The organism is Chitinophaga sp. YR627 (assembly GCF_900114995.1).
In the GTDB taxonomy this organism is placed as follows: domain Bacteria; phylum Bacteroidota; class Bacteroidia; order Chitinophagales; family Chitinophagaceae; genus Chitinophaga.
This window is the reverse complement of sequence record NZ_FOUX01000005.1, coordinates 575,607-633,277: the sequence shown is the minus strand read 5'-3', so window position 1 is coordinate 633,277 and position 57,671 is coordinate 575,607. Positions and strand designations below refer to the sequence as shown.

Below are 57,671 nucleotides of genomic sequence, written 5' to 3'. Positions count from 1 at the left end.
GATCCCATTGCAGAAGGAGAAATGGTGCAACATTTCTCCGTGTATGATCAACTTAAGCTTTATTCACGTCCACATGTTCATGTAACAGCTTCCTGCGAAAAGCTGCAAGGCCCTCAGGACCACTTGCCCGCAAGTCCAGTGCTGTCTTATACCGTTCCCTGTCTACCGGCTCATATTTAGCGCTCCAGGCGATAATTTCCATTATTATAGGCAACAGATCGATGCTCTTTTCTGTAAGGCTATAAGTTACCTTTTGCTTATGCGTTTCTTCGGGTGCTTTTGCTTTGGTGACCATCCCTTCTTTCTCCAGCATGGCCAGCCTGTCCCTTAAAATGTTTGAGGCAATTTTCTCTTCTGACAAACGGAGTAATTCATTAAAGTGACGTCTATTGTAAAATATCATGTCTCTTAGGACTAATAAGCTCCACTTATCGCCTACAACCTCCACCATGAGGTTTACCGGACAAAATGATCTATGCGGTTCCATTTTTGCTATTCTTATTTTTCTTGGCTTATAAAGCCAAACCTCTTGATAATGTAGTTGCAATTTACAAGCAGTTGCAAATATACAAACATCTCCCGTTTCGCAATTTCTGCATCTTAACAACTATAGCTGTTCATTTTCAATGGCGTAAGATTTTTTTTGTTATTTGAAAGACTGATGTATATTTGCAAGCAGTTGCAATTTGCAATCGCTTTAAGGAAGTCTAACTTTTAAGAGAAACAAAAACAATTGATCACTACATAAGTAGGTGTCCGGCCCATGCTATGGGTTAATTTTTTGACTTAAAATATACCGATTGGTATAATGACAGGTCGTGTCGTATACTGACTTATTAAACAACATTCTTAATACATAAAAACAAAAACAATGAACACTACAGGTAAAACACTGCTGGTTACCGGCGGAGCATCAGGTATCGGATTTCAGATCGCAAAATTATTCAGCGAAAATGGTAACAAAGTGATCATCACAGGCAGGAATGAAGCGAAACTGAAAGAAGCTGCTGCCAGTTTGAAAAATACAGACTATTTCGCGGCAGATGTCGCTAATGAACAGGATCTGGACCGTCTGGTAACTTATATCAAATCAACTCACCCTGGTTTAGATATACTTGTAAACAACGCAGCCACTACCAATGTTTATCAGATGGGTGTGAACGCAGGTGCATATGAGAAAGCGAAAGACGAAGTAGCGACTAACTATCTGGCAGTTGTTCATCTTACAGAAAAGCTGCTGCCAGTGCTTGAAAAACAACAGGATGCTGCTATCGTTAATGTGAATGCCATCATCGGCTTAACCCCAAGCATTCATATGCCTACGCATTCGGCTAGTAAAGCAGCATTGCGTGCATATACACAGGCATTACGTTTCACATTTGAAACAAAAGGAACCGGCATTAAAGTGTTTGACCTGGTACCGCCATTAGTGAATACCGAGTTCTCAAGAGCGATTGGCAGCGCTACCAATGGTATCCCTGCAGAAGAAGTGGCAGAGGCATTATTACAAGGTCTTAAAAACGATACTTTCGAAATCCGCATAGGTAAAGCCGACCAGTTCTACCAGGCATTCTTTGCTGGTTCTGAAAATGCTGTATCCGCATTGAATCAACCCCAGGGGAAAGCATAACCTCCCTGTCTCCACACTTCCCGGGAGACTTTCCCGGGAGGTTTTATATCATTAAAAACCGAAGATATGAGTAAGCCAATTTCCTTTAACGGAAGTATTCCCAGGCACTATCAGGATATACTCACCCCACTGTTGTTTGATCACTTTTCAGTAGACCTGGCCCAGCGGATCAACTATAACAATGTGCAAAAGATATTAGAACTTGCCAGTGGCACGGGTAGCATGACACAACAAATTGTGCAGCACATGCCAACAGGGACGCAACTGACTGGTACGGATCTGCAGGAAGACATGTTAGCTATTGCAAAGGAAAGGGTCAACAGCACTGATGTTTCATGGGAAGAAGTTGATATGACAGCCATTCCTTATGCAGAAAATAGCTATGATCTGATCGTCTGTCAGTTCGGACTCATGCTGGTACCTGATAAACAAAAGGCATTAAGCGAGATCCATCGCGTGCTTAAAAAGGGTGGTCGTTTCGTGTTTACTGTATGGGCTGATATCAAAGATAATCCGGCGTGGGATATATGTGGTAGGATCATCGCTCATCACACTGGTCAGAATCCAATGCTCAGAGATCCCGGTCCATTCGCGTTGTCAGCAGAACATACAACCACAGCTTTGTTAAAACAGACAGGATTTTCAGTCGTTACAGCTACGCTGGTACAACAAACAGGAGTGCTGGAAAATGCAGCACTGGCTGCTAAAGGATTTATACAGGGACTTCCGGCACTATCCGCGATGAGTCAGACAGATCCTGCGCTGATAAGCCAGATAGAAGATGATGTTGCTGCTGAGTTTTCATGGACACTGGGAGACGCTCCGTTTAAAACAACCTCGCAGGCCTGGGTATTTGAAGTAGTAAAATAAAGATTGTATCCTGATATAATCGAAACGTCCTGATTATTGATCGATCTATCCTGAAAATATCTTTCCTCAATCGTCAACTTCGTCCTGTTAAAACAATATCAGGATGAACATCGTATCGATACTCACAACGGCTATCGGGCCAGTCAGCATTGCATTGCTCTGCATCAGCATTATGTCGCTGGTGAAAGAGCCCAACAGACAAATTATAAATGCGTTGGCTATTGCCGGCGCAGGCGCTGTATACTGGAGTGGGGGATTAGGATTTTATGAATTCCCGTTGGGGATTATCATGGGCTATCTCGCTTTTAAAGGACTCAAAAACTATAAGTTCCTGGCTGCCGGTTGGATAGTGCATACCATATATGACATTCTCCATCACCTGTATGGACAGCCGATTATTCCTATGGCGCCGACTTCTTCACTGGGTTGCGCTATCTGTGACCCTGTATTGGCTATCTGGTTGTATTTCGGAGCGCCGTCAATCTTCGAAGTACTAAAACGAAGGAGAGCCGTGTAGCTCTCCTTTTGTCATTATTTTCTTATCTGAAACGTCTTTCACAAATAGCCCGGATAATACCTCTTTCGTAGTCTGAATGCAACATTCACAAGTGCGATCAATGCGGGTACCTCTACCAGCGGACCGATTACACCGGCAAACGCCTGTCCTGAATGGATACCAAATACACCAATAGCAACCGCTATCGCTAACTCAAAGTTATTCCCTGTTGCTGTGAATGAGATGGCCGCATTTTCTGAATAATCAGCCCCCATGAATTTTCCGGCAAAAAAGCTGACCAGGAACATGATAGCAAAATAGATGGTCAGTGGGATTGCAATACGTACTACATCGCCAGGTATCTGTACAATCAGTGCGCCTTTAAGACTGAACATCACGATGATGGTAAAAAGTAAGGCAATCAGGGTAATGGGGGAGATCGCCGGTATAAATTGGTCTTGATACCACGCTTCTCCTTTTAACTGTAAAAGCAGGTATCTGCTGATAATACCAGCTGCAAAGGGAATACCCAGATAAATAGCTACACTCTCCGCTATCTGTCCGATAGTGATGTGGACCGCCAACCCCTGATATCCGAATAGGGGCGGTAATATAGTCAGAAATAAATAGGCATATACACTGTATAGTAATATTTGGAAAATACTGTTCAGGGCAACAAGCCCCGCGGCATATTCCCGGCTTCCATCCGCAAGCTCATTCCATACAATGACCATGGCAATACAACGCGCCAGCCCAATCAGGATGAGCCCCGTCATATACTCCGGATAATTATGCAGGAATAAGAGCGCCAGTGTAAACATTAATATCGGGCCTACCACCCAGTTGAGTAACAGCGAAACGCCCAGTATCCTGATATTCCCAAACACTTTTCCTATCTGCTCATATTTTACTTTGGCAAGCGGTGGATACATCATCAGGATAAGTCCTGCCGCCAAAGGAATATTGGTGGTCCCTGAAGAGAAAGAATGTATAAATGTGTCTGTTCCGGGAATAAAATAGCCTATACCTACACCTATGCCCATGGCCAGGAAGATCCATAAAGTAAGAAAGCGGTCCGTGAAACCAAGCCGCTTTCTCTCATACACAGGATAACAATTATTTGCAGACATGATCAGGAAATATGTTGCTGAATGAAATCACTGCAATATTGCTTTATTTGTTCGCGTACCTGTCTGAATTGCTCCATAATGGCTTCTTCGCTACCGGTAGCTTTTGCCGGGTCCGGGAAGTTATGATGAAGCCTGAGCGCTTTAGCCGGGAAATAAGGACACCGTTCCTTTGCATTATCACAGACGGTTATCACATAGTCAAAATCAATGTCCCTGTATTCGTCCATGTTATTCGAAGTATGCCCCGAAATATCTATCCCGTCTTCCTGCATCGTAGCGATAGCACGGGGATTGACGCCATGTGTTTCCACACCGGCACTATAGATTGCTGCTTTGTTTTTTGCAAAATGTCTCAGATAGCCTTCCGCTAACTGACTACGGCAGCTGTTGCCGGTACAGAGCACCAGAATTTTCTTCATATATGTTTAATTGCAGGTAAAATGATTAATCGCAACAACCAGGTGCGCAACAGGCTGCTGCTGGTTTCTCTGCGTATACTGTGATGCTGTAGATGCCTGTGTTACTTTTCCTGAACTGGTCTATTTCGCCGGAAGAGAGATAAGCAGATAGTATATCATCCGGTATGAAGATGGCCTTTTCTTTTTGTATCGTTATATTGGTGAACTGATTACTACTGATCAGTTGCAGATACGTTTCTTTTTGTATAGCGCCTGATACGCAGCCTGCATACATTTCGGCCGCTTGCTGAATACCGGTAGGCAAGGCGCCTTCCAGCACAATGTCAGAGATGCTGAAATGTCCTCCTGGTTTTAATACACGGAAGATCTCTTTGAATACATTCTCTTTATTGGGCACCAGGTTAAGTACACAATTGCTCACCACTACATCCGCGACATCTGCCGTTACCGGCATCTTTTCAATATCACCCTGTCTGAATTCAACGTTGTTGTAACCTGTTTTCTCTGCATTGATTCTGGCCAGCTCAATCATGGCAGGGGTGAAGTCAATACCGATCACCTTCCCGCTTTCTCCTGTTTCATGGCGTGCAATAAAACAGTCATTCCCGGCGCCACTCCCCAGATCAATGACCGTATCCCCGGTTTTTATCTGCGCGAACTGTGTAGGCAGGCCACAACCCAGGCCAAGGTCCGCATGGGCATTATAGCCCTCAAGAGCAGTGTAGTCATCGCTCATGATGTTGTAGACCTCAGTTGAACAAGCGCCGGCACCACAACAGGATGCCTGGTTGTCTGCTTTATCCTGTAAGGCAATCTCGCTATACTTCTGCCTTACCAGGTCCTTCTTTTCCTGTTCAGTAGACATAATAATTAAATGATTGTATTATTGCAATATTGCGATGAATTAAGGCAAAAAAAATCAACAGCATTTCCCGCCATCCAGTGTAACATCACCGAAGAAGCTATTAAACAGTGCTTTATACTCCTTCCATACCATCGGATTGATACAATAACAAACACTGGCACCCTCTATATTCCCCTGTATAATCCCTGCCAGCTTCAGTTCCTTTAAATGCTGGGAAGTCGTAGCCTGGGCTAATCCCAATTCCTCCACCAGATCTCCACAAACACAGGAGTTCTTCTTCACAAGATACTGTAATATGGCTATGCGGGCCGGATGTGCCAGCGCCTTTGCCATATTGGCGATTTCATTCTGCTCCTTCGTGAATAAAGTTGTCTTTGTTGCTCCCATATCGTTATCGCAATATTACGATGATTAATTAAAATGCCAAACCTTTCCTGAAAATATTTTTAAAATTTCAGACTCTCTGGACCATATACAAATCTCCAACCTGGATCAGCCGGCATTTTTCAACTCATCCTACTTTTGATCTTTGATTTAAAAGCAAGCCATGAAAGAAATCATCATTCATAACCTTCATACTGTTCACAAACGCATTGCATTGGCTTGTGAACAATCCGGGAGGAATTCCGCCGATATCCGACTCTTACTGGCTACTAAAACAGTCCCTGCTGCATATATCCGCATGGCGATCGAAGCAGGAGAAAACCTCATAGGAGAGAATAAAGTACAGGAGTTCCGGGATAAACACGACGCCCTTGCTGATCTTTCTGTTGAAAGACACTTTATCGGTCACCTGCAGCATAACAAGGTAAAAGATGTACTGAAATACGTTTCCTGTGTGCAATCCCTCGACAGACTTTCTATCGCCGGGGAACTGGATAGACGCTTGCAACAGGAGGGAAGGAGCCTTGATGTTTTTATCCAGGTAAACACCTCCTATGAGGATAGCAAATTCGGGCTTCAGCCTGCTGAAGTAGCCGGTTTTATCCGGCAACTCAAATCACTGGATACATTACAGATAAAAGGTCTGATGACCATAGGTCTCCTCGATGTTGATAAAGAAAAAATGCGCCCATCGCTGACACTCCTCCGTCAGACCAGAGAACAGCTTATCGCAACTGGTATTGAAAATAGTGATCAGTTCAAATTATCAATGGGTATGTCCCAGGACCTCGAAATGGCGATAGCGGAGGGCGCGGATATCATTCGCGTAGGTACGGCTGTCTTTGGGAATCGTGTGGTTGGAAAAGAGATCTGGAATGAAAGCGAAGCAGAAAAATAAACAGCCGGAACAAAGCCGGCTGTCGTGAGAAGAACTATTGTCGATTTCTATATACACTTGTTAAGACATCCAGGAAAGTGAATAGTTGTTTATTCATTGCTGTGAAATCGTAGGCCCGCAGCGTATCAGCATCCTGTACAAAAAGATGCCGTCCTTTATTCAATAACTCCTCTCCGGAATGTCTGATCAGTAATTCTACCAGCGCGGTATTAAATTCCATATGACATTGTAAGCCATATACAAGCTCCATATATTCTACTATCTGTCGCGGACAACCATCGCTATAGGCCAGTACTTTGCTGTCAGTCGTCAGTCCCGGCATATCATTGTGCCAGTGCCCGACTTCACAACCTGCTGGTATATGTGCAAACTTACTATTGTGTTTGCCAGCTGCTGTTAACTGAATAGGAAATACACCGATCTCTTTCTGCGGACTCTGCTCAACGCCCGCGCCCAATGCCTGTCCAATCAGCTGCGCACCCAGACAAACACCTACCACAGCTTTCCCGGCATGGATACAATCCCTGATCAATGTCATCTCTGCTTCCGCATCAAAATAAGGACATTCCAATGTTGTCGTATTAGGACGCTGTGGTCCGCCCATCACCACCAACAGATCGATCCTGTCTATATTATCAGGGAGGGCTTCTCCGGCATAAACACTGGAATAGCCGATCGAATGTCCCCTGTTCTTTGCCCAGTCGATAAAAGCCCCCGGCCCTTCAAATACTTCATGGATCACAAAGTGTATGTGCATGTTGTTGATATTTCAGATAAGTGATCCGTAAAACTAACACCCGGTTAATTGTCCACGCTGGTACAGATCGCATAAAAAGAACTGGTCCAGTGGGTTTATCCACACTTTGTTATCTCCCTAAAACTACCGAGATTGCCAGCACAATAGCACAGCATGAGCCGTCAAGTCAATACAGATATCGCCAGTTACCAGTTCAAGGAAGGATTGCCGGTGGAGTTTGAACTGATCTCCCTCGGAGATCTTTACCAGCAAAATAAAATAGTCCTGACTACACCACATCGTGCTTCCTTCTATCACATTCTCTGGTATAAGAAAGGCGGTTTCGATCATATGGTTGACTTTGAACCGGTACCTATAGAAGATAACATGCTGCTCTTCCTCAATAAAGACATTGTCCACTTCTACGATAATGCCGCCGATGTAAAAGGAAAAGGTATCCTCTTTACCGATGCATTCTTTGGTTCTACGGAAGGGGATGTTCGCCTCCTGAAAGAATCTATCCTTTTCAATGACCTCTTTGGTGTATCTGCCATCAGATTACCTGCCAGGGTTTCCGTTTTCAGTGCCATGTTTGAGCTGATGGAAACAGAGGTAAAGAAAGCAGCTGATCCCTACCAGGGAAAGATCCTCAAAAACCTCTTACATAACTTCCTTTTGCACGCAGAAAGGGAAAGGCGTACGCAGGACTTCAAAGAGATCAAAAAAGGACCTGATCTGGATTATATACTGCTATTCCGCGATCTGCTGGAAACACACTTCCGTGTACACAAACAGGTCAGTTTTTATGCCGGAGAACTAAGCGTGACCGAGAAACGCCTGAATCAGGCCACTTACCGGATATTGGGAAAAACATCCAAACAGATGATAGATGACCGCATCCTGCTGGAAGCAAAAAGACTGCTTGTACACTCTACTGATACGATCAAAGAGATCGCTTATCAGCTGGGCTTCCTGGAACCGACAAACTTCATCAAGTATTTCCGCAAACACAGTCAGCATACCCCTGTTGAGTTCAGAGAGAAACTGACGACAGTATAGGTAACCTGTCTCTGCTGTGCATGCCCCGTCGGAAAAGTATCATCGAAAGGCTTAAATTTACCTTTCCCCAATGCTGGAGTATCAGGATCTTTGTATCACAAAAACCTTAGAAATGGCAAATATCATATTAATCGGAGCCAGTGGATTTGTAGGCTCAGCTATATTGAACGAGGCCCTCTCAAGAGGCCATCAGGTGAAAGCAATTGTACGTCACCCTGAAAAAGTAACCGTGAAGAATGATCAACTGGAAGTCGTTGCCGCTGATGTACAGAACTCCGCCGCACTGACCGATATTATCAAAGGTGCAGATGCAGTGATCAGTTCCTATAACCCGGGATGGGCAAATCCTGATATTTACAACGACACTTTAAATGGCTACAAATCTATCATCGCAGCCGTAAAGAATGCCGGTGTACCGCGTTTGCTGGTAGTAGGTGGTGCTGGCTCACTTTTCGTGAAACCAGGTGTAACCGTTATTGATACAGGCGTATTGCCTGAAGCAATCATGCCAGGTGTAAAAGGCCTCGCTGAGGTATATCACAACCAGTTAAAAGCTGAAGCATCCCTGGACTGGGCATTCTTCTCTCCGGCCGGTAACATCGCTCCTGGTCAGCGTACGGCTAATTACAGATTAGGAAAAGATGATCTGATCGTAGATGCTAAAGGAGAAAGTAATATTTCTGTGGAGGATTATGCAGTGGCGATGATCAACGAACTGGAAACGCCTGCACATCACAGGACCCGTTTCACCATAGGATACTAGGCAATTCAATTAGGAATTAACAATTAAGAATTATATGAAAGAGCGTTTCAATAATGAAATGCTCTTTTTTTATTTAGATGAAAATAATTACTCCTAATTCCTAATTCTTTTTCCGTTTCATTCTCTATTTTTTCCACTTCATTCACTTCTCCTCTTACGGCTCCCCCCATCCCCCGACCTTCGCTCCGGCAACCTGAAAAAACCTGCCTTAATCAAGAACATGAGTAACAATAGAATGCCGGCACTACTGGCCTCTTTCATGACATGGATCGTCCTGAATGCCTGTCAGTCCGGTAAAGCAAATGAAGGCGCAGCTCAATCAATGCCCGTTCCCGAATTGCCGGTATTGACACTCGATACCACCACGGCGCTCACCTCCCGCGAATATGCCGCTAACCTGGAAGGAAGGGAAAACGTCGACGTACGCACACAGGTAGAGGGATATCTGGAAAAAGTATTCGTAGAAGAAGGCAGTTTCGTGACGGCAGGTCAGCCACTGTTTAAGATCAATGACAGGTCCTATCAGGCACAGCTGGAAAAAGATCAGGCTTCCCTGCGTGCGATGCAGTCCGCAGAAGCCAATGCGGCACTCGAGGTAGATAAAATGAAGCCACTGGCAGACAATAAAGTGGTGTCTGATATACAGCTGAAGACCGCTCAGACCAACCTGCAGACGGCCAGCGCCAATGTGGCACAAGCCAAAGCTGCCGTAGCTGCTGCACAGGTCAATATGGGTTTTACTCTCATTAAAGCGCCTGTAAGTGGTTATATAGGCAGAATCCCCAAAAGGGTAGGGAACCTGGTGAATAGCTCAGATGCGGCTCCACTGACCACCCTTTCTGATATCAGTAAGATCTATGCTTATTTCTCTATGAGTGAGAATGATTTCATCCGCTTTAGTAAAGGTGCTGCCGGTTCTACTTTGCAGCAACAGCTGCTGCGTATGCGTCCGGTGACGCTGGTATTGTCTAATGGGGATGATTTCTCAGAGAATGGCCGGATTGAAATGGTAGACGGACAGTTTAACAGAACGACCGCCGCTATCAGTCTCCGTGCCACTTTCCCTAATCCTGCCAGTGTACTGAGATCGGGTAATACCGGCAAGGTGCGCATCGAGCAACTCAATGCCGGTGTTGTACTGATACCACAATCCGCCACGATGGAGATGCAGGATAAACTGTTCGTATACCAGCTTACCGACAGCAATACGGTGAAAAGACAACCTATTGTTACCGCGGGTACCAGCAAGGACCAGTTCATCGTGGTAGACGGTGTGAAAACAGGAGACAGGATCGTAACTGCAGGCATGGAAACCATCACCGAAGGTGCTGTGATCAAACCTGCCGCAAAGAAATAACAAGTCATAAGCCTCATCATATATGCTTAATAAAATCATTCAGCGACCCGTACTGGCTACAGTATTGTCGGTCATCCTCGTAATATTAGGACTCGTGGGACTGAGCCGCCTGCCGGTAACACAGTTCCCCGATATCGCTCCACCCAGCGTAGTGGTCACTGCTACGTTCCCTGGCGGTAATGCCGCCACTGTATTACGTTCTGTGGTAACGCCCATCGAAGAAGCGGTGAATGGTGTGGAAAATATGACGTATATACAGTCCACCGCCAGTAATGACGGTACTGCTACGATCTCCGTATTCTTTAAACTGGGTACCGATCCGGATCAGGCGGCGGTAAACGTACAGAACCGTGTAGCGCAGGTTACCAGTCAGCTGCCGGCAGAAGTCGTACAGGCAGGTGTTGCTACGACGAAGCAACAGAACGGTATGATCATGGTACTCGATCTGTTTAGTGAAAACAAGGCGACTTATAACGAAACCTTCCTGCAGAACTATACAAAGATCAACGTAGTCCCGGAACTGAAACGTATTCCCGGTGTAGGGCAGGTGCAGATCTTCGGCGCCAAAGACTACTCCATGCGTATCTGGCTGGACCCTGCTCAGTTGTCCGCACATAACGTTACTTCCACCGAAGTGCTCAACGCTATACAGGATCAGAGTCTGGAAGCCGCGCCGGGTAAGTTCGGTGAAGGCAGTCATGAGCCTTTATCCTATGTGATCAACTATACGGGTAAGTTCAATAAACAGGAACAGTTTGAAAATATCGTGGTGCGTGCTGGAACAGACGGTTCAGTGCTTTATCTGAAAGACCTGGCACGTATCGAATTAGGTGCAGCTAACTATACAACCGATAATAAACTGAATGGAAAGGATGCTGTCACCATGGCGGTATTCCAGACTAACGGCTCCAACGCCAATGCGATCCAGCTGGCCGTGGAAGAGGTGATGAAAAAAGCTTCTGCCAGCTTCCCTAAAGGGATTAAGTACCATGTCACCATGAGTACCAAAGAACAGCTGGACGTCTCTATCGAACAGGTTAAACATACCCTCATAGAAGCGTTTATCCTGGTATTCGTGATTGTGTTCATATTCCTGCAGGACTTCCGCTCCACACTGATACCTGCCATCGCTGTACCGGTGTCGCTGGTGGGTACCTTTTTCTTTTTGCAGATGCTGGGTTTCTCCATCAATATGCTGACCCTCTTCGCACTCGTACTGGCCATCGGTATCGTGGTGGATGATGCGATCGTCGTCGTGGAAGCGGTGCATGGTAAAATGGAACGCTCACACCTGAGTGCCCGTGCGGCTACCGTTTCTGCCCTGAGTGAGATCTCTGGTGCGATCGTGTCTATTACGCTCGTGATGACAGCGGTATTCCTGCCCGTAGGTTTCATGGAAGGACCTACAGGAGTATTCTACCGGCAGTTTGCCTTTACACTGGCTATCGCCATCCTGATCTCTGCATTTAACGCATTGACCTTAAGTCCTGCACTGTGTGCATTGATCCTGAAGAATAACCATGCGAATGGCCACAATGAAAAGAAAGGTTTTGGTAAACGCTTCTTTGCAGCCTTCAATACCGGCTTTAATGCGGTAACCAATAAATATACCCGTGGCGTAAAATCACTGGTCCGCTTTAAATGGATCGGACTGACCGCGCTTGCTGTCATCACCGGTGTATCCGTATGGCTGATGAACACGACACCGAAAGGCTTTATTCCAAATGAGGATGCCAGCTTCGTGGCGTTGTCTCTTTCTTTACCGGCAGGTGCTGGTCTGGACCGTACGACCGATGTGCTCAAACGTGCAGATAGTCTTCTGCGTACGATTCCGGCGGTAGAATCGGCAACGACCATCTCGGGTTTTAACCTGTTGAGCAACAGTTCCAGCCCTGCTTATGCACTGGGCTTTATGAAACTGAAACCAATCCAGGAACGCGGAGAGATCCAGGATATCAATATGCTGGTAGGTGTCATTAATGAAAAACTGGCGAGTATCAAGGAAGGTACATTCAACATCTTCACTTTCCCGACCGTACCGGGCTTCGGTACCTTCAATGGTCTGGAATTGATGTTACAGGACCGTACCGGTGGATCGATCGATAAATTCAGTGAAACCGCCAATAAGTTCATCGGAGAGATGATGCAGCAACCGGAAATAGCGGTTGCATTTACCATGTTCCGCGCCGATTTCCCGCAATACCAGCTGGAAGTGGATGCCGTAAAGGCAAAACAGCTGGGTGTAAGTATCAGTGATCTGATGAGTAACCTGCAGACCAACTACGGTAGCCGTCAGGCGTCTGATTTCAATCTCTTCGGAAAATATTACCGTGTGATGGTACAGGCTAGTCCGGAAACCCGTGGCGCGCCTGAAAGCCTGGAAGGCATGTACGTAAAGAACGATCAGGGAGCAATGGTGCCGGTGAACAGTATCATCAAACTGAAAAGAGTATATGGTCCGGAAACCATGAACCGTTACAACCTGTATAATTCTATTGCTGTGAATGCGATCCCTAAACCGGGTTACAGTACCGGTGATGCGATCAATGCGGTAGAGAAACTGGCAGCAGGTAAACTGCCTGCCGGTTATAGCTTCGAATGGACAGGTCTGAGCCGGGAAGAGAAACAATCAGGCAACCAGATGGTGATCATCTTCGCACTGGCCCTCGTCTTCGTATACTTCCTGCTGGCAGCGCAGTATGAAAGTTATATCCTTCCGCTGGCGGTACTGTTGTCTATTCCGACAGGTATCCTTGGGGTATTCCTCGCAATCCGTGCAGTGGGTATTGACAACAATATCTACGTACAGGTGGGATTGGTCATGCTCATTGGTCTCCTGGCCAAGAATGCGATCCTGATCGTTGAATTTGCCGTACAACGCAGAAAGGCAGGTAAGACCCTGGTAGCTGCTGCTATAGAAGCCGCAAAACTGCGCTTAAGACCCATCATCATGACTTCCCTGGCATTCGTGGCAGGTCTGCTGCCGCTGATGACCGTAAAGGGACCTTCCGCAGAAGGTAACCACTCCATCAGTATCAGTACTGCAGGTGGTATGCTGACAGGTGTTATACTGGGTGTATTCATCATTCCGGTACTCTTCGTGGTATTCCAGTATTTACAGGAAAAGGTATCCCGTAAACCACCTGCAGATCAGTCAGCAGATCAGGTGAAGTTATTGCACCATACTCAAATGCAACACTAATCGTCAACAATGAACAAGTATTTATATATCATAGGTTTTGCGGGTATTGCTACTATAGCATCCTGTAAGGTAGGGAAGGAGTTCTCCAGACCATCGGTAGAGATGCCCGCTCAGTTTCGCGGACAGGCATCTGCTGATACCAACAGCATTGCCGCATTGCCGGTACAGTCTTTTATCAGAGACGCCGCCTTGCTGAGATTGATCGATAGCGCCGTGGCAAAGAATTTCGATGTACAGGTAGCCCTGAAGAATATCGAATCGGCTGGTGCTTCCCTTAAATCTGCCCGTTTAGGTAGATTACCGGACCTGAACCTGAGCGTTCAGGGAACGCGTAACTGGCCATCTAAAAATAGTCTGAATGGCTCCCTGTCAGAACAGTTCATCGGTACCCGTTATATGGATGACTACAACGCTGGTCTGAACCTGAGCTGGGAAGTAGTGGCCTGGGGAAAGATCAGTCGTTTGAAGGAAGCCGCACTGGCAACCTACCTGCAATCCACAGAAGCTTCCAAAGCGGTAAGAACAAAGGTGATCAGTGATGTGGCGCAGGCATACTATAACCTCCTGATGCTGGATACACAGAAGGAGGTTGCTTACAAAAACATGCAGTTGACGGACAGCACCCTACGTATGGTACGACTGCAATATAGTTCCGGGATGGTTACCAACCTGGCGGTTGAACAGATCGAAGCCCAGCTCCGTGTTGCCCTGGCGCTTATTCCGCAAATAGAACAACAGATCGCTATACAGGAGAATGCTCTGAAAACACTGACGGGCGAAATGCCCGGTGGTATTGTCAGGAACCGTCTGCAGGCCCTTACAGCAGATACAACCCTTTCGGCGGGTGTACCTGCCAGTCTGTTGTCCCGCAGACCAGATGTCCGTGCTGCTGAGATGGCGGTAAAAGTAGCCAACGCGCGTGCAGGCGTGGCAGAGGCAGCAATGTATCCTGCGCTTAATATTACTGCCGGCGTAGGGGTGAATTCATTTAAGATCGATAACTGGTTAAATATTCCGGGCAGCCTTTTTGAAACAGTAGGCGGCAGCATCACACAACCTGTATTCAGACGCAGGCAATTAAGAACAGAATGGGAAACAGCTAAAATCGAATGGGAAAAGAGCGCGATTGAGTTTAGGCGCTCTGTGACAACGGCTGTACAGGAAGTGAGTGATGCGCTGGCAAAAATGGACAAGCTGAAAGAGCAGTACACTTTTACACAGCAACGTGTCGATAGATTGGAAATTGCTACACACGACGCCAGCCTGCTGTTTCAAAACGGTATGGCCAATTATCTTGAAGTGATCACAGCACAAAGCAATGCCCTGCAAAGTGAACTGGACCTGGCAGCCGTAAAACGCGACCAGCTCAATGCCACGATCGACCTCTACCGCGCGCTTGGTGGTGGATGGAAATAAGCCGCTTGTGCCGAAAATGGCTACCTTCATTCAGAATTAAGAATTAAAAGTTAAGAATTAAGGCATTTGAAAAGGCAGCAACTCTTAATTTTTAATTCTTATTTCTTAATTCTACATAATGGCAGAAAAAGATAAATTCTTCGACAAATACTACCGGGCATTCGTAATCCCTCTGGGATTCCTGCTATATGTTTTCGTATCATACATCATCAACCCGTTCAGCAGATACTGGGAATATGTTTCACGTTTATCTGGCGGCAGACAACTGGTCGAATTCTTTATCGCACTCATTATCTCCTGGATGATCGCAGAGGTCAGCCTCGCTACTGCCCGATGGATGGATAGATGGATGCCATGGGAGCAACAACCGCTGAAACGTAGTATTATCCAGACCATCGTAGTGCTGCTGGCTGTATTTGTTGTGCTGAATGTATTCGACTATGTCGCCATGTTTTTCTTCCCGCCTCCACCTGAAGTGGAAGCGCTTTTCGGTAAGGTCGATACCTGGCAGTTTTTTGTTGTGTGTAGTCTTGTCTCCATCTTAATCAGTGCCGTGCATACAGGAAATTATCTTTTGAAACGCTGGAAAAACTCCATGCTTGAAGCCGCACAGTTACAACTGGATGCCGCTCAGCTAAAAGAAACTGCCATGCAGGCCCAGCTACAGTCCCTTAAACTACAACTGGATCCGCACTTTCTCTTCAACAATTTCAGTACACTTTCTGCATTGATAGAAGAAGATCCTGCATTGGCTACCTCCTTCCTGGAAAAGCTCTCCAGGGTCTATCGTTATATGATCGCCAACCTGAACAGCGACGTGATCAGCCTTAGCCAGGAACTGAATTTTATCGCCGCCTACATCTTCCTGATCGATATCCGGCATGGCAGTAATGTCAATATCAGTGTGAATGTCTCTGATGCAAATAAAGACAAGGGCATTCCACCTATCACCTTACAACTGTTGATCGAAAATGCGATCAAACACAATATCGCCTCCGCACAACAACCACTCTACATCACCATTTCAGATGAAGGAGATGATCTGATCGTTAAAAACAATATTCAACTGATCCAGCATACGCTGCCATCCACAGGACTCGGACTCGAAAACATCCGTAAGCGTTATGCACTGCTGTTTGAAAAGGAAGTAGAGATCGATGATACACAAGCTGCATTCCTGGTACGCCTGCCTTTGGTTGATTTCTAAAAAGCTTATTTATGAGGGTCGTCATTATAGAAGATGAAAAACCAAATATCACACGTCTGAAGAAAATGCTGATAGATATCGATCCTGATATCGACGTCATCGCTGTACTTGATACTATTACAGAAAGCGTGGCCTGGTTTCACGCGCATCCGCATCCGGATGTGGTACTGATGGATATCCGTATTTCCGATGGACTAAGCTTTGATATCTTCCCCAAAGTGAAATTTTCCTGCCCGGTGATCTTTGTTACCGCCTATGATGAATACGCTGTGCGTGCTTTTAAGGTCAATAGCCTTGATTACCTGCTCAAACCTGTAGAAAGAGATGACCTGCAGCAGGCACTCGATAAGGTCAAAGCAGTGAAGCAGCCACCTGATACAGAAGAACTGATGAAGCATCTCCTGGACCTGCTCAGCAAAAAGGAAGTGACTTACAGAACACGCTTCATGATCCCGTTCCGCGATGAATACAGGACGATTCCCGTTGCAGATATTGACTTTATTTATTACAGTCTCGCCGGTACCCATCTTGTCTTAAAAGACCGTACACAGCTACCCATCAGTCTCACGCTGGAAGAGCTGGAAGAGCAACTGGATCCGCAGGTATTCTTCCGCGTCAACCGGCAGCATATTATTCATGCGGATAGTATTGATAAGATACAGACCTATTCTACCAGTAAACTACGGGTGGTGTTGAAACGCGATCTGGATAGAGAGGTCCTGATAAGCAGGGAGAAGGTGCCGTTATTTAAGCAATGGCTGGACAGGTGATGAACTTTTAATTACCATATAGCCGTTCCCATTCCTCACGGGTATATATCAGCAGTTCTTTTTTCTCAAAGTCCCATACATTCACATAGCGTGCAGATATGACATAATGCTGTTTCCAGTAGGGATTAATACTGTACATCATTAATGTGCAGATATCCGTTGCTGTTATCAGCTGATCCGGTTCATCGATATGGGAGTGTGCGCCACCGGTAAAGCCGGTATCCAGCATATTTCCTTTAGTGAATTTTATAGTATTGATATGTTTATGTAACTGCTTCCAGTCGGTTAACTGATTCTTCGCGCTAAAAGTCAACAGGTAGTCGTTGCCCAGCATCATTGTACCACGGTCCAGTGGTTTGGTCAGCATATATACTTTTCTTTTTCCGCCGGCAATGACCGGTATCAGATGGTATTCGACATTTGAAAAATACCTGAACACGGTATCTGTCTGCATGGCATGCTCCGTCAGTTTGCGTAGCGTATACAGTTCTTTTTCTGCGGGAGACAGGTCTCTTTCTACCATGGAGCGAACAACCGTTTCCGGAGAAGACTGCTTATCAAGGATAAAAGTACCGATCACCCGGGGCTTATCTCCGGAAGAGTAGAAAACACAGCGTGTGGAGTCATTTTTAATATAGGTAATATATCCCCCTACGAATGACTGGTCTTTGTAGGTCGTTCCCCAGAAGATCTGTCCACCTATCAGGGCAGCCATTTCTCTCCGGTATAACAAGGTCCCTTCTGTTACTATCTCTTTTTTGACTATTTCAAGCCGTTGGCGTTCGGTCAGTGGTTTTCTGGTCTGTGCAACCGCACTAAAGCCGGATAGCAGGATAGCAAACAATATGCTTTTTTTTACCATGTACTGCAATTACTATTCAAATATCTCAAAAAAATCTGTGAGACCTACACAAATGACGCGAAACAATCCTACTTTCGGGTAACAATTCATAATCCGTACAACCATGGCAAATACTGAGCACCCCACCCTGGGCCACGGAAAGATCTGCTATATAGAGATGCCAGCTATTGATGTGAATGCTTCGGCTGAATTTTACAAAAATACATTCGGATGGACCATCAGGACCAGAGGTGATGGCGCTGTCGCTTTTGATGACGGTGTCATGGAAGTCAGCGGTACTTTCATTGAGGGGCTGCCACCGCATAACGGCGAAGGGCTGACTATCCATATCATGATTGACGATATGGACAGCATACTGGAAAAAATCACTGCCAATGGAGGCGTCATTACGGTTGGCGTCGGTGCACATCCGGGTGAACTCACGGCAAAGTTCCGAGACCCCGCGGGCAATATCATGAGTGTATACCAGCACAGGGGCTAAGCCTGCATTATACGTTTCTATCATTCTTCATTATGTACCAGTTATGGTGCATCCTTTCTCTGATCAGCTGTGTTTCTCTCCGGCTATTTATCCCGGCATGTTTTTAGTCCGCCGATATACGGCATGATATAGTATTGCACATGGCTTTACTACATCTGTCTGTATATTTCATCACCCTAAAAAGATATGTCATGAAAAGCTGTTCGCACAGGAAGCAGGAGTCAGCGTTCGCTGCGTTGGGTACTGCTATCGGAGTAGGGCTGCTGGCCGGACTGGCAGGAACTGCAGCTATTACGATCTCTCAGATGATAGAAATGAAAATAACCAAACGGCAACCCAGTAATACACCTGTGGAGGCCGCCTCCAAAGTATTGGATGTGGAAGCTGTTTCTGAGGAGAAAGAACAGAAGGTTTCTCAGGAGATACACTGGGCATATGGTACCACCTGGGGCGTCGCGAGAGGTTTACTGGGACTAACCGGACTGAAGGGATGGACTGCTACACTCGCACATTTTGCCAGTATATGGGGCGCTTCCCTGGTGATGCTGCCCGGACTGAAAGTTGCGCCGCCTGTTACTGAAGAAGACCCTAAAACGATTGGTATTGACGTATTGCATCACGCCGTCTATGCGATAGCCGCAGGACTGGTTTACGATGCGATTGAAAAACCCAGATAAAGTGTGAGGTTGTACCGGTCATCCCGGTACAACCTTTTTAGTTTCAGTATTTTTTCTGCTGACCTGGTGCATAAGGTTTGGCCGATTTTGAGCCCGTAATTTTCTTCGCCTGTCCTGGAGGCAATCCATGTGGATTACCCTGCGGAGCAGCCTTGTACGTACAGGAACTCATGGCTATCCCCATCCACAGACAACCTAACAGTGTGAACAATCCTGACAATCTTTTAATACGCATATAAGTGGTGTTTAAATACTTCCTTTGTTATTCATAGGCAAATATAGTACCAGTCGCTGATTTAGCTAAAAATCAGCCTGTTTCGTGCAACTATTCTCTTTTCTGATTGTCTTTCTGTTAGTAATTGTCCCTGATATGAAATCTGTCGCTAAACGCCATCTGTGGCATACATTCTTATTCACCCTTTTCGTTCTGTTGGGATTTATCGTTCCTTCCCATGCACAACAGATTACCACGCCTGAAGGTAAGGTCATTTCTTTCCGGGAGATGGACAGCTTTCTTGTCAGCGAGATGGATACGCTCGGGATGCCCGGACTTTCTATCGCCTTTATCAATGACGGTAAGGTCGTCTATCACAAAGCAATGGGTGTTACCAATACAGATACCCGTACCTCGGTTGATGATCAGTCTATCTTTGAAGCAGCTTCTCTCTCCAAACCGCTTTTTGCCTTCTTTGTGATGAAGACGGTAGAGGACGGGCTTCTGGATCTTGATAAACCCCTGTACAAGTACCTGCCATTCCCCGAACTGGAATACGACCGGCGCTATAAGTGGGTCACCGCCAGAATGGTACTGGACCATACGACCGGTTTTCCTAACTGGCGCTGGTTTGATCCCATCGATACGGCACTTCATCTGAAGATCAAAAGAGGGGATATGTACATCAAAAGCAATCCTGGTACTTTTGGTTATTCGGGAGAAGGGTATTATTATCTCTCAAAAGTAATGGCGCAGATACATCATCTCTCTCTAAAAAATCTGGATTCTCTCTTCCAGGTGCAGGTAGCAGTTCCGTTGGGCATGGAGCATGCCTGGTTTGCCTGGAATGATTTCCTGAAAACGCATAAAGTGGCCGGTCATAAGGGTGGAAAGGTATCTCTGAAGAAATGGCCGGTGTCTTTTCCGGATGAAGACTCTTCTACATTTGGCTCCGCCGGAAAGCTGCATACAGAGGCCCTTAGTTATGCCGCCTTTCTCACCGGTATGATGCAGCATAAGGTCCTGTCTGCTGCCAGTTATAATGAAATGCTGAAGAAGCAGGTCAGCGTGCCACGAAAACACGAGTTTAATGCCAATGAAGGGACCAGTGCCTGGGGATTGGGTATTGGTATCCAGAAGACGAAACTGGGCAACCGGTACGTGCATGGTGGTAATAACGGGGATTTCCAGTCGGGTTGTGTCTTTTATATGCAGCCGCAGTATGGATATGTGTATTTTACGAATTGTGATAAGGGGTACCAGTTTGGAAAACAGCTGAGCCGGTTTTTGCAGGAAGAAAAAGAGTAATCACAGCGGCGCTTTCCTGCGAAACATCGCCGGATAAACGCCATACATATTCTTAAACGTTCTCGAAAAGTTATAATCGTTACTATATCCCAGTTCTTCTGCAATATCTGCAACGGTCATATCCGTATTCTCCAGCAGATATTTCGCACGCTGCATCACCTGTTCCAGGATAAAGTCGCTGATCTTGATACCAAAGGTTTTTACAAAGGTCCTGCTTAATGATTTTTCGCTGATGAAATGTTTTTTGGCGAGTGAGCGCAGACTATGCACATGAATATTCGGATACAACATTACTTCATTCCTGATCAGCATCATCGTTGTGTCCAGTGCAGTTTCAGCACTTAGGGCAGATACCTGTTTTTCCTGATATTCCGTCAGCAGTTCGATGGCAACATGTTGTAAGGCATATCCGGGTAGTTGTCCGCCCTGTATGCGTTCCGTGACATGATCGAGGTAACGCATCATCGATGGACTGATGGTAACGGGTGGTGTTGTGCCATCCTTATTTTCATATGTGGATGCGGGCGCTACGGCTACCTGTTTTGTATGTATCAGTTGCATTAATAACTCTAAAGGGGCCGTGTTTTGGGGCTTGTCGTCCGCTGGACAAGCATCTAGCTCAAAGTGAAGAGCTGCGAATACTACCAGTTGCATACAGGTTAAATGATTAACAGTGATTAAGTTACGTTATTTAACTGCAACCGGGACGGATCGGGGCGGAAATTTTTTTATTATTATCAGATCGGATATTTATCTGATGGTGGCATGTAACATTGATTATACGTACTGTGTGTCTCTAAAGCGACATTAAAAAATAGGGTAGTCACGTTTTCCTGAATACTGTTCCAGAATAACTAAATCAATTCGTCCTCAGAAGGGGGGAAGCACTGTTTCATTTGTAAGAATAAGTGGTAGTTTTACAAAAAATATAAAAGCTATTTCTTTCGGGCTTTTTATGTAGCCGGGTAAGTCAGGAATAGCGATCTGATTAACAGCAAGGTGATAACTGAATCATATGAAGCGCAAGGATCTATTGATAGGTATAGTTGTTTTTCTGGCAGTAACAGGATGGGCTGCCTGCAATACTCAGCCGGAGAAGCTGCCGATACTGGGTGAACGGACATTGAAGACCAATCCGGCTACGGGTAAAACAGATACTGTTTATCCAGCCATTCCCACATTTTATCTAACTGATCAGGATAGTACACAGGTGACAGGCGCTCGTTTTTCCGGGCGTGTGTATGTAGCTGATTTTATCTTTCTTTCCTGTCCGACGATCTGTCCAAAGATGACAAAGGAAATGCTGAAAGTCTACCACGCATTTGAAAATGACGATCGCGTAGGCTTGTTGTCGCATACGATCGATCCGGAGTATGATACGATCCCGCGGTTGAAGCAGTTCGCTACGTCCATCGGCGTCCGCACTGCCAAATGGCATTTTGTGACAGCGCCGGCTGATACGATCTATAAGCTGGCAGCTTCCTATTATGCGACGGCCTATCCTGACAGTACAGCGGAAGGTGGTTTTACGCATAGCGGTGGTCTGCTGCTGGTGGATGAAAATAAACATATCAGAGGGGTGTACGATGGGACGGATAGTCTGGAGACAAAGAGACTTATAAAGGATATTTCACAATTACTAACCGAAAGCAGGTAAGCGACATTTGAAAAAGCCAGCAGTCATATTGCTCATTTTGGTACTATTTGTGCAGACGTCGGCAAACGTCTGGCTGATAGGCTTATTTCATCTCCAACGTAACTTTATTGCGAAGAATCTTTGTATTAACAGATTTGATCTTATACCTGTTTGCAGAGGCGCCTGTTTCCTGCAAAAGCAGCTGAATAAAGAACAGGAAAGAGAGAAGAAAGAGGTAGAGTTGAAGCCCTCTGTTGTTACGCTCTGTATGAACGATATTGCCATTGAATTGTTCCTTTGCCCCACTATTGCAAAACCATGCTATTTTCCTGTAACTGATACTGCGTTATTGACGGGTGTCGCAGGATCTATTCTCCGTCCTCCCATTAGCTGATATATAACTATCCGTTGTGCCCGATGCTTCCTGTGTGACCGGGTATGTAAGACTGTTGCCGGTGGCTTCAGTTGAAATCTCATTTTCTTCATCATCAGTATCAGTTGTTTTATGAAAAGGGAAACTATTTCAGTTTACCCTCTCAGTGTTTTTAATGCACATATCAGCGATTTCTGGATAGGCACGCTCTCTTCTGTGGTAGAGCACTATCCGTTTATAGAGTGTCCGCACAGACCGTCCTATTATATGCTTATATATATCTGGAAGGCGGTGGGAGAGCTGACTATCGATAATGAGAGGATCTTACTGGATGGACCGAAGGTGGTTTGCGTCAGACCGAATGCCGTATTCAGTATGCGGATTGTCAGTCAGGCTGCCGGATACGTCGTTTGTTTCAATGACAGCTTTTTCTCATTGCGCTACAACAATAATGTACTATACCGTTTTCAGTTTCTTGTACAACGTACGGCTTCTGTTTTCAGGGTCAGTGCTGAAAAGGCCGGGACATGGGATTATTTTCTTAACCAGGTCATAGATGAGTTTACTGCTGAGATGGAAAGCAGCGAGGACCTGTTACGGTCCTTCCTGAACATTTTATTACATCAGCTGGATCGTAGTTTCTATCGCTTGTCGGGTAAGGAAGAGAAGAGTATCAAACATGCAAAGATGATCCGGTTTGAGCAACTGGTAGAGCAATATTTTGTGGTTCACAGAAACCCTTCCTTCTATTCTGAGCAGTTGCATATTACCACTAATTATCTGAATAAGCTTTGCCATGAGTATTGCCATACGACCAGTGGTAATCTGATAAGGGCACGGACCATCAAAGAAGCACAGCGCTTATTACATCATACACAGTTGTCGGTCGCTGAGATCGCGTATGAGATCGGATTTGAGAGTGCTTCTTATTTTAATACATTTTATAAAAAGGAGACCGGTGTGACGCCGGAGAATTTTCGCAAAATCAAACTAAGCAAACATGAAAAATATTGAATCTAAAATGCCGCTTGCACGATATGTTCATTTCATCAATCGTACAGCATTATTTCTTTTCGCAGTGCTATTGGTCTTTTTTCTTATAAGAATGATTGTAAGTGGAAGAGTGAGTGTTGAAAATGTAAATATCAGGATTGATTCGCACAATGAACAGTTTCAAAAGTTGTAAGAGTTGTCCGTTTCATCGTAACGAACCAGCCCTTGCTTATTGCGACCTTTGTAGTCTAAAAGTCAATATAGCATGGATTTTCCATTATTTCACCTTGACTGGTTGAATGATCGTTTTCTGATAGCGATGATCGCTATTATACATGTAATTATTAATCACGGACTGGCTGTAGGATTTATACCACTTGTTACCTGGATGGAACAGAAGGGAGTAAAGAACAGTCCTGCCATGGAGATCACTGATCTGTCATGGGATCAACTGGCGTGGAAAATGATGAAGGTCGGCTTTATCATCACCACTACGTTGGGCGCCATGACAGGTGTAGGGATCTGGTTTTCGGTGGCATTGGTAAGTCCGGCTTCAATAGGTAGTCTGATACGTGTATTTTACTGGGCCTGGTTTGCAGAGTGGATGGTATTTGTAACAGAGGTGGTGTTGATAATGATCTATTTCCTCACGTGGGAGAATGCCAACAAATCTCTCGCATCAAAACTGCGTCACATCCGCTTTGGCTGGTTCCTGTCTATTTTCTCATGGATCACAATGGCTATTATTGTGTCTATTTTAGGGTTTATGATGGATCCGGGGAACTGGAATACACATCATAGTCTGTTGAACGGATTTACCAATCCTATTTATATTCCACAGCTGCTTTTCCGTACGCCGACTGCTATGGTAGTTGGGGGTGTGTTCGGATTAATGCTGATCACATTATTTACGGAGAGAGGTGCCTTGCTGCGGAAGAACGCAATCCGGTCTGCGTCTGTCTGGATCCTCTGCTGGGCGCCATTATCACTTGCCGGCGCTGTTTACTATTATGGTGTAATGCCAGCCGTAATGACTGCCAATATGAGTACGGCAGTGGGAACAATGGACTTCTCCCAGTATTATGATCTGCTTCGTTATGTGATAGGCGGCGCTATGCTGCTTGTTGTGTTATTATCTGTTACCGGTTTAGTTAAATCCTCCCTGGTGAGATTTCCTTTTGCGCTTTTTTGTTGTCTGACGGTATTCGGATTTCTGGGCATATTTGAGCGGGTAAGGGAGTTTATCAGAAAGCCTTATGTCATTGGTGGATATATGTACAGTAATCTTTTAAAAGAAGAGGATTATCCGCTGTATAAAAGAGATGGTATTCTTAAATATGCCACCTATACCAGTACGCCGACAGTGACAGCAGAAAATAAAATAGCAGCGGGCAGAAATGTATTCATGTTGTCCTGTAGCCGCTGTCATACCACCCAGGGCGTGAATTCTATTGTGTATGTTTTTGAGCGGATGTATGGTTTTGGTAAACCGCTGGATGAAAATTCTATGGCGGGATACATTCCGAATATGCACAATGCCCGTACTTATATGCCTCCGTTTCCAGGTAATCGTGATGAACTCCATGCGCTGGTTGCCTATATCAAATATGTGCAGCAGACAGGAGAGGTACTGGAAGGAGCACAGACGGAAGGGGTTATTGTCAATAGTATGAATGATGTTAATTCGGCCAGACTTTTATTAGAAAAGCAGCAACAGGAAAAGGCCGCCCGGCTTGTAGAGAACGACACCACATCTGTTAACTGATTGCTTACAATAATATTATTTCAAATTGAACTTTAGTATGTTACATGTATTGCTGGCGACGACACCCGTGCCTAAAGATATCCCGTTGGATCTACCATTACCACAGTGGTTGCTGGTAACGATCCTGGTCATTTCTTTTCTTGCGCATATTGTTTTTGTGAATCTGATGCTGGGTGGTTCCTTACTGACCTTATGGGCTGAAATCAAGGGACTGAAAGATAAGGACTATGACAAATTCGCCTATGAAACAGCAAAGACGATCACGGTGAATAAAAGCCTGGCTGTTGTATTGGGTGTAGCGCCTCTGTTAAGTATTAACACCCTTTACAGCGTTTATTTTTATTCTGCGAATGCCCTGACGGGATTGATGTGGATATCGGTTATTCCGCTGGTCACGATCGCATTTCTGCTGACTTATCTGCATAAGTACAGCTGGCATAAATTAGCAGATAATAAACCCTTACATATTGCGATCATTGGGGCAGCGGTGCTGATCTTTCTTTTTATACCATTGATCTTTCTGGTGAATATTAACCTGATGCTGTTTCCTGAAAAGTGGGGGACTATCAGTGGCTTTTTAAGTGCGTTGGTGCTACCGAATGTGTTTCCCCGCTATTTACATTTTATCTGTGCATCACTAGGAGTTACCGGCTTATTTATCTTCTGGTATACCGGCCGGAAAAACTATCCCTTTGAAAGCTATTATACACATCTTACCAGGTACGCTATTAAAAAGAAAGCTTATTCACTGACGCTTGCGGCTTCGGGTGCACAGTTCCTGATAGGGCCTGTTGTCCTGTTTACCCTGCCCTCAAAAGGGCTTGGCTGGAACCTGATCGCTGTGATAGGGGCGGGTGCTGTGATTGCCATTCCTGCTATGATATGGATCTGGAAAGCGATTAATGGTCCGGAGGAAAGGATTGACCAACACTTTGGTAAGGTCGTACTCGCTTTAAGTATCACTGTACTGTTTATGGGAAGTGGCCGACAGATATACAGGGCGAATGCATTAGCGCCACATCAGCAGCTGATGGCGGCAAAAACGGAAGAGTTCAGGCGATTGTCTGCGGAGGCCCGTGCACATCCGCAGGAAGAAAGCATAGCACTGGAAATCGATACCTCATTAGGGGATGTGGCAAAGGGGGCAGCCTTATTTAAGATGAATTGCAGTGCGTGTCATCAGAAGGATGCGAAGTTAGTCGGACCACCCATCCTGGAGATGGTGGAGATCTACAGGGGAAAGGCTGATCAGTTGAAAGAGTGGATCAGGAAGCCAGGGAAGAAACGTCCGGATTATCCGCAGATGCCGGCTTTTGGCGACAGGCTTTCGGAAGATGACCTGCATGAACTGGCGAAGTATATATTATCTGTAAAGTGATTTAAAACGGAAATGATGACAACTACTTTATTTGTGATAGCGGGTATTTTACTGGTGGCAGTGATTGCACGGCAGCTTGTATTTATCTATTCCAGGACATTGCTGTTACGAAAGGATGCGGCGATTACAAGGGTACGTATCAGGGAGGAGAAGGAATATCTTTTTATAAAGGGGCTTTATTGACAGACTGGCATTAAAACACCTTCTGCGGAAGGGCTGTAAATGAACGGGGCTGATCTTAGATCAGCCCCTGCTATTTTATTTAAACATTGTTACAGTACCTTGTTGTTTCATCGGTTGCTTCTTACTATCTGTGTAGATGACACTCCAGATATAGGTGCCTGATGGCAGATCGGCGCCGCGCATCTTACCATTCCAGCCTGCTTCCGGATCACTGCTCTCGTATACGAGTTGTCCCCATCTGCCGAAGATACTCAGGCGGAAGTCGGTGACATCGTCCTGTACACGTGCTTTGAACAGATCATTCTTACCGTCGCCATTTGGACTAAATGCGGAAGGCATATATACTGCACAGTCATTCATGCCTCTTTCTACGGTAATGTTGCCTTCCACGGTACAATTGTGATCGTCAGCAACTTTGTAGTGATAGCCACCTGCATCTAACTGACGGAAGCGGTTTTCCAGTTGCGTAGCCGTATCAGAAATACTGTAATGATAAGGCGCAGTACCACCACTCATGGTGAGAATGATCTGACCATCTCTTACGCTGCTACAGGAAAGAGGTCTGGTAGTTGCTTCTTTTATCTGGAGTAGCAGCGGATTGGGAATATTGATACTCTGCATCTTACTGCAACCCATACTGTCCGTTACCTGTAATGTATAATAATTGGCACGCAGGTTACTGAATATCGCAGAATCCTGTTCAGGAAACTGGTTGATCAAAGCATATTTATAGGGCGCTTTACTGCCACTTACATTTGCATTGATGGCGGCATCCGCTTCTCCGTTACAGCTGATCGGTGTTACAAGCGGATTGATATTGATATCCCATTGTTTTACCTCTACGGTTTCTGACCTGGAATTACCTTTAGTTGTGTTGGTGACAGTGACTGTGTATTTACCTGCTGGCAGTTGAGAGACTTCCGGTGTGGTGTAACCTCCCGGTGTCCAGCGAAATACATAGTTGTCCTTATCCATGGTGTGCATCACCACTGATACCTTTCCCTGGCTGTGACCATAACAGGTGTTTTCTGCATATGTATCGAAGTTGAGTGTTTCTTCGATCATGGAGATATTATCCAGGAATGTTACGACATAACAGGTGTCGTCATAGTCAGTTACGTAAGGTTCAAAGCGAAGATGTGCGTATGTCTTTTTCGGTTTCAGTACAGCTGTAATCCTTCCCCATTTTCTATCGTAGTAAACACCTGAGTACCAGATGCGTTCTCCTATATCCTGTTCAGAACCGGAGCCCAGTATAGCCAGTGCAGTAGAGGTGGCAGCTGTCTGATCACTCTTATCATCTTCAGGCATCAATGCCATATCAAAAGATATGAGATAGGCTTTGCCTGCTTCGATGGGATGAGATAATTGTTGTCCGATAGAAGTCCATACAGCATGACCGGCAGATGTATTATTCTCGGATGCTGCAAGTAATGCAGCATATGTCTTACCATCTGAAGGTGCGATCTCATTGTTCGAGCCAAGCGGCAATGTGTATGCTATCAGATTTACAGAACGTTGGTACCAGGGTGCTGGTATTCCATTCATTGTTGGTTGTCCTTCGAATGATGGATTCTGCAAATAAATCGGCATCGATTGTGACCCCGCTGTAAATGGTAGCATGATCAATAAAGATACGGAGATGGTTTTCAGTATGTTGAATAGTACACTGAAGGTTTTCATAGATTATATTACGGGTATAGGTAATACAAATTTACATAAAAACCATGACAATGTACCTCAAAATGCCAGCTGGATCAGCTTTTTTCTGCTATCAGGACGGCTAGTCCGACAGGCAGATTTTTCGTCCATACGGTGACAAAACTTCCAGTGAGTTGATATGGAAGTACTTCGGCGAGAGCGCCGTCCCATTTTTGAAGAATTCTGATCTTTTTTGTGAAAAAAGAAAATGGAAAAACATCATCAATAAAGTTCGTTTTGCCGAAACGCACAATTTTAAACCGTGTTTTCCCGGCCAGATTTTCCAGTGATTGTTTACTGAAAAACTGCACATGTGTGAGATTGTCGGCATCTGATTGTACAGTAGTGCCTTTATACCCCATTAGTGCCTTGAGTTTCAGCAAACATTTCCATAACCAGTTATCTTTTTGCTGCAGGGCAATAACCGGCTTTGTGACGAGTACTTCTCTGGGCCCCATACCATTAGGTACTGTTACGATCAATACGCCATCGTCTGTGAGTGACTGGTATAATACATCCAGTAATTTCTCCGGATGATTCAGGTGTTCCAGTACTTCACTGCAGATCACAGCATGATAGCGGTTGCCATCTGCGACAAGTGCTTCTGCGCTGATGACGTCAAATGTAACATGGGGCATATGGGTCAGTGAACGTGCTTTTTCGATGGCCTTATGACTCACATCGATGCCGTATACCTGGAAGCCTTCTTCTCCAAGTCCTCTGGCGATGATGCCATTACCACAGCCTACGTCTAATACTGTGGCGCCTTCGGGGAGATGTTGTTTCAGGGTGTGGATAATAAACTGTAAGCGCTTTACATCAGCGAGCCTGTTGTATTCCATATGCATAGTGCTTAATGATTAACGTGCGGTCCATACTTCGGGTCTTTGGATGGAGGTATCTGGGGTGATACTATTCTGTCATGTGTAAGTTCGTCAGCCGGAGGAATATGGCCATATCATTTACGGAAAGATTTACCCTCATTTGAGGACAAAATGCTAGTCAGATGATACTTATCTTTCGTTGAATCTGCGTTTTTCTGGGAGGACTAACGATGCATAAGTATAGTCTAAGTATAGTCTGAAGAAGAAAGAACAGGCGCTGAGTAATATAAAGATAAGGTAACTGACTGCTGATAGCTTACAGTAGGAGTCAGTCATGAGTAAATCTGTGAGTAAAGGGGGCGTTTTAAGCCTTTTTCCGGCATTACGGTCCATACTGACCTTGATCGTATACTTATATGAAAAGAGGGCCTTCCTGACGTCAGGAGGCCCCCTTTTCATATGAGTATGCTATTATTTGATCTGTGCCACTTCAAAGTGCATACCGTCCTTACGGGTGAAATGCCCGCCCCAGTAGAAACCATTCTTATTGGCGATCTGTACGAGTTCGCGGACAGATCCTTTCTGTCCGACGAGTGCTGGTACGGCTCCCAGCGGGTTCCAGGCAACGTTGATATCAAATGCGGAACCGAATGAGTGGTTACTGAGTGTTTTCCTGCTACCTCTGATGAACCTTGGTACAAATGACCCTGCCCAGGTCAGCACCAGCGGTAATAAACCAGCGTCTTCCCAGTCCTTCCATAGGCTGATCAGCTGACCTTCAGCTTTACGGTGGAACTGTACCCTGTCAGATCCTTTGATGTTGATCAGCTGAGGGATCGATACCATTTTGATATTTTCGGTGGCCCAGTTATCGGTGATACGGATATTTTCGGGATTACCGGGTACAGGATCTGAAACGAAAGAAAAACGGCCGAATACAGCTGCTCTTTCATCATTTGAAACCAATGGTTTAAAGGCAGGCGGTTTTGGGAAATCAGGACCTGATCTATCGTCTCTGTCGTCCAGGATACCATCAAAGCCCAGCTGCATGGCAACACCATATGTTTTGTTGCCTACAACCCCATCGGGCTGCAGGTTATGCTTTTGCTGAAATGTGATAGTCGCCTGCTGTACTTCGCGGGAGAACACACCATCGGCTTCGCCGAAATAGAGATGTTGTCCGATGAGAAAAAACTGCCAGCTTTCTACCAGTGGACCTGTACTATTGATTCTGATAAGTTTGAGTGCTTCCATAATATTGGAATGGGGTATTTGGTGAAATAAAGGAGTTGTGGTTTATGGGGATTCCTAAACATTCTTCTTTTGGGGGTATACTACTATAACGTAAAAAACAATGCTCCTAAGGTACGGAATTTTTCAATGAAATGCTACAAAAAACCAGTGATCTTGTTCGCTTTATCCCCGTCTGACTGCCACCTCATTTCCCTCATAGTGAGGTAAATTACAGTCTCTTAAACGCTCAAAATATGACCATTTATTCTGTACGTTCGTGGTGCACCTTCCTTTTTCTTTCCCTCATTGTTGCTGCATGTAACAAAGAAGAACAGGCACCCGCCCCTGAAAACACGATTGCTGTCACTGACCTGTCAGCAAGGACACACGCTGATGCCTCCATTCCCGTTTCCTGGTATCAGCTGGAATTTAAACTTATTAAGGAAACCCCTGGTTTCACGCCACCGGTTGCTGCCAGAGCACTGGCCTATACCGGTATTGCCCTGCATGAAGCAGTTGTATGGAGTGATCGCAATGGTCATTCGCTTAGCGGACAACTTAACGGTTTGTACAATGTACCCCGTCCGGAAAGGGGAAAGCGTTACAATTGGGAAATAGCTGCCAATAGTGCTATGGCGGATATCATCACCCGTTTGTACCCAAATGTGAATGCCGCCAATGCGGCTGTTATCAAAGCACAGGACAGTCTGAACCTGGTGAACCTCTCCGGAGGGTGTGACCAGGATGAAGTGAATCGTTCGGTAAACTTTGGTAAGCAGATCTCTGCAGCCATCTATGCATGGTCAGCCACTGACGGTGGTAAAGACGGTTACCTGAACGGTTTCCCGACCGATTATGTGCCTCCAACAGGACCGGCATTCTGGGTGCCTACTCCTCCTGCTTTTCAGCGTGCATTACTGCCTTACTGGGGTAACAACCGTTTGCTGGTAAAACCCCGTTATCCTGAAACGGCGCCTGTGCAGCATCCCGTGTTTTCCACGGATACCGCATCTGCTTTCTACAAGGCGGCTTATTATGTGTATAACAAAGTGAATACACTCACACCTGAAGAAAATACCATCGCACTTTACTGGGCAGATGGTGGTGGTACCTTTACGCCTCCGGGCCATTTACTGGCTATTACCGCTCAACTGGTCACAGATCAGGGACTGAACCTGACAGAGAGCGCTAAGCTCTTCGCACAGGCAGGTATCAGTGTAAACGATGCAGGTATCGTTTGCTGGAAATACAAGTACAAATACAACCTGCTGCGTCCTATCACCTATATCCAGCGTCATATCAATGCGGGCTGGGGTTCGTTGATCGCTACACCGCCATTCCCCTCCTATACTTCCGGTCATGCGTCCTTTACAGGTGCAGCCGGTACTGTACTGGCGGGATATTTCGGTAATGCGTATGCATTTACTGATCATCAGAAAGTAGCGGAAGGATTTGCGCCGCGTGCTTTTGCTAACTTCCAGCAGATGATCGATGAAGCATCCATCTCCAGGATCTATGGCGGTATACACTACCAGTTTGATAGCGAAGTGGGTGCGCAGACAGGAAGAGAGGTAGGGTTGAGGGTGTTGTCGCTGAGATACTGAGACAATTAGGAATTGAAAATTAAGAATTAAGAATTGTAATGCAGCGGAGTGCTTCCTATTAATTCTTGAAAAGAAAGCGTTTGTGTCAAACTTTTGATATAGACGCTTTCTTTTTGAACACTTAATGGAATGAGTCCGTCTTTTGATTGAAATTCTTAGTTTTTAATTCTTAATTTCCCAACAATATTCATTAGGTTAATACTGCTAACATGCCACGTGAGAACAACACCTCCATCAACAGACGTACATTCCTTACACAAATGACAGCCGCAGGTTCGGCCATTGTACTGGCATCTCCGCTGACGGCCATGGCCGCAGGATTTTTACCGGTACAGGAAAAGATCACTGTCGGACAGATCATGGATGCTTTTATAAAAGAAGTACCGGGCGGACCATTTCCCAATACAGTAGATACCTTAAAGTCAGGTGACCGTGACGTAGTGGTGACGGGTATTATTACTACGATGTTTCCGACGGTGGAAGTGATCAAGAAAGCGATTGCCCTGAAAGCTAACTTTATCATTGCCCATGAACCCGCCTTCTACAATCATGCAGATGAAACAGACTGGCTGCAAAAGGATGATGTATACCGTTATAAGGCTGACCTGCTGCAACAACATAATATTGTGGTGTGGCGTAATCACGATTATGTACATAGCATTCGTCCGGATGGCGTGAGAAAGGGATTGAGTGAGCAACTGGGCTGGGAGAAATTTGAGGAGAGTAATCACCTGATCTACAATCTCGCGCCAGCAATAACATTGAAAGCACTGATCGCAGAGCTGAAAAAGAAACTGAACATAGAAACAGTAAGATATATCGGTGATCCTGCACAATCCTGTAAACGGGTGTTACTGATGCCGGGAGCCGCCGGTGGCAGAAGGCAGATCCAGAACATGATCGATACACAACCTGACGTACTGGTTTGTGGCGAGATAGCAGAGTGGGAAACGGCAGAGTACGTACGTGATGCACGTGCGGCAGGTAAACAATTATCATTGGTAGTGTTAGGGCATATCGTCAGTGAAGAACCCGGATCGGAATTTATGGCGAAATGGCTGGCTGCGAAATTTCCTGCTATTAAAGCGACACATATCCCAAGTGGAAGCTCGTTACGTTTTTTATAAGCGGCTTTTCAGCAACGTAAAAGACGCTGGTTTATTGCAATTAAAAATTAGGAATTAGGAATTAGGAATTGAGCCTATTGATGCGGCCTCATTCGTAATTCGTAATTGATTAAGCCTATATTTTGCAGATGCCGATTTTCTTTTAAATGACTGACTATTAATTTGTTCGGGCTTCCTTCCTTCTTTTTTCTTCTATATTTTTCATATACTCTTACGTCGGTTGCTACCTGATAAGTATTTTCGCCGCGGAAAAGCCATATCATTCCGATTCTCAAAAAAACCATTTATTTATTCATCAAATTTCCCTCAAATGAGAACTCTGTTATGGGCCTTATGTGCCCTTATGTTGTTCGCGTGTAACAAATCTTCACACGAACCTGTCACTCCACGTCTGAAAGCTGATCTGCAAGCCGCTGTACCAGTCACCAAAACGACCAGCAAGAAGATCTTTATTCACTGGATGCCCTGGTTTGAAACACCTGCATCCAGAGGTGCCTGGGGTTATCACTGGAAAATGAACAATCAGAACCCCGACATCATCGTCAATGGTAAAAGACAGATCGCCGCTTATTTTTATCCGAAGACGGGGCCTTATGCGTCTGCTGATCCGGATATCATCGAGTATCAGTTATTGCTGATGAAGTATGCCGGTGCGGATGGTGTATTCATTGACTGGCCGGGTACGAGACAGCGGTATGATTACCCGGATAATCTGGCGAATTCAAATGCGCTGATCAGTAAACTGAATGCTGTAGGTTTACAATTCTCCATCGTACATGAGGACAGAAACTGGGATCCGGGTATGGCTGCAAATGCCAATGGCGATTTCGTGTACATGCAGAATAACTATTTCAATCAGGGTAACTATCTGCGTAACAGCAGTAACGAACCTGTTGTGCTGAACTTTGGTCCTATTACTTTTCATCAGCCCTCCGAGTGGAACACCATGCTGAATGGCATTAATCCACGTCCGAAGATCATTCCTCTATTCGGGTTCACCAATGAGGTAGGTACCAATAATGCAGGTGGAGAATTCCCCTGGATCTACCAGGAGCATCCGGGTGTAGTAGACCGTTACTATACACAGGCTGCCAGTTTTCCATTGTCTATCGGTGTGGTATATCCTGGTTTTAAGTCTTTTTATCAGGCCGGTGGTGCTGATGGTCCGACCTGGCAGATCGCGCATAATGGCACTTCCACCTTTTCTACTATGCTGGATAAAGCACTGGCTTCCAGTGTGAAGATCATTCAGTTTGCTACCTGGAACGACTATGGTGAAGGTACTATCATTGAACCTACAGAGGAGTTTGGTTACTCTTTCCTGACCGTCATGCAGCAGAAACTAGGGGTGCCTTATGGTCAGCATGAACTGGAGGTGATCTACCGTCTTTATCAATACAGAAAGCAATATGCAGGTAACAGCAGTGTGCAGCAGCAGCTGAACCAGGTATTCTCTTATCTGGCGAATCTACAGGTGGGCAATGCGGAAACCCTGTTGAACAGTATCGGTGGTGGTAACAATCCGGGTAATCCGCCTGCTACAGGCGTGCTGATCAAAAACAGGTGGCTGAACACTTATCTGTATGAGCAGAACGGACAGGTAAGATACAATACCAGCAATACTGGTAATCAGTACCGCTGGATACAGGAGACGGTAAATGGTCATATCCGCTTTAAAAATGCGGCTACGGGTAATTACCTGAACATAGAGCATCTGTATAGCTATGTGGAAAGTTCTAATGTCCCGAATACCTTTTACAGCAGTTACTGGGCACTGGAAAGTTACAATGGTTATACCCGTCTGAGAAACGAGTGGCAGAATACCTATCTGAACCTGGAGAATCAGAGTGGATTAGGCCAATGCACGAATGTACCGGCTAATTTTGAGAGTGGTCAGTGGACTTTGCAGAATTAGGACTACATATATGGAGGAAGGGCCGTCACGCTGTAATGCGGACGGCCCTTTATTTTATTCAGCTGTTGTTTTATTCAGCACGTAAACTCTTTACAGGATTGATCGTGGCAGCTTTGATGGCTTTGATACTGACTGTTGCCAGCGTAACGACGATCATCAGTAAGATAGACAACAAGAATACCACCCAGTTGATATTGATCCGGTAGGCGAAGTTCTCCAACCATTTATTCATCAGTAACCAGGAGAGCGGCACTGCTATTACAGCCGCCAGTACGATGAGTTTTACAAAATCAGCAGAAAGCATGGCTACAATGCTGGAAACTGAAGCCCCCAATACTTTACGGATACCGATCTCTTTTTTGCGCTGTTCTGCTGCATAGGTGATCAGTCCGAATACCCCTAAGGATGCAATAAGGATGGCCAGGATCGCAAAGGAAATAAAGAGCTTACCGGTACGGTCTTCTGACTGATACAGGCGGTTGAAGTCGTCATCCATGAAAGAATAACGGAAGGGCTGTCCCTGCATGGATGGTCTTGCATGGTAGAGTGCTTCAATCTTTTTAATAGTACCCTGAATGTTATTTGTATTGATACGGAAGGCCATGCGCGCATGATATTCTCCGAGTTTGAAGACTGCCGGAGGGATCTTATCGCGTAAAGAGCCTGCATTGAAATCTTTGACAACACCGATCACCTTCATTTGCCTGTTGTTGTTGTAAAGATATTTATCAGTGATATCATTAAAGCCCAGCATTTTTGCCGCCGTTTCGTTGATGATCAGGGCATTGGTATCAGTGGGCATATCCGGAGAGAAATTCCTGCCACCGGCCATGTGCATGCCAAGAGTATGGAAGTAGTCCGTATCAATATACCATTCATTGATACCCATTACCTGTCCTTCGCTTCTGGCCGCATCTTTAGAATAGATATTTGTATCATGACTTGTTTCTGTAGGCAGGCTACCTGTCATGGTTCCTGCACTTATACCAGGAAGCTTCAGTACATCTTCTTTAAATCCTTTTGCATGGATCCATAATGCCTGCGTATTCTCGAGTACTATTACCTGCTGACGATCATAACCCAGTTGTTTGTTGCGTATATAGCTCAGCTGATTATAGATCACCAGGGTGCCTACCAGGAGCAGGATGGCAGCGGCAAACTGGAATATGACAAGACTGTTGCGCAACCAGCTGCTTTTAAAGCCGGAGGCCAGTTTTCCTTTTAATACTTTCACCGGTTCGAAGGAAGAGAGGAAAAAGGCGGGATAACTACCCGCCAGTAGGCCGACCACCACTACTACCGCCAGTAGGAGTGGTAATATCCATGTCAGCGAAGCGGGTGTGATCTCCAGGGATTTGCCGGAGAGATCATTCAGATAAGGCACCAGCAGTGCAGCGATCGCGATCGCGATCAGCATGGCGCAGAAACTGGTGATCACGGATTCGGAGAGGAATTGTATGATCAGGCTGCCACGCTCTGAACCCATTACCTTACGTAGTCCAACTTCTTTCGCCCTTCCTGCAGAACGGGCTGTAGACAGATTCATAAAGTTGATGCAGGCGATCAACAGGATGATAATGGCTGTAATGATAAAGATGTATATATATTGTATGTTACCGGAGGTTTCCTGTTCGCTGGAGAGATCAGAGTAGAGGTGTATTTTTCTCAGGGCAATTGCTTTGTACCCAAAATGGCCTCCTTTCTTTTCCAGGTCGTCCATGCCACTGCCAGTGAGTCGGCGAAGATCTTGTTCCATATACTTTCTGGTAGCCTGCCGCAGATAGCCATTCAGTTGTGCTTCTGTGGTACCTGGACGCAGCCGTACATAGGTCGTGAAGTTATCGGACATCCATTCTATGTTTCTGCTTTCTTCCCGTCCGGACATCGCCCTGATAAAATCAAAATGCAGGTGTGCCTGTGAAGGTACATCTTTGATCACACCTGTAACTGTATAAGTGTAGATATTGTCAGTTTCCAGTATTTTGCCGACTACATCTATGCTATTGAAATACTTCTTCGCCATGGTTTCAGAAATCACCATGGAGTTGGGATTGCGCAGGGCTGTTACCGGGTCCCCGGCGATCATTTTCAGGTCGAACATGTCGAAGATGCTGGAGTCGGCAAAGCAAACATTGCTTTCCAGCAGGGTTTGTTCCCCCTTTTTCACCAGTATATTACTTTGTTGCAGGAACCTTACATACTCCTCGATCTGCGGAAAGTCCTGCTTCAATACAGGGCCAAACTGAGAAGGTGCATATCTTTCCCGGAATGTGCTACCATTCACCAGGAAGTCGGCATTGATACGATAAATGCGGTTAGCATTCTTATTATAAGCATCATAGCGTAGTTCGTCTATTACAAAAAGCGCGATCAACAGGCAGGTAGCCAGTCCGATAGCCAGTCCCATAATGGTAATGGCGGAAAAGCCCTTATTCCTCCAGAGATTGCGTGTGGCTATCTTATAATAATACTTAAACATGTGTTTTCATTTAGGGGAAATGATCCTTTAAATATACGTTTCACAGGAACCCAAAGGAATGCCAATTTGTAAGAAGATTGATAATGAATTGTTTAGTGTGGATTTACTCATGGAACTGTCCGCTTTTGATATATGGCATGTCCGGTTTCAGCGGCATGTCCGGGTATGAAAATTGTGGATTGAGTTTTACATGAACGGGTTGCAGAAGCCTGAATTTATGAATATCTTACTTGTACTCATCTCTTTTAAAACCCAGCCCTTGTTATGAAGAACACAAGAAGACACTTTTTGCACAAAATTACTGCTTCCGCTATTGCATTGACTGTTATACCCCGTCTTGGAATGGCGGGTATCCCGGATCTGACAGAAAAGCCATATGATGGCCCTGTATTGCGGGTGGCTATTATGGGACTGGGTGGTTATGGCACCCGCGTAGCTGAGGCGATGCAGTCCTGTAAAAAGGCTAAACTGGTAGGTGTGATCAGTGGCACGCCTTCCAAGATCAAAACCTGGCAGGAAAAGTACGGTATCCCCGAAAAGAACTGTTATAACTACGAGAACTTCGATAAGATCAGGGATAACCCGGATATTGATGCGGTATATGTCATCACCCCAAATGCCCTGCATCATGACCAGGTGATCCGTGTGGCTAATGCGGGCAAACATGCGATCTGTGAAAAACCAATGGCCCTGAATGCTAAAGAGGGGCAGGAAATGGTAGATGCCTGTAAGAAGAATAAGGTAAAACTGCTGGTAGGATATCGTATGCACTTTGAACCGCATACGCTGGAAGTGATCCGGATGCGTAAAGCAGGAGAGTTTGGGAAGATCCTCTTCTTTCAGGGATTGTGTGGGTTTAAGTCAGGCGACCCTAATCAATGGCGTCTGAACAAACAATTAGCCGGTGGTGGTTCGATGATGGATATTGGTATCTATGCGTTGAATGGCGCCCGTTATATGATCGGGGAGGAGCCGGTGTGGGTGACTGCACAGGAGACGAAAACCGATCCGCAGAAGTTCAAAGAGGGGGTAGATGAAACGATTCAGTTCCAGCTGGGCTTTCCCGGCGGAGCAGTGGCTTCCTGTCTGTCGACCTACAGTATGAATAACCTGGACAGGTTCTTTCTGAATGGTGATAAGGGGTTTGCAGAAATGCAGCCTTCTACGGGGTATGGGCCTATTAAAGGACGTACGCATAAAGGAGAGCTGGATCAACCAGTGGTGGTGCATCAGACTTTACAGATGGAAGAGATGTCGGATATCATTCTGAATGGTAAACAGCCGATAGTAGATGTGAGCGGGGAGGAAGGTGTACGTGACCTGAAGATCATCGATGCGATCTATCTGGCGGTGAAAACGGGAAAGAAAATAGATTTGAAATAGCTGAGATGCGGCAGACTGGCGTTTATCCGGTCTGCCGTTGTATCTTGCCGGCAAAGAGAAGTGTTTTGGATAATCTTAGATCCTGATATGAAAATTGACAAACAGTTTAATCAGCTTACGCTGAAAGAATATTTCTACTACATCGATCATCACAAAAAGTATACAGATTTCAACACCCTTGGTTTATACCGGTCACTTATCGAAAATGAGCGGCTTTCTATCGAAGATAAGATTGCGATAAGAGCATATGCGAATAAGCATTTTCAAAAATTCTATGATTTCCTGCAGGTGAAAGATCCTTCTACTTACCTGGACGTGTCAACGCTGGGGATGGAATTGAGTAAGCCTGAGCGGGATCAGTTATGGGATGATATCAGAAGAAATCAGCAGAAAATACTGGCGCGTAAGCGGCTGGGGTATAGAAACTTTGGTGTTTACTCAAAACATAACTGTGGCCATGATTCCTGTTATATGAATGGCGTGATGATCAAAAAAGGAACTACACTGTATGATGCAGAGATTCGTTTTAATTCAGATAAGAACGAGTGGACAGGGAAAGATAAATCCCTGCAAAGGAAAAAAGAGCGTAAGCAGCAACAGTTGATGATCCGTAAGCAGATGGCGGACAACGAGTGATCATTCTTCTTTTGGTGTTTCTTCTCTTTCTACGGTGATGGTGCATTCTCCCACGAGGGCTGCCAGTGCACCTACTGCTGCCAGGACAGGCGCTACGAGCAGACCTACGACACCGATGGTAAGCGGGAATGTCATTAATTCTTTGCCTGCTTTATCGGTGATGGTGATCTTTCTGACATTGCCTTCGGCAATGAGTTCCTTTACTTTTTTGAGCAGATGTTCTCCGTTGAGTGAGAAAGATTCTTTGGTTGTCATGGGGCGCTGTTTACAGGAAGGTACTGCTTTTTGAGGAGAACTTTATTAGGACAAAACGAATTGATATAATAAACGCCCGGCATTTATTGCCGGGCGTTTACTTTTGTAAGATTATTGTTTGATCACTTTCTTCGTCACGCTCTCATTGTTGTGTATCAACTTTACAATATATACACCACCAGGCAGGTGCGCAGCAGAGAATGATCTGTTGTAGCTGCCGGCAGCAAGATGTTCCCTGAATATAGTGCTCACCTGTTTACCATTGATATCATATATCAGCATGGCTGTCGTACCTGCATCCTTTAATGTAAATGCCACATTTGCGTTGGCAGCGAAAGGAGCCGGGTAGATAGAGAACTGTGTCACAGCAGGTTTGTTTGTTACTGTCGCAGCAGTTGTCTGTTTAGCAGCAGCTGTTGTGGTAATCACGAGCTGTGGTGCATTGGTACCTGTTTCTTTTGAGTTGAAGACGATCCTTGGCGTACTGATACTACTGTTGATCAGTGCCAGGGAAATGGCATTCCTGCCGGCCGCCTTTTCACTATTGATATAGGCGGTGATATCCCAGCTGTAGTATCTGGCGATGGAGTCGGTGATAGTGGTAGTGCTGAGGGCCGTTGAACCGGTTGCCGGTTTGTTATTCCAGGTCAGGCCGGTTTCTGTCCAGCTGGTATTTGCCACAGAGAATACACCTATGGGTATATTAGCTGATCTGTTATCTTCCAGGTGACCGTATATTTTCAGCACGGCACTGGTGATCGTTCCATTGATGTTGCTCAGGTCAAAACCGATATAGGTTTGTCTGTCGTAACCCGTGGTCGTAGCTGTATTCAGTTTGGTAGAAAGAATGGATGGATCCGTACTGCCATAGGCGGTAGCGGCATAGTCGCCATTTCTGACATAGGCGTCTTTGGTTGCGCTCAGGGTTGTTCCTGTAGCCGGCGGAGGCGTCGTACCTGCTTCAGGTTTCCACCAGTTGCCCGAAATGAACAACTGACACAGCAGACTATAAGTATCGCTGTAATAGCCTGATTTGGCCGTTTTCAGGAAGTTCCAGCCGCTATTCAGGAATGACTGGTTGGCGCTGTTCACCACAGATGCTGCTACGAAGGGAGCTACAAATACCGCTTCCGGGTCGGAACCGGACACGGTACCATTCAGCTGGTAACCATCTTTTACGTTCGCAGGGTTACCGCTTGTTTTACCAATGATCCAGGTAGCGATCTTATTGGAGATGGTGTAGGCATTTGAATTGCCATAGAGGGCATAGTCCATTACGACACGTAAGGGTACGCGGCAGGCGTTGTAGTTGTACTCGTTTGTCTGCGGACCTTCATCAATAAAATTCTTAGGCGCAGGTTCCGGAGGATTTTTTACCACGAAATCGGAGATCAGTCCTGTGGAAGGAGAATAGGTTGCGCTGAACTGGTTGTACACCGCATACAGGTTGTTGATGAGGTTCAGCCAGGCAGCGTCACCGGTTTCGTTGTAGAATGCGCGCAGGTGACTCAGCATCCAGTCGGAAGGACGGGTATTCAGGGCGCTTTTGGCGTCCCAGTCGCCCAGGTTGAGGCGATTGGTAGATGTCAGGTTAGCCGCCTTGAGACCGTTGGTGATCATTTTTTTGGCTTCATTCAGGTAGTTGATGCTGCCATTGGAACCCCACTGATAATGTGCCAGGATCAGGGAGTAGGCGATGTCGATATCACCGTCTGTGGCAGAGTCGAAATGTCCCTGTGCGCCTGTGGCATCTGCCACTACCCATCCCATCAGATTGTTATTGATGCTGCTGTGAAAAGCACGGGCTGTTTTGAAGAGACCATCATAGATGGTTTTTGCATTTGGATCATGTCCGGCCATCAGGGCAGTGATGACCATGCCATAGCCATGACCTTCTGAAGTACCTAATGGAACAAAACCTTCGGCATCTCCGCTGATCTCTCCGCGGATATAATATCCACCGGGCAGGGAAGAGAGGTTGTTTTTCAGGTACTTTGCTTTCCAGTAGTCATAGTAACTGGCTACGCTGGTGTTCATAGCCGCCTGTGTGACATTGTTGGGCTTGATACAGTTCGGGTATGTAATGGCCTGTGGAAAGGGCTTGTTCTGCGCTTCCACGAGTAGGCTGGTAACACATAATGTGCCTGTTACCAGGAGGGAATAGAACTTAGTCATATACGGTCTGTTTTAAGGGTGAGAATCGTTCTCTAAAGGATATTTTGAGTTGTGCTACCGGGCTTTTCAATATTTGTAAATATAAGAATTCACATAATATGAAGTGCGGTTTTGGATACTTTCCTTAATATCGTATCATTGTTTCTTCCAACACTCAACACCATCATTATGAAATTCAGAATATTGGCTTTTTGCCTTGCCGCATTTATAGGAAATGCAAACGCACAACTCAGTGCTCCGGACACGATCAGAACAGGGAAAGGACCATTGGTGATTCAACCTGTTGAGCATGCGAGCGTTGTGTTTACGGTAGCCGGCAACGTTATCTATGCTGATCCGGCGGGGAAAAAAGAACTGTTTAAAGGACTGGCGGCGCCTGACTTCATCCTCATCACGGATATTCATGGCGATCACTTTGATTCCTCAGCTGTTGCGACATTAAAAACAGCGAAGACAAAACTGATCGTGCCACAGGCGGTAGCGGATAAACTGCCTGCTTCCTATAAACCTTCTGTGATCGTGTTAAAGAACTTCGGTGTGACAACACAGAATGGTATTACGATCAATGCGATCCCTATGTATAATCTTCCTGAAACGCCGGATTCCAAACATCCGAAGGGAAGAGGGAATGGTTATATCCTGACGGTAGGCGGTACGCGGATCTATCTTTCCGGTGATACCCAGGGCATACCGGAAATGCGTTCACTCAGAAATATCAGTGTAGCGTTTGTGTGTATGAACCTGCCTTATACAATGGATGTACCGGAAGCCGCGGATGCGGTGCTGGCGTTTAAACCGAAAATCGTTTATCCGTATCATTACCGTGGTCAGAAAGGACTGAGTGATGTGAATGCATTTAAAGAGAAGGTGAATGCGGGGTCAAAGGCGATAGAGGTGAGATTGAGAGATTGGTATCCGAAGCAGTAAGGACAATCAGGAATTAAGAATTGAAATGCAGCGGAGATCAGCGCGAAGGGATCAGGGATAAATAGTTATAAAAAGCTAATGCCTTGTAAGACATGTAATAGTGTTTTACAAGGCATTTTTGTATTAGGTAGCAACCCTCAATAATGCTTTGCGTTGGTTGATTTAACATTATGACAACAACAGGTGGTCGTATATTCGGGTACGTGTTAACCGTATATTTTAAACAGTTTTTTTTAACCCACAAATCCTTTACCATGAAAGCATTATTAGTGCTTATTTTTGGCGCTGTCTCAAGCGCGACATTTATCCCTGCTTCTTCCTCAGCTACCAGACAGGCGGTAATATCCACCAACACCAGTGCTGACCCTTTTCCCTGCAGACAGGCATTTCTACTCAATACGGGTACGGATACAGCGGTTGTACAGGTACAGGTCTGCGGTGGTGAGACTTTCTCTTACACACTGGCTCCGGGTACAAACAGGACTACTACCTGTCTGAGTACTGCGTATGGCGCTAATGTTGTAAGAGGAGTTGTCTTAGTAGACTGGATGGCCTCCTGCGAATAGCAGCAAATCATTTCAGGCGGAACCGGCATCCTTAAAAGGTGCCGGTTTTTTATTGTCCGGGAAAAATATCCATCAGGTATGGAAATACCGTCATTCTCCGGCCGCGTGCTTTGCCGCAATTTTGTATCACACAAAAACACAAAACAATGACAACATCTGCAACAACAAAATGGTATATCAATGGCGCACTGCTCGCGGTAGTAATGGTTGTAATGAACCTTTTCGCAGCATCTGCGGCACTTGCTCAGAAAAAAACAGCTAAAAATATTGTGATCGTCCATGGTGCTTTTGCGGATGGTTCGGGATGGAAGAAAGTATATGATATACTGGTGAAGAAAGGCTATCATGTATCTATTGTACAGAATCCGCTGACCTCCCTGGAGAATGATGTAACAGCTACTAGGAATGTACTGGATAAACAGGATGGTCCTGTGGTACTGGTAGGGCACTCCTGGGGTGGTACTGTGATCACAGAAGCGGGTACACACGATAAAGTAGCTTCCCTGGTATATGTAGCGGCATTTCAGCCTGATAAGGGAGAGAATACGATCCAGTGGGTGAAATCAGCACCGGCGGCGCCTGAAAATGGTATCCTGGCTCCGGATGATAAAGGATTTGTATACTATGACAAGGCAAAGTTCCATGATGGTTTTGCTGGTGATCTGCCTACCGCTGAAACTGATTTCATGTATGCATCCCAACAGCCTATCGCTGCTGCCAGTTTTGGTACACCGGTAGCGGAAGCTGCCTGGAGAACAAAACCAAGTTATGCGATCGTGGCGACTGAAGATAAAAGTATTGTACCTGATGTAGAACGTAATATGTACAAACGCTCAGGTGCGAAAGTAACAGAAGTAAAAGGCAGTCATGTGATATTTATGTCTAAACCGGCGGAAGTGGCGAAAGTGATCATTGAGGCGGCAGAAGGAAAATAAGCGTAGAGGGTTACAACAACGACAGAGATCTGCCAAAAAGTAAAGGCCGTTATTACGGCCTTTACACATTTTTTATCCCCAGGCTTTTTTTAGTGAGTTTCTATATGTCTGCGGAGAAGTTTGCGTGATATTCTTAAAGTACCTGCTGAAATGATATTCATCTTTAAATCCAAGATCATACGCGATCTCCTTAATGGCTTTATCGGTCAGGTAGAGTTCGCGTTTTGCTTCCACAATGATGCGGGTGGCAATCAGATCGGTGGGCGTTTTCTGATTATATTCCTTTACGACCCTTCCGAGGTTCTTGACAGAGGTATTCAGGAGTTCAGCGTAATCGCCGGGACTGTGTTTTTCCCTGAAGTACTGTTCGATATAAGTTTTAAAGGAATGCAGCAAAACCGATTCGGTGCTTTTTTCACTGAAGGGCGCCTTTGCAGTGGACTGCGCCATTTTGATACGCGTTACGTTGATCAGCAGGATCTTCAGATAGGAGGTGATCAGGTCATGTTGTGCCAGTCCGGCCACCTGCAACTCCTGCTGGATCTGATCCAGTACCTGTTCCAGCATGGGCGCTTCATTCGCAGGAATATCCACGATAGGCGACTGATCGATATTGTTGAACAGGATACCGTCACAGGCTACTTCCCGGTGATGTTTGATGATGCAGAAGAAATCGTGATGGAAATTAAGGATCACACCCTTAATATCCGTTCCTGTGATCTGGAAAGGCTGGAAAGGCATAAAGAACAGCATTGTGCCCGGCTTCAGGTCGTAAGACGTGAAATCAGCCCTCAGGGAGCCATTACCTTCCAGGATCCATATAATAGAAAAAAGGCCGATCTTTTGTACTTCATTAAAGTCGGCGTCACTGTTGAAATGTTTGATCCGGAAACCCAAACTGCCGTCAACGGGGTTTGTGATTTCGGGAGAAAGTGTTGTTGTCATAATTAATGCTTACCGGTTCTCCATCCAGGTCAGGAAGTTCTGTACTTTTTCCTTATTGACCAATAATTTCTCAGGTGTCGGGATCGTCAGGTTGACCAGCAGTTTTCTTGCAAAATAGTGTTCTACTTCCTTTACTGCCTGGAAATTAACAAGGTATTGTCTGTTCAGCCGGAAGAACTGTTCTGGAGACAGCAAACTATAGATCTGATCGAGCGACTGGTTAATGCTGTATTCCTGCTGATCAAAGGTTTTGATCATGGTCGCTTCGTGTTTGATATAGAAAAAGGCGATCGTATCGGTGGCGATATTGAGGTACTTGTTTTGCTTAAAGACCAGGAAGTTCTTTTTGCCTGCGGTACCTGCGACTTTCGCCAGCAGATCGTTCAGCTGGGGAAGGGGATTCTGCTGAAAAAAGTTCTTTAGTTCATCGACCTTCTTAAACGCATTTTCAATATCCTGCTGGGAAAAAGGTTTCAGTACATAATCAACGCCGTTTGCCTTGAAAGCTTCGAGTGTATATTCGTCATATGCGGTACAGAATACCACAGGTGCGGATACTTTGGCAGCTTTGAAGATGTTGAAACTTAATCCGTCGGACAGCTGTATATCCATGAAGATCAGGTCTGGCTGTTCGTGTTCTGACAGCCAGGCGACGCTGCTTTTAACGCTTTGCAACTGCGCTAAGATACGGGCTTCCGGCTTTATTTTGCCGATCAGTGTAGCCAGCGAGGTCGCTGCTTTGATCTCATCTTCAATGATCAGTATATTCATAGATTACCGGTAATTTTACCTTGAAAATTTTATCAGTTTCTTCTACAACGATGTCTTTGTCCAGCAGGTGAATATACCTTTCATGGACGTTATTGAGTCCCACATGCAGAGAGGTTTCTGCGGGATCCATTTTAGGCTGCAGATCGTTTTCTATTACGATATAGTCCTTCTCTGCATACAGTCTTATTTCCAGCGGTTCTTCCAGCGATACCACGTTATGCTTTACACAGTTTTCAATGAGCAGCTGTAAAGTGAACGGAGGGATCATACTGTCGTAGTATCTGGCCGGAATATCGTTTTTCATGCGGATACCTTCTTCAAACCTGGCCTTCAGCAGGAACATATAGGCGGAGATGATATCCAGCTCTTCTGAAAGGTGTACAAGGTCCAGTTTACGGCTTTCCAGTGTGAACCGGTAGAATTCGGAGAGTTTCAGTACAAAGTCCACAGATTGTTTGTCGTTCACTTCAATCATTGTTTTCAATGTATTCAGACTGTTAAACAGGAAGTGAGGGTTGATCTGTTGTTTAAGAAGTTCATACTGTGCGCCGAGGTTATCTGATTTGCTGCGTTCCAGTTCTATGCTTACCCTTTGATTATGATAATTCTGATAAAGCAGGTGAAGGAACATATAGAACATCAGGTTGATCAGGATACCACGGACCTCGATCATCAGCATGACCGGCCCAAAACTGAGGGTGGATATGAGCAACTGCTGGATAAATGCCAGCAGCAGCATGACTGCCATACCGAAGACAAGGCTTCCCATCAGGCGTGTGAGGGAGATGCCTTTATAGATATCCTTTCTGGAATAAGTAGGTAGTGTATAGATGTTGTAATACCATACCACCAATGCGAAGATGGCGGTGACGGCAGCATTGACCACTGCCTCTTTTGTATTGAAGTGGTGTTCCGCTATTTTGGGCACAGATGACAGCATTCCAAGGAATATGGAACTGACCCAGATGATGAGCGGCGACACTTTAAATGAACGCTTGTTAGTCACTGGAAATAATTGACTTATGAAATATAATGCTCTTTATCCAAAGATATGGCTAATTCCAGCTAGTCAGGCATTTGCGGCGGTGAACCGGGCAGATTAGTGGGAGAGGTGGACAATTTTGAGCTTCAATACACCGGCTGCTTTGGTGTAGCCACCTTCAGCGCCATCCACGAAGTGAATATGTTCCTGTTTGTAATCGCGGACGTAGCAGGACATGACAGACTCTTTACTGACATAGAATGCATAATAGATCTTTCCGGCTTCTTCCAGTTGGTTGAGGTGTTGTATTAACTGAAGGCGCTGGGCTTCGGTACCGGTGATTACGGTATTGATCTTGCCGTCTATGACCAGTGTGTCAGACATTTCGACGAGGCGTGTCAGGTAGGATTTACCCTGTCTGGTGCGGAAGTAGATATAGCCTAAGAATGTGGTAAACCAGGACTGGAGCAGGTTGAGGAGTCTTTTACGGCCAAAGCGGGCACGTAGTTCGAGACCCAGTTCTGTGAAAGAGCTTTTCAGGCGTAGCTGTGGGATGGAGATAGGTTGTCTTTTTTCAGGAGCGCCGTAGATAGCGTCGATATGGGTAATGACCTCCCGGAAGGCGCTGGCCTGTTCTTCGGGTTTGGTGGCCATTACGATCAGCGATACGACCTCATAGTTGCTTTCCGGTGGTTTGATCTTGTCCCAGCGGCATTGCATCCCACTGAGGTCCACTTCATCATCTGCCAGGAGCTCACCGGGGAGGAGATAGTCTTCTCCTTTGATGAGTCTTTCGGCGTAGTTCAGTCCGTTGCCCAGGATGACCGGGATGTGAAAGTTACCACTACTGTTGAATTTGCTGACCCTGAGTGTGTGGCTGGCGGCATAGATGTCGTTTACGGCTACGACGCCGATCCGGAGATCGATATCAAAGCTCTCCTGCGTATTCTTTTTATACAGCAGGAGGGCTTTGATAGCAGCATCTTTGACGGATGGAGGGACGATGAAGGTAGCGCCATCTCCTCCGAAGAAAAAAGGTATGGTAATATTGGCTTTAAAGCTGATGTTCAGTACGGCAACGATACTTCCTGTAGCAATCAGGTTGACGGTTTCGTGTTGTCCGCCCTGTACGACAGCAGTTGATCCTTTGATATCGGTGACAATCACGTACCAGTCTTCCGGTATTTTGTAGAAGAGGTGGTCTTCCGTGAGCAATTCGCTTAGTGGAATACGGTTGACCGGTAACCGGGAATAAAACTGATCGCTGTTGACTGTCATAAACTGTTACTGCCGCTTTTTGCTATTGTTATAAGTGTAACCGGAATTCCATCATCAGGGCAGGGCCGGTTTTCCGGTCTTTTATTTCGGTACCGGGCACCTTATCACCACCGTTGGTATATACGTTGGTGGTCTGCTGAATCGATGAAACCAGGAACTGTGCTCCAAAGCTCGCTATTCCCGGTATTACTTCAAAATACGGGCCTATTCCCGCCAGTTCGCAGAAGGCATGCCCTTTTACTTTAACATAGGCCTCTTCCGCTCCGGCAGGAGATACCATGGACTTGATATTCATTGGACCCCAGGTAGCGCCGATGATCGGTTGCAGGAAAAAGGATTTGGTAACCGGGATGATATACTGGGCGATGGGACCTACGAGGAGGTTGACACCCCGGTTGTATACTCCGGCGCTTTTCTTGCTGGCGACGCTGAGGCCTGCGGTTACGCTTAAACCGATAGACATTTTATCGATGAAATGATAGCCGCCTCTGGCTGATAGCTGGGCTGCCGTACCGATGTACTGTCCCATGGGAACAACGGAGCCGGTCAGACCGAGACCACCGCCTACCCACCAGGATCCTTTGTTGATTTTAAGCGTATAGGGAACGTGTTTCTTCATGCTTTGCGCCGGATCGATCTGTTGTGCGGAACATACCTGAATGGCAGCGAACCAGCAAACGGCGGACATGATTAAGGCGAAGATCCCGCTTCCTGCAGGGATTCGACTGTATTTGTTTTTCATGGGAGATAATTGGAGGTTATAAAAGTATAAGATAAGTCAGCTTTTCCCTGCGTATAGCCGGGAATGAAGCCTGGAGCTGTTGCATGTATTTAAGTCATATAGTGTCTTTTCTGATTTACCTGGTCGTTTTTGATGGGACCTCTTCGTTTACGAAGAAATGCATGAAAGATCATTTCACATGATAGACTGTCTTTAGCGATTTGCCGGGTCGTTGTTGACAGGGATTCTTCGTTTTATGAAGAAATATGTGAAAGTGATTCACCTGATGTGACTGCCTTTTCCGATTTGCCTGATCGTTGCTGACAGAGAATATTTAGTTAAGGATGAAAGATGCGAAAGGTCATTTCACATGATAAACTGATACTGGTTGATTTTTGACGAAAGCCCGGGGCCTGAATAGTTATTTTTAACGTTGCGGCACTACATTACTATGCAACAAATGTAACAACTTCTTTGGAAAAGTAATGAGTTTTGTACATATGTTGAAAATGTATTATAAAGGTGTCATCCGGACAGATATGAGCATAAAAAAAGCCGTTCATTTTATTGAACGGCCATGGGTCAGACAAGGGATGGCAGGTATGGTTAGTTTTTATTTTTTCAGGTGAAGGTCCAGCAGGCCTGTTACTTCTGTGGAGATCTCTCCCAGCCAGCCTGCTTCTGCGCGCATACCGGTGTATACTTTTATGAAGTCAACACCTGGCAGTTTTACAGGATTACCGTTTTTATCAACTGCCCAACTGATCTTAATGGCAGCGTTTTCTTCCGCATCGCCTACATTATCTGCATAACCCCAGGCAAAGGGTTTACTAACGAAGTAGGTACCGTTTCCGGACTGGTCTTCTATATTATTGCTGGTGAGCAGTGTACCTGTGAAGGAGATACTGTCGCCCTTCCATTGCGGATAGTAAGGGGCGGTATTGAATATGTTTTTAGAGAGGAAGCCTGATTTGCCCTGGTTGTCTTTCCAACGGATATAGGTGGTATCGAGCATGTACATACCATCGGGTTTTTGTTCTTTGTTTTCGTCCGGTTTGTAGTAAGTGATCTGATAACCGTGCGTTGTTGCAGGACTTTTGTAATCGGAGCCAGCGATCTCGTACCATTCATCGTCAGGCAGACCGTTACCGTTGGCATCTATTGCTACCATTACGATACCAGCTTCAGACCAGTTTGGAAAGGCGTTGCTTTTCAGCAGAAAATCATATTCATCGCCTTTGCTGATGATAGTATGATCTGTTCCCAGTACCACATATCCACCAAAGCCACCGAGGGAGATCATACCGTTTGTATTCAGTTGTTCCTGGGCTTTTGCGATCATTTCTTTATCTGTGTTACCGGCTTCCCAGGCAGGCAGTCCATTGGTGAACTGTCCGGGGGCAGGGAAAAAGTCGAACACGGTTACTGCTCCTGTGTAAGTCTTTCCCGTTACTTTTACGTTGAGCTGTTGCTGTGTGCTACCGGCACTGTTCTTTGCGGTAAAGGTGAGTGTAAAGTCGCCGGCATCACTGAATGCATACAGCAGATCTTTTGTTGTGCTGATAGTATCATTATTCAGTACCCAGGTGTAGGTAGTGGATGCAGAATCGCTGATCACAACCGGCGTTACTTTGAACCATTTCCTGTTATCCACAGCGAATCCGCCGTCAGGTGTGGTGATGGTGATTTTTGGTGCTTCAGCAGGCGGTTGTGGTACATTGTCATCTTTCGAACAACTGCTGATGATAAGCGTAATCGCTGTTGCAGCGAGTAGAATTTTTCGCATGATAATCTATTTTGTCGGATGGTATATTGTTCCGGTTTCTTTCCATCTGCTGATGGAAAGAAACCGGAAGATTTGTTAATAAAATACAGGCATGGCAGGGAAGTACCAGCCATTGAAGACATTTGAGTTGATCAATGTACCGGTGGTGGCGTTGTAACGGAGAACCGTATTAACGCTGCCGGTAAACGGACCATTGACAGTAGTTACGACGAGTGTGTTGTTACTCTTGTCATACGCAGCACCGGCGCCGTAGAAATATTGTCCGGATGGCAGTGTGATGAAAGGAGTGGACAGCGAAGCGGTATTACCGATGACATAACGGTAGAGGGTCGTACCACCCATGAAACCATTGTTACGTACGATAAAGATGGTGCTGTCTGTCGTAGATGATGTAATTGCTGAATGGCGCCAGGCACCCCATGGAGATGGTGTAGAGAATGGCAGTTTAACAGCGGTACGTGCCAGTGTAGTAGGATTGATACGGATCAGGGAGTCTGTGTTGGCAGCATATACAGCGCCGTCTTTACCCAAAGCAAAACAGAGGTTGGCGGTACCAAAGGTACGTGCAACTGTCAGCGAGGAGGCGTTGTACGCCACGATACCTTCTGTTTGTGCATGGACAAAGACATAGTTGCCTGCTTTGATCATATCGCCGCTATAACTGGTGATACCGGGCAATTTGGTACCGGCAGTCAGGCCGGGGAGTGTGATCGGATAGACGCCACCGCCGGTGGTAAGTAAGCCTTTGGTACTGTCCAGTCCGAGGAAGGCATGTCCGTCATTGTCCGGCATGGTGGTCAGCCGGGCAGATTCCACCATGGTATTGGCGTCTGTCACCACCAGTGGGCCACCTACTTTAACAACGATGTACATTTTGTTTCTGAAGATAGTGGCGAACTGTAAAGTGCTGGTAGCGCCACCTAATGTTTTACCGGGGTTTGCAGCTGCGTAGATGTTGAGACGCAGGGTATCGGCACTGTAATCATAAAAGTGCAGGTCACCGGAGCCGTGTCCGTACCAGCCTTCATTGGCGATAAAGAAGCCATTTGCAAAACCGGTAGTGGTGATAGCATTGCTGGCTGCGATAGTAGGCAGGGACAGCTGTTCTGTTTCATCTTTTCTGCATGCGTTCAGCAGGGGCAGTACTGCTACGAGTACGAGCAGGTAATGTTTGATTTTCATATAAAGGGTTGAGTGGTTAAGCACTTCCATTCCCTTCATTCAGGTATGAGATGTGAGCATACGTATGCCTGTCTGCTGTTGATAACGGCATAGGTGGGAATACGTATAAACAATCTCTTACACACATGGTATGTATGTGATATGGTCATACGTATGCCAATCTGCCGTTGTTAGCAGCATAGGCAGGCGTACGCATCAACAATCACATTACACACGACAACAATTGCGGTATGTATGTAATATGCGTATATGCATTCCTGTCTGCTACAGATATTGGCACAGGAAGATACATATAACAATCACATCACACACACGACAGCTAATGCAGTATGCGCAAAGGGGGTAAATAAACACCAGAAAAGAATATAGAACCTTTACAGGCTACACTCTTCGCCTTTCACCCGAAAGCGCTTGAATGAAGTTGCAAGCGGCAGGTCTTCTGGCTCCCTGATGTCCCGGTGGCCTTCCCGTCCTTGTAAGCAGGACAGTGGCAAAGAAAGAACCGAAACGATACTCAGGTTACAGCTACGGGGATAGCTCCGGTTTTGCACCGGATTCCCTTTTAATGCCCGGTATGCGGGCAACCATTTGCAGTGGCGAAAGTACGGAAAAGAATCAGGAATTACGTTTTGTTGTATGAATAAAAAAGCGTCCGCTGCTGGCAGGACGCTTTTCTTATAGTTAGTGTTTTTGATTTGTGCTTATATTATTATCTGATGATGGTGGCCGTTTGCGACATCAGTTCTTTACCATCTTTGGTGATCTTTACAACGACCGGGGCTGCATCCTTCTCGCCTAATACAGTAAATACGCATTTGTAGGTGTAACCATTGTTTTCGAATTCGTAGTAATGATTACCGCCTGTGCCTTCAAAGACAACTTTGCCGCCGTCTATTGTGAGGTCGGGGGTTTCATTCATGCTGCTTTGTAATTTCCAGGAAGAGTAGCGGTACTGACCTTTTCCTAAATCGTCTATCCTGATGCGGAATTTCTGTGTTTCGAGCAGACTGACAGGGCGTTTATATTTTCTGACTGATCTGTCCAGTTCCTTTTTATCGGCGGAGATCAATGCGGCCTGTTTTCTTTTTTCAATTGTGGATTGATAGTTCACTGCAATCAGTTTACCATTATCATCCAGCCATACTTTACCGTGTTCAAGCATTATACCGCGCCATCCCATTGCTGTCCAGTCTTTGTCTGGTTTAGAATTGACGATTGTTTTCGTGAGTGATTCATCAAAGATCTCATTGTATCTCTCCAGGAATTCTTCCTTTGTTTTTACCGGCGGGATAGGTGCATCTCTTCTTAACGGGAATGCTACTTTTCCTGCCAGGACTTCTTTGTTTTGTTGTTTTACGTTGCTGATAAATTCGGCAATCAGTTTCTGATGTTCAGCTGTTGTTTCCTGTGCCTTTACTGCCACAAAACTGGTGGTCAGTAATAAGATGGCGATCAATACTTTTTTCATAAGTTCGTTTGCGGAAGGGTAACAGAATGGATGTTTCTCCTGCAAGGTAAATTATTCTTTTGTTCCCTGTATAGGATGCATGCATGGTTGGATCAGCGTAACGGAATTACGGGAATTTGCGTCACTCTGACAGTGCGTCTCAGTACACAATCAACAAGATCCATGAAAACCAGCGATGCGGGTGGGCAGATAATTGCGAGTATGATAATGCATTAAGTGTTGATTATTATTGCTTTGTTTTGTGTTTTGTGCTGTTTTGTCCTGAATGCCCCTTATTTTCAAAAAAAATAGGGTTGACACGACGCATACATGCTTCATATACGACGCATCCCCGACGCATCTATACAGTATCGTTGTATGGAGGATAATATCAAGCCAATCTGTCAGGATCAGAGATATTTACCTAACAAGGTGATCCCTTCGGTCAGATGTTCTTCTGAAAGTGATCCGTAGCTTAGTCTGAGTCCATTGACAGGTATATCGATGCTGTAATTATCAGGAGGGATGATCCGGATGCCTTTTGCTTTTAGTTTACCAAGGACCTGGGACCAGTTGGTGTCTTTTTTCAGGGTGATCCAGAAGGCCAGGCCGCCTTCAGGCAGTGTATAACTTACTTTATCGCCTAGTTGTTTTTCGAGCAATGTTGCGGTGAAATCTCTTTTCGCTTTATAGTGATGCGTTGCTTTTCTGATATGTCTTTTTATCGTGCCGTCTTTGATCAGTTGGAGCACAGCCTGTTCCATGATCGTATCTCCCTGTACATCGATGATCTTTCGCAGAGCGCCTACTTTTTCAATCAGTTCCGGATTATTGCTGACCAGATAGCCAATGCGTAATGCAGGGGCTACTACTTTGCTCATCGTGCCGATATAGATATAGTTTTTCAGTTCGGGGAAACTGGAGATCGGGAGGACGGGGCGGTATCCGAAGCAGAACTCATTATCATAGTCGTCTTCGATGATGGTGAACCCGTATTCGTTCGACAATTTCACCAGTGCGAGTCTTCGTTGCAGACTGAGGGTAACGGTCGTGGGATACTGCCGGTGTGGCGTGGTATAGATCGCTTTGATCTTTTTACGGGATCGCAGGTGGGCGATCACCTCTTCTATGATCAGTCCGTCTTCGTCTACACTTACAGGCAGCAGTTTTGCGCCCGCGTTTTCTACCGTCTGCCAGGCGGGTTTGTACCCCGGATTTTCCACCATTACATAATCTCCTTTCTCTATCAGGCACTGTGTGGCCAGATACATGGCCATCTGGCTACCGCGGGTAATACAAATGGCATGTTCATGGGTATCTAAGCCTTTCTGGTGATTCAGCATCTGTACGATGGCCTTCCGGAAGTCCGTATCGCCGTATTCGTCTCCATAACCCATCATCTGCCAGCGGGCCTTCCGGTTAAAGATCTGGCGGTAAGCTCTTGCCAGTTCGGTGATAGGGGCAATTTTACTGTCCGGGTGTCCGTCATCGAAATGAATGTGATAGCGGTCGGGCGTGACGGGTTTCTCTATTGCCGGCGGTCGGTTTTTGGTACCGGAAAAGGCGGGCAGTACGGTTGATACGAAGATGCCTTTGCGTTCGCGGGAAACGACCCATTCTTCATTGATCAGTACGTTGAGTGCTTCGACTATGGTGTTCCTGTTGACATTCAGCAATTGCGCCAGGTTTCTGCTGCCAGGAAGGGCGTCTCCGGCTTTTAGTCTGCCGGAATGAATGTCTTTGATAATAGCGTCGGCGATCTGGAGGTAGATCGCTTTACCGGAGTTTGGTTCCAGTTGTATTTCTAATTGCCAGGGTCTTAGCATCTGGACTAGTTGTTTTTGTGAAAACTGTATCAGATTGGTGGGCCAAATGTACGGTAGTTTTGATGAGAAATTAAGAATTGAGTGATAGCAGTGCAGACTTTCGATTTTGTTTTTAGGTTCCTGGTGGGCTGCTTGTAGGGTAGCGGGTGAGTGGGGCTGCTTTTGCTGTGGTTTCAGATACCTGGCGGACTGACGCCCGTTTTTAAGATGATTGGGCGGTGGGAGGAGGGCTGTGCGGTGGGGCTTTGGGGGAGGGTAGCTGGATGCAGGGGACGGGCTAAGGTCCGCCAGGTATCTGAAACCTCCGCTGTAAGCGCCTGAAGATGGGGGTAGGGGTTGACGAGGATATTGGGTAGGGAAGATTATTGGGTAGGACTATTATCGGGTAGGGGAAGATGTTTATCGGTAGGGAAGGTTAGGCGAATTATTTGAACATTATATCTAAACATCATATCTAAACGTTAAAATTAAATACAATGGAAAAAGCAGTTTTTTATCATGCGGGTTGTCCGGTTTGTGTGAGTGCTGAACAGGATATTTTACAGTTAATACCGGCTGAGCAGGTAGAAGTGGTGCATCTGGGGACAGAGAAGGGAAAAGTGAAGGATGCTGATGCTGCGGGCGTACGATCTGTGCCCGCGCTGGTGCTTGCGAATGGGAATGTGCTGCATATTAATTTTGGTGCATCTATAGATGATCTGAAGTAAGTATATCTGTGTGTGTCATAAAAAAAGCGGTGCTTCATTTCAATGAAGCACCGCTTTACGTCGTTCGTATATGTTGTTATTCCGGTTGTGTTATTCCGGTTATGATCAGAAGTTGATCAGAGTGGAGTCAGCGGCCCAGTCCTGATTGACCTTGATCTGGTAACCCTGACCTGCCGGACTTTCCGGTGCGCCATACAGATAACCTTTTACGATGGTTTTCTTATTAGCAGCAACTGTTATGTGTTCGATGGTCTTTTGTTTGTCTTCGCCGGTGTTTTTATCTACATAATAGATGGTAATGCTGAATTCATAGCCGGAGCCGAAGAAATAGTCTTCGAAGGTTGTCTGGCTGGTCCTGGTACCATTATACTGCCAGATAGGATCTGGTTCTCTTACCTGTCCGGAAGCAAGGCTGAAGAATGGCATTACAGGTGTTACTGAGAAGCCCAGCGAGCCATGAGGGCCGTTTGCAGGGAGTGCATCCAGCACTTCAACAACCAGTTTACCAACGATCCTGTCCAGGGATACTTCCAATGGCTGCGGAGTGTTGTCGGCGGTAACATCAAGTGAAAGCTTTTTGTAGAAAATTTGTCCGATAGGCAATGCACCTGCTCCCATTATCTGGTGGCTTACAATATGTTCGCTGATATTACCGGATGAGCCCACTGCATGCGTGATAAGTGGCTGATCGCCTGCCAGCAGGACGATGGTATAGTGACCAGGCGCGAGGGAATCGCTGATAGTACCGAAGTTTCCCTGCTGGTTAATGGTATCCTGGTGCAGGTCATGTACCTTATTACCGCTATTATCGTAAACCGCATAGTAAATGTCAGAGATCTTTACGAGATCGGCTGCTCTGCCGGCTGCATTACCTGCGACGCGCATATTGCTATGCTCCTGTATAAAGCCGGTAAGGTTCAGCTGTACGGATTGTTTTTTTTCCTGGGAAAGAGTGGTGTTTTCTTTTACCAGCGCATCTTTGCTACATGACAAGAGTACAAGGGCCAGCAAAGGGGCAAATGAAAATTTCTTCATAGTTAAGGATGAATTAAAATGAAACGGGTGAACTAAAAGAATTAAATGTTTAACGAACAAACGGAGACAGATTATGATCTGTCAGGAATAACAATCATTAACTTTTAATTGTGGTTATAACTCCGGCGAAGATATATAAATTATTCAACTGGTAAATTT

General features: G+C 45.7%; 54 protein-coding genes and 1 riboswitch. Of the genes, 29 read left to right on the top strand and 25 right to left on the bottom strand.

What is annotated here, in order from left to right:
• Positions 1-52: 52 nt before the first annotated feature.
• A complete protein-coding gene (locus BMZ72_RS27675; protein ID WP_089813186.1) occupies positions 53-487 on the bottom strand; it encodes a winged helix-turn-helix transcriptional regulator in 435 nt (144 codons plus the stop codon).
• Positions 488-871: 384 nt separating this feature from the next.
• On the opposite strand from BMZ72_RS27675, the gene BMZ72_RS27670 reads away from it, so the two are divergent.
• The 3 genes from BMZ72_RS27670 to BMZ72_RS27660 all read left to right on the top strand — a co-directional run bounded on the left by BMZ72_RS27670 (position 872) and on the right by BMZ72_RS27660 (position 3,017).
• Positions 872-1,630: an SDR family oxidoreductase gene (locus BMZ72_RS27670; RefSeq protein WP_089813184.1), complete on the top strand. Its 759-nt coding sequence runs from the start codon at positions 872-874 to the stop codon at positions 1,628-1,630.
• 66 nt (positions 1,631-1,696) lie between these two features.
• A complete protein-coding gene (locus BMZ72_RS27665; protein ID WP_089813182.1) occupies positions 1,697-2,500 on the top strand; it encodes a class I SAM-dependent methyltransferase in 804 nt (267 codons plus the stop codon).
• Between the two features lie 103 nt (positions 2,501-2,603).
• The gene (locus tag BMZ72_RS27660; RefSeq protein WP_089813180.1) at positions 2,604-3,017 is read left to right on the top strand and encodes a DUF6010 family protein; all 414 of its coding nucleotides are present in this window, start codon (positions 2,604-2,606) and stop codon (positions 3,015-3,017) included.
• Positions 3,018-3,055: 38 nt separating this feature from the next.
• Here the strand turns inward: BMZ72_RS27660 and arsB are convergent, their stop codons facing one another.
• The 4 genes from arsB to BMZ72_RS27640 are packed head-to-tail and all read right to left on the bottom strand — an operon-like array spanning position 3,056 to position 5,797.
• Positions 3,056-4,126: an ACR3 family arsenite efflux transporter gene (gene arsB, locus BMZ72_RS27655; protein WP_089813178.1), complete on the bottom strand. Its 1,071-nt coding sequence runs from the start codon at positions 4,124-4,126 to the stop codon at positions 3,056-3,058.
• Positions 4,127-4,128: 2 nt separating this feature from the next.
• Positions 4,129-4,545 (bottom strand): arsenate reductase ArsC, encoded by a 417-nt coding sequence (locus BMZ72_RS27650; RefSeq protein WP_089813176.1) that lies wholly within the window; start codon positions 4,543-4,545, stop codon positions 4,129-4,131.
• Between the two features lie 25 nt (positions 4,546-4,570).
• Positions 4,571-5,410, bottom strand: coding sequence for an arsenite methyltransferase (locus BMZ72_RS27645; RefSeq protein ID WP_089813175.1), 840 nt, complete (start codon positions 5,408-5,410; stop codon positions 4,571-4,573).
• Between the two features lie 54 nt (positions 5,411-5,464).
• The gene (locus tag BMZ72_RS27640) at positions 5,465-5,797 is read right to left on the bottom strand and encodes an ArsR/SmtB family transcription factor (protein WP_089813173.1); all 333 of its coding nucleotides are present in this window, start codon (positions 5,795-5,797) and stop codon (positions 5,465-5,467) included.
• Positions 5,798-5,957: 160 nt separating this feature from the next.
• On the opposite strand from BMZ72_RS27640, the gene BMZ72_RS27635 reads away from it, so the two are divergent.
• Positions 5,958-6,692 (top strand): YggS family pyridoxal phosphate-dependent enzyme, encoded by a 735-nt coding sequence (locus BMZ72_RS27635; RefSeq protein ID WP_089813171.1) that lies wholly within the window; start codon positions 5,958-5,960, stop codon positions 6,690-6,692.
• A gap of 34 nt (positions 6,693-6,726) precedes the next feature.
• Here the strand turns inward: BMZ72_RS27635 and BMZ72_RS27630 are convergent, their stop codons facing one another.
• Entirely contained in the window at positions 6,727-7,449 is a 723-nt protein-coding gene (locus tag BMZ72_RS27630; protein ID WP_089813169.1) for a type 1 glutamine amidotransferase, read from the bottom strand.
• Between the two features lie 153 nt (positions 7,450-7,602).
• Between BMZ72_RS27630 and BMZ72_RS27625 the strand changes: the two genes are divergently transcribed.
• The 7 genes from BMZ72_RS27625 (at position 7,603) to BMZ72_RS27595 (ending at position 17,202) form a co-directional block, all read left to right on the top strand.
• Positions 7,603-8,487, top strand: a complete 885-nt coding sequence (locus BMZ72_RS27625; RefSeq protein WP_089813167.1) for an AraC family transcriptional regulator — start codon at positions 7,603-7,605, stop codon at positions 8,485-8,487.
• Positions 8,488-8,599: 112 nt separating this feature from the next.
• Complete coding sequence (locus BMZ72_RS27620) at positions 8,600-9,250, top strand: NAD(P)-dependent oxidoreductase (protein ID WP_089813826.1); 651 nt, start codon at positions 8,600-8,602, stop codon at positions 9,248-9,250.
• A gap of 220 nt (positions 9,251-9,470) precedes the next feature.
• A complete protein-coding gene (locus BMZ72_RS27615) occupies positions 9,471-10,607 on the top strand; it encodes an efflux RND transporter periplasmic adaptor subunit (protein WP_089813165.1) in 1,137 nt (378 codons plus the stop codon).
• Positions 10,608-10,629: 22 nt separating this feature from the next.
• Positions 10,630-13,809, top strand: a complete 3,180-nt coding sequence (locus tag BMZ72_RS27610; protein WP_089813163.1) for an efflux RND transporter permease subunit — start codon at positions 10,630-10,632, stop codon at positions 13,807-13,809.
• 9 nt (positions 13,810-13,818) lie between these two features.
• Positions 13,819-15,225, top strand: a complete 1,407-nt coding sequence (locus tag BMZ72_RS27605) for an efflux transporter outer membrane subunit (protein WP_089813161.1) — start codon at positions 13,819-13,821, stop codon at positions 15,223-15,225.
• Between the two features lie 118 nt (positions 15,226-15,343).
• A complete protein-coding gene (locus tag BMZ72_RS27600) occupies positions 15,344-16,432 on the top strand; it encodes a sensor histidine kinase (protein ID WP_089813159.1) in 1,089 nt (362 codons plus the stop codon).
• A gap of 11 nt (positions 16,433-16,443) precedes the next feature.
• Entirely contained in the window at positions 16,444-17,202 is a 759-nt protein-coding gene (locus tag BMZ72_RS27595; RefSeq protein WP_089813157.1) for a LytR/AlgR family response regulator transcription factor, read from the top strand.
• 7 nt (positions 17,203-17,209) lie between these two features.
• Here BMZ72_RS27595 and BMZ72_RS27590 read toward each other — a convergent pair whose 3' ends face one another.
• The gene (locus tag BMZ72_RS27590) at positions 17,210-18,064 is read right to left on the bottom strand and encodes a hypothetical protein (protein WP_089813155.1); all 855 of its coding nucleotides are present in this window, start codon (positions 18,062-18,064) and stop codon (positions 17,210-17,212) included.
• Positions 18,065-18,167: 103 nt separating this feature from the next.
• On the opposite strand from BMZ72_RS27590, the gene BMZ72_RS27585 reads away from it, so the two are divergent.
• Both BMZ72_RS27585 and BMZ72_RS27580 read left to right on the top strand, forming a co-directional pair.
• The gene (locus tag BMZ72_RS27585) at positions 18,168-18,545 is read left to right on the top strand and encodes a VOC family protein (RefSeq protein WP_089813153.1); all 378 of its coding nucleotides are present in this window, start codon (positions 18,168-18,170) and stop codon (positions 18,543-18,545) included.
• A gap of 191 nt (positions 18,546-18,736) precedes the next feature.
• Entirely contained in the window at positions 18,737-19,222 is a 486-nt protein-coding gene (locus BMZ72_RS27580; RefSeq protein WP_089813151.1) for a hypothetical protein, read from the top strand.
• 43 nt (positions 19,223-19,265) lie between these two features.
• Here BMZ72_RS27580 and BMZ72_RS27575 read toward each other — a convergent pair whose 3' ends face one another.
• Positions 19,266-19,457: a hypothetical protein gene (locus BMZ72_RS27575; RefSeq protein ID WP_089813149.1), complete on the bottom strand. Its 192-nt coding sequence runs from the start codon at positions 19,455-19,457 to the stop codon at positions 19,266-19,268.
• Between the two features lie 135 nt (positions 19,458-19,592).
• Here BMZ72_RS27575 and BMZ72_RS27570 point away from each other — a divergent pair, with 135 nt between their 5' ends.
• A complete protein-coding gene (locus BMZ72_RS27570) occupies positions 19,593-20,744 on the top strand; it encodes a serine hydrolase domain-containing protein (protein WP_089813147.1) in 1,152 nt (383 codons plus the stop codon).
• On the opposite strand, the gene BMZ72_RS27565 is transcribed toward BMZ72_RS27570, so the two are convergent.
• Positions 20,745-21,305 carry a helix-turn-helix domain-containing protein gene (locus tag BMZ72_RS27565; RefSeq protein WP_177222951.1) on the bottom strand — a complete coding sequence of 187 codons (561 nt, stop codon included), beginning with the start codon at positions 21,303-21,305 and terminating at the stop codon, positions 20,745-20,747.
• Positions 21,306-21,759: 454 nt separating this feature from the next.
• Between BMZ72_RS27565 and BMZ72_RS27560 the strand changes: the two genes are divergently transcribed.
• The 6 genes from BMZ72_RS27560 to BMZ72_RS36700 all read left to right on the top strand — a co-directional run bounded on the left by BMZ72_RS27560 (position 21,760) and on the right by BMZ72_RS36700 (position 27,072).
• Entirely contained in the window at positions 21,760-22,401 is a 642-nt protein-coding gene (locus tag BMZ72_RS27560) for an SCO family protein (protein WP_089813143.1), read from the top strand.
• 7 nt (positions 22,402-22,408) lie between these two features.
• Entirely contained in the window at positions 22,409-22,774 is a 366-nt protein-coding gene (locus tag BMZ72_RS27555; protein ID WP_143087803.1) for a hypothetical protein, read from the top strand.
• Between the two features lie 111 nt (positions 22,775-22,885).
• Entirely contained in the window at positions 22,886-23,767 is an 882-nt protein-coding gene (locus BMZ72_RS27550; RefSeq protein WP_089813140.1) for an AraC family transcriptional regulator, read from the top strand.
• 244 nt (positions 23,768-24,011) lie between these two features.
• On the top strand, positions 24,012-25,511 hold the full coding sequence (locus tag BMZ72_RS27540; RefSeq protein WP_089813136.1) for a c-type cytochrome: 1,500 nt from the start codon (positions 24,012-24,014) through the stop codon (positions 25,509-25,511).
• Positions 25,512-25,548: 37 nt separating this feature from the next.
• Positions 25,549-26,889 (top strand): c-type cytochrome, encoded by a 1,341-nt coding sequence (locus BMZ72_RS27535; RefSeq protein WP_177222950.1) that lies wholly within the window; start codon positions 25,549-25,551, stop codon positions 26,887-26,889.
• A gap of 15 nt (positions 26,890-26,904) precedes the next feature.
• A complete protein-coding gene (locus tag BMZ72_RS36700; protein WP_177222949.1) occupies positions 26,905-27,072 on the top strand; it encodes a hypothetical protein in 168 nt (55 codons plus the stop codon).
• 75 nt (positions 27,073-27,147) lie between these two features.
• On the opposite strand, the gene BMZ72_RS27530 is transcribed toward BMZ72_RS36700, so the two are convergent.
• The 3 genes from BMZ72_RS27530 to BMZ72_RS27520 all read right to left on the bottom strand — a co-directional run bounded on the left by BMZ72_RS27530 (position 27,148) and on the right by BMZ72_RS27520 (position 30,851).
• Positions 27,148-28,755 carry a T9SS type B sorting domain-containing protein gene (locus tag BMZ72_RS27530; RefSeq protein ID WP_089813134.1) on the bottom strand — a complete coding sequence of 536 codons (1,608 nt, stop codon included), beginning with the start codon at positions 28,753-28,755 and terminating at the stop codon, positions 27,148-27,150.
• A 74-nt stretch (positions 28,756-28,829) separates the two neighbouring features.
• Positions 28,830-29,615, bottom strand: coding sequence for a class I SAM-dependent methyltransferase (locus BMZ72_RS27525; RefSeq protein ID WP_177222948.1), 786 nt, complete (start codon positions 29,613-29,615; stop codon positions 28,830-28,832).
• Between the two features lie 453 nt (positions 29,616-30,068).
• Positions 30,069-30,851: a M15 family metallopeptidase gene (locus tag BMZ72_RS27520; protein ID WP_089813130.1), complete on the bottom strand. Its 783-nt coding sequence runs from the start codon at positions 30,849-30,851 to the stop codon at positions 30,069-30,071.
• A gap of 233 nt (positions 30,852-31,084) precedes the next feature.
• Between BMZ72_RS27520 and BMZ72_RS27515 the strand changes: the two genes are divergently transcribed.
• The 3 genes from BMZ72_RS27515 to BMZ72_RS27500 all read left to right on the top strand — a co-directional run bounded on the left by BMZ72_RS27515 (position 31,085) and on the right by BMZ72_RS27500 (position 35,476).
• Positions 31,085-32,434, top strand: coding sequence for a vanadium-dependent haloperoxidase (locus tag BMZ72_RS27515; protein WP_089813128.1), 1,350 nt, complete (start codon positions 31,085-31,087; stop codon positions 32,432-32,434).
• Between the two features lie 209 nt (positions 32,435-32,643).
• Complete coding sequence (locus tag BMZ72_RS27510) at positions 32,644-33,561, top strand: Nif3-like dinuclear metal center hexameric protein (protein ID WP_089813126.1); 918 nt, start codon at positions 32,644-32,646, stop codon at positions 33,559-33,561.
• A gap of 310 nt (positions 33,562-33,871) precedes the next feature.
• Positions 33,872-35,476: a glycoside hydrolase family 99 protein gene (locus BMZ72_RS27500; RefSeq protein WP_143087802.1), complete on the top strand. Its 1,605-nt coding sequence runs from the start codon at positions 33,872-33,874 to the stop codon at positions 35,474-35,476.
• Between the two features lie 70 nt (positions 35,477-35,546).
• On the opposite strand, the gene BMZ72_RS27495 is transcribed toward BMZ72_RS27500, so the two are convergent.
• A complete protein-coding gene (locus BMZ72_RS27495) occupies positions 35,547-37,955 on the bottom strand; it encodes an ABC transporter permease (protein WP_089813121.1) in 2,409 nt (802 codons plus the stop codon).
• Positions 37,956-38,219: 264 nt separating this feature from the next.
• On the opposite strand from BMZ72_RS27495, the gene BMZ72_RS27490 reads away from it, so the two are divergent.
• Both BMZ72_RS27490 and BMZ72_RS27485 read left to right on the top strand, forming a co-directional pair.
• Positions 38,220-39,338, top strand: coding sequence for a Gfo/Idh/MocA family protein (locus BMZ72_RS27490; RefSeq protein ID WP_089813119.1), 1,119 nt, complete (start codon positions 38,220-38,222; stop codon positions 39,336-39,338).
• Between the two features lie 87 nt (positions 39,339-39,425).
• On the top strand, positions 39,426-39,974 hold the full coding sequence (locus tag BMZ72_RS27485) for a hypothetical protein (protein ID WP_089813117.1): 549 nt from the start codon (positions 39,426-39,428) through the stop codon (positions 39,972-39,974).
• Here the strand turns inward: BMZ72_RS27485 and BMZ72_RS27480 are convergent, their stop codons facing one another.
• Both BMZ72_RS27480 and BMZ72_RS36420 read right to left on the bottom strand, forming a co-directional pair.
• Positions 39,975-40,229, bottom strand: a complete 255-nt coding sequence (locus tag BMZ72_RS27480; protein WP_089813115.1) for a DUF4342 domain-containing protein — start codon at positions 40,227-40,229, stop codon at positions 39,975-39,977.
• Positions 40,230-40,340: 111 nt separating this feature from the next.
• Positions 40,341-42,404 (bottom strand): glycosyl hydrolase family 8, encoded by a 2,064-nt coding sequence (locus tag BMZ72_RS36420; protein WP_143087801.1) that lies wholly within the window; start codon positions 42,402-42,404, stop codon positions 40,341-40,343.
• A gap of 168 nt (positions 42,405-42,572) precedes the next feature.
• Here BMZ72_RS36420 and BMZ72_RS27470 point away from each other — a divergent pair, with 168 nt between their 5' ends.
• From BMZ72_RS27470 to BMZ72_RS27460, 3 genes are all read left to right on the top strand, one after another.
• Entirely contained in the window at positions 42,573-43,331 is a 759-nt protein-coding gene (locus BMZ72_RS27470) for an MBL fold metallo-hydrolase (RefSeq protein WP_089813113.1), read from the top strand.
• A 254-nt stretch (positions 43,332-43,585) separates the two neighbouring features.
• Positions 43,586-43,897: a hypothetical protein gene (locus tag BMZ72_RS27465; RefSeq protein ID WP_143087800.1), complete on the top strand. Its 312-nt coding sequence runs from the start codon at positions 43,586-43,588 to the stop codon at positions 43,895-43,897.
• Between the two features lie 146 nt (positions 43,898-44,043).
• A complete protein-coding gene (locus BMZ72_RS27460) occupies positions 44,044-44,832 on the top strand; it encodes an alpha/beta hydrolase (protein ID WP_089813110.1) in 789 nt (262 codons plus the stop codon).
• 72 nt (positions 44,833-44,904) lie between these two features.
• Here the strand turns inward: BMZ72_RS27460 and BMZ72_RS27455 are convergent, their stop codons facing one another.
• The 9 genes from BMZ72_RS27455 to BMZ72_RS27415 all read right to left on the bottom strand — a co-directional run bounded on the left by BMZ72_RS27455 (position 44,905) and on the right by BMZ72_RS27415 (position 55,770).
• Entirely contained in the window at positions 44,905-45,777 is an 873-nt protein-coding gene (locus BMZ72_RS27455; RefSeq protein ID WP_089813108.1) for a helix-turn-helix domain-containing protein, read from the bottom strand.
• 9 nt (positions 45,778-45,786) lie between these two features.
• Positions 45,787-46,548, bottom strand: coding sequence for a LytR/AlgR family response regulator transcription factor (locus BMZ72_RS27450; RefSeq protein ID WP_089813106.1), 762 nt, complete (start codon positions 46,546-46,548; stop codon positions 45,787-45,789).
• Positions 46,529-47,488 (bottom strand): sensor histidine kinase, encoded by a 960-nt coding sequence (locus tag BMZ72_RS27445; protein ID WP_255373305.1) that lies wholly within the window; start codon positions 47,486-47,488, stop codon positions 46,529-46,531. Before BMZ72_RS27445 ends, BMZ72_RS27450 begins: the two co-directional genes overlap by 20 nt.
• 159 nt (positions 47,489-47,647) lie before the next feature.
• Entirely contained in the window at positions 47,648-48,808 is a 1,161-nt protein-coding gene (locus BMZ72_RS27440) for a DUF3095 domain-containing protein (protein ID WP_089813103.1), read from the bottom strand.
• A 28-nt stretch (positions 48,809-48,836) separates the two neighbouring features.
• On the bottom strand, positions 48,837-49,550 hold the full coding sequence (locus BMZ72_RS27435; RefSeq protein ID WP_089813101.1) for a hypothetical protein: 714 nt from the start codon (positions 49,548-49,550) through the stop codon (positions 48,837-48,839).
• A gap of 592 nt (positions 49,551-50,142) precedes the next feature.
• Complete coding sequence (locus BMZ72_RS27430) at positions 50,143-51,315, bottom strand: PKD domain-containing protein (protein ID WP_089813100.1); 1,173 nt, start codon at positions 51,313-51,315, stop codon at positions 50,143-50,145.
• A gap of 75 nt (positions 51,316-51,390) precedes the next feature.
• On the bottom strand, positions 51,391-52,497 hold the full coding sequence (locus BMZ72_RS27425; RefSeq protein ID WP_177222947.1) for a DUF5074 domain-containing protein: 1,107 nt from the start codon (positions 52,495-52,497) through the stop codon (positions 51,391-51,393).
• 411 nt (positions 52,498-52,908) lie between these two features.
• A riboswitch (cobalamin riboswitch) is annotated at positions 52,909-53,101 on the bottom strand.
• A 105-nt stretch (positions 53,102-53,206) separates the two neighbouring features.
• A complete protein-coding gene (locus BMZ72_RS27420; RefSeq protein ID WP_089813096.1) occupies positions 53,207-53,965 on the bottom strand; it encodes a hypothetical protein in 759 nt (252 codons plus the stop codon).
• A 389-nt stretch (positions 53,966-54,354) separates the two neighbouring features.
• The gene (locus BMZ72_RS27415; protein ID WP_089813094.1) at positions 54,355-55,770 is read right to left on the bottom strand and encodes a MocR-like pyridoxine biosynthesis transcription factor PdxR; all 1,416 of its coding nucleotides are present in this window, start codon (positions 55,768-55,770) and stop codon (positions 54,355-54,357) included.
• A gap of 476 nt (positions 55,771-56,246) precedes the next feature.
• On the opposite strand from BMZ72_RS27415, the gene BMZ72_RS27410 reads away from it, so the two are divergent.
• On the top strand, positions 56,247-56,477 hold the full coding sequence (locus tag BMZ72_RS27410; protein ID WP_089813092.1) for a thioredoxin domain-containing protein: 231 nt from the start codon (positions 56,247-56,249) through the stop codon (positions 56,475-56,477).
• Between the two features lie 105 nt (positions 56,478-56,582).
• On the opposite strand, the gene BMZ72_RS27405 is transcribed toward BMZ72_RS27410, so the two are convergent.
• Complete coding sequence (locus BMZ72_RS27405) at positions 56,583-57,512, bottom strand: FimB/Mfa2 family fimbrial subunit (RefSeq protein ID WP_089813090.1); 930 nt, start codon at positions 57,510-57,512, stop codon at positions 56,583-56,585.
• Between the last annotated feature and the right edge of the window lie 159 nt (positions 57,513-57,671).

Excerpts from the sequence above, each read along its gene's own strand:
- BMZ72_RS27450 (WP_089813106.1), bottom strand. The coding sequence starts at position 46,548 with ATGAATATACTGATCATTGAAGATGAGATCAAAGCAGCGACCTCGCTG.
- BMZ72_RS27520 (WP_089813130.1), bottom strand. The coding sequence starts at position 30,851 with ATGGAAGCACTCAAACTTATCAGAATCAATAGTACAGGTCCACTGGTA.
- BMZ72_RS27515 (WP_089813128.1), top strand. The coding sequence starts at position 31,085 with ATGACCATTTATTCTGTACGTTCGTGGTGCACCTTCCTTTTTCTTTCC.
- BMZ72_RS36700 (WP_177222949.1), top strand. The coding sequence starts at position 26,905 with ATGACAACTACTTTATTTGTGATAGCGGGTATTTTACTGGTGGCAGTG.
- BMZ72_RS27405 (WP_089813090.1), bottom strand. The coding sequence starts at position 57,512 with ATGAAGAAATTTTCATTTGCCCCTTTGCTGGCCCTTGTACTCTTGTCA.
- BMZ72_RS27550 (WP_089813140.1), top strand. The coding sequence starts at position 22,886 with ATGAAAAGGGAAACTATTTCAGTTTACCCTCTCAGTGTTTTTAATGCA.
- BMZ72_RS27575 (WP_089813149.1), bottom strand. The coding sequence starts at position 19,457 with ATGCGTATTAAAAGATTGTCAGGATTGTTCACACTGTTAGGTTGTCTG.
- BMZ72_RS27465 (WP_143087800.1), top strand. The coding sequence starts at position 43,586 with ATGAAAGCATTATTAGTGCTTATTTTTGGCGCTGTCTCAAGCGCGACA.
- BMZ72_RS27525 (WP_177222948.1), bottom strand. The coding sequence starts at position 29,615 with ATGGAATACAACAGGCTCGCTGATGTAAAGCGCTTACAGTTTATTATC.
- BMZ72_RS27635 (WP_089813171.1), top strand. The coding sequence starts at position 5,958 with ATGAAAGAAATCATCATTCATAACCTTCATACTGTTCACAAACGCATT.
- BMZ72_RS27565 (WP_177222951.1), bottom strand. The coding sequence starts at position 21,305 with ATGCAACTGATACATACAAAACAGGTAGCCGTAGCGCCCGCATCCACA.
- BMZ72_RS27440 (WP_089813103.1), bottom strand. The coding sequence starts at position 48,808 with ATGACAGTCAACAGCGATCAGTTTTATTCCCGGTTACCGGTCAACCGT.
- BMZ72_RS27605 (WP_089813161.1), top strand. The coding sequence starts at position 13,819 with ATGAACAAGTATTTATATATCATAGGTTTTGCGGGTATTGCTACTATA.
- BMZ72_RS27435 (WP_089813101.1), bottom strand. The coding sequence starts at position 49,550 with ATGAAAAACAAATACAGTCGAATCCCTGCAGGAAGCGGGATCTTCGCC.
- BMZ72_RS27625 (WP_089813167.1), top strand. The coding sequence starts at position 7,603 with ATGAGCCGTCAAGTCAATACAGATATCGCCAGTTACCAGTTCAAGGAA.
- BMZ72_RS27610 (WP_089813163.1), top strand. The coding sequence starts at position 10,630 with ATGCTTAATAAAATCATTCAGCGACCCGTACTGGCTACAGTATTGTCG.
- BMZ72_RS27485 (WP_089813117.1), top strand. The coding sequence starts at position 39,426 with ATGAAAATTGACAAACAGTTTAATCAGCTTACGCTGAAAGAATATTTC.
- BMZ72_RS27650 (WP_089813176.1), bottom strand. The coding sequence starts at position 4,545 with ATGAAGAAAATTCTGGTGCTCTGTACCGGCAACAGCTGCCGTAGTCAG.
- BMZ72_RS27425 (WP_177222947.1), bottom strand. The coding sequence starts at position 52,497 with ATGAAAATCAAACATTACCTGCTCGTACTCGTAGCAGTACTGCCCCTG.
- BMZ72_RS27595 (WP_089813157.1), top strand. The coding sequence starts at position 16,444 with ATGAGGGTCGTCATTATAGAAGATGAAAAACCAAATATCACACGTCTG.
- BMZ72_RS27665 (WP_089813182.1), top strand. The coding sequence starts at position 1,697 with ATGAGTAAGCCAATTTCCTTTAACGGAAGTATTCCCAGGCACTATCAG.
- BMZ72_RS27480 (WP_089813115.1), bottom strand. The coding sequence starts at position 40,229 with ATGACAACCAAAGAATCTTTCTCACTCAACGGAGAACATCTGCTCAAA.
- BMZ72_RS27580 (WP_089813151.1), top strand. The coding sequence starts at position 18,737 with ATGAAAAGCTGTTCGCACAGGAAGCAGGAGTCAGCGTTCGCTGCGTTG.
- BMZ72_RS27645 (WP_089813175.1), bottom strand. The coding sequence starts at position 5,410 with ATGTCTACTGAACAGGAAAAGAAGGACCTGGTAAGGCAGAAGTATAGC.
- BMZ72_RS27490 (WP_089813119.1), top strand. The coding sequence starts at position 38,220 with ATGAAGAACACAAGAAGACACTTTTTGCACAAAATTACTGCTTCCGCT.
- BMZ72_RS36420 (WP_143087801.1), bottom strand. The coding sequence starts at position 42,404 with ATGACTAAGTTCTATTCCCTCCTGGTAACAGGCACATTATGTGTTACC.
- BMZ72_RS27445 (WP_255373305.1), bottom strand. The coding sequence starts at position 47,488 with ATGCTGTCATCTGTGCCCAAAATAGCGGAACACCACTTCAATACAAAA.
- BMZ72_RS27420 (WP_089813096.1), bottom strand. The coding sequence starts at position 53,965 with ATGAAAAAAGTATTGATCGCCATCTTATTACTGACCACCAGTTTTGTG.
- BMZ72_RS27585 (WP_089813153.1), top strand. The coding sequence starts at position 18,168 with ATGGCAAATACTGAGCACCCCACCCTGGGCCACGGAAAGATCTGCTAT.
- BMZ72_RS27630 (WP_089813169.1), bottom strand. The coding sequence starts at position 7,449 with ATGCACATACACTTTGTGATCCATGAAGTATTTGAAGGGCCGGGGGCT.
- BMZ72_RS27500 (WP_143087802.1), top strand. The coding sequence starts at position 33,872 with ATGAGAACTCTGTTATGGGCCTTATGTGCCCTTATGTTGTTCGCGTGT.
- BMZ72_RS27495 (WP_089813121.1), bottom strand. The coding sequence starts at position 37,955 with ATGTTTAAGTATTATTATAAGATAGCCACACGCAATCTCTGGAGGAAT.
- BMZ72_RS27640 (WP_089813173.1), bottom strand. The coding sequence starts at position 5,797 with ATGGGAGCAACAAAGACAACTTTATTCACGAAGGAGCAGAATGAAATC.
- BMZ72_RS27590 (WP_089813155.1), bottom strand. The coding sequence starts at position 18,064 with ATGGTAAAAAAAAGCATATTGTTTGCTATCCTGCTATCCGGCTTTAGT.
- BMZ72_RS27535 (WP_177222950.1), top strand. The coding sequence starts at position 25,549 with ATGTTACATGTATTGCTGGCGACGACACCCGTGCCTAAAGATATCCCG.
- BMZ72_RS27670 (WP_089813184.1), top strand. The coding sequence starts at position 872 with ATGAACACTACAGGTAAAACACTGCTGGTTACCGGCGGAGCATCAGGT.
- BMZ72_RS27415 (WP_089813094.1), bottom strand. The coding sequence starts at position 55,770 with ATGCTAAGACCCTGGCAATTAGAAATACAACTGGAACCAAACTCCGGT.
- BMZ72_RS27470 (WP_089813113.1), top strand. The coding sequence starts at position 42,573 with ATGAAATTCAGAATATTGGCTTTTTGCCTTGCCGCATTTATAGGAAAT.
- BMZ72_RS27530 (WP_089813134.1), bottom strand. The coding sequence starts at position 28,755 with ATGAAAACCTTCAGTGTACTATTCAACATACTGAAAACCATCTCCGTA.
- BMZ72_RS27460 (WP_089813110.1), top strand. The coding sequence starts at position 44,044 with ATGACAACATCTGCAACAACAAAATGGTATATCAATGGCGCACTGCTC.
- BMZ72_RS27570 (WP_089813147.1), top strand. The coding sequence starts at position 19,593 with ATGAAATCTGTCGCTAAACGCCATCTGTGGCATACATTCTTATTCACC.
- BMZ72_RS27660 (WP_089813180.1), top strand. The coding sequence starts at position 2,604 with ATGAACATCGTATCGATACTCACAACGGCTATCGGGCCAGTCAGCATT.
- BMZ72_RS27620 (WP_089813826.1), top strand. The coding sequence starts at position 8,600 with ATGGCAAATATCATATTAATCGGAGCCAGTGGATTTGTAGGCTCAGCT.
- BMZ72_RS27540 (WP_089813136.1), top strand. The coding sequence starts at position 24,012 with ATGGATTTTCCATTATTTCACCTTGACTGGTTGAATGATCGTTTTCTG.
- BMZ72_RS27455 (WP_089813108.1), bottom strand. The coding sequence starts at position 45,777 with ATGACAACAACACTTTCTCCCGAAATCACAAACCCCGTTGACGGCAGT.
- BMZ72_RS27430 (WP_089813100.1), bottom strand. The coding sequence starts at position 51,315 with ATGCGAAAAATTCTACTCGCTGCAACAGCGATTACGCTTATCATCAGC.
- BMZ72_RS27560 (WP_089813143.1), top strand. The coding sequence starts at position 21,760 with ATGAAGCGCAAGGATCTATTGATAGGTATAGTTGTTTTTCTGGCAGTA.
- arsB (WP_089813178.1), bottom strand. The coding sequence starts at position 4,126 with ATGTCTGCAAATAATTGTTATCCTGTGTATGAGAGAAAGCGGCTTGGT.
- BMZ72_RS27510 (WP_089813126.1), top strand. The coding sequence starts at position 32,644 with ATGCCACGTGAGAACAACACCTCCATCAACAGACGTACATTCCTTACA.
- BMZ72_RS27615 (WP_089813165.1), top strand. The coding sequence starts at position 9,471 with ATGAGTAACAATAGAATGCCGGCACTACTGGCCTCTTTCATGACATGG.
- BMZ72_RS27410 (WP_089813092.1), top strand. The coding sequence starts at position 56,247 with ATGGAAAAAGCAGTTTTTTATCATGCGGGTTGTCCGGTTTGTGTGAGT.
- BMZ72_RS27675 (WP_089813186.1), bottom strand. The coding sequence starts at position 487 with ATGGAACCGCATAGATCATTTTGTCCGGTAAACCTCATGGTGGAGGTT.
- BMZ72_RS27600 (WP_089813159.1), top strand. The coding sequence starts at position 15,344 with ATGGCAGAAAAAGATAAATTCTTCGACAAATACTACCGGGCATTCGTA.